The organism is Arthrobacter sp. MYb227, from assembly GCF_002975435.1.
GTDB lineage: Bacteria > Actinomycetota > Actinomycetes > Actinomycetales > Micrococcaceae > Paeniglutamicibacter.
In genome coordinates this window covers 689032-746702 of the sequence record NZ_PCPT01000002.1, presented here as the reverse complement: position 1 = coordinate 746702, position 57671 = coordinate 689032, and the positions used below count along the sequence as shown (strand labels likewise).

The window sequence follows — 57671 nt, the reverse complement described above, 5'->3', positions numbered from 1 at the left end:
ACCCCAGCAGAACAGAGCACCACAGCATGAGCACCCTGGCCACCTCATTCACCGACCTTTTCGGCCATGCCCCCGATGCCTGCTATGCGGCCCCGGGCCGGGTAAACCTCATCGGGGAACACACCGATTACAACGAGGGCTACGTGCTGCCCTTCGCCATCGATAAGGTGGCGAGCATCGGGCTCAAGGTACACCCCGCAGCCGCACCCCGGCTTCTACGCCTTGCCTCAACGCACGAAAACGCGGTAGTCGAGGTCGATCTGGGCAAGCTCAGCGCGGAAACCATCACGCCCTGGGCCCGCTACCTCGCGGGTGTCTTCTGGGCCTTTGAACAGCGTGGATTCATGCTTCCCGGAGCGGATATCCTGCTGGATTCAACGGTGCCCCTTGGTGCAGGTCTTTCCTCATCGGCGGCCATCGAATGCGCCGTGGCACTGGGCATCAACGAAGCGCTACGCCTGAATCTCACCCGTGAGGAATTGGTGTTGCTATGCCAGAGCGCAGAAAATAACTTTGTTGGTGCCCCCACCGGAATTCTTGATCAGTCGGCTTCCCTGCTGAGCACCGCCGAGCATGCACTCTTCCTCGACTGCCGGACCCGCGAAACCCGCCAGGTCCACCTGCCCCTTAGTGAATCCGGGCTACAAATTCTTGTCATCAATACCCGGGTGAGCCATTCGCACGATTCGGGCGGATATAAGGAACTTGTCGCAGCCTGCACCACCGGTGCCAGCCAGCTTGGGGTCAAGGCCCTGCGCGATGTCCCGCTGACGGCATTGCCCGCGGCCAAGGAAACACTGGCCCCGGATATTTACCGCCGCGTCGCGCATATTGTCACCGAGAATCAGCGTGTGCTGGAGACCATCGAGCTCCTCGATTCCGCCGGCCCCACCGCCATCGGCCAGCTCCTGACGCAAAGCCATGCCTCAATGCGCGATGACTTTGGGATCTCCTGCCCGGAACTGGATCTAGCTGTCGATGCCGCACTGGCAGCCGGTGCCCTGGGCGCCCGAATGACAGGCGGCGGGTTTGGCGGTTCGGCAATTGCGCTGGTTCACACTCACGATGCCGAAACTATCTCGGCTCGGGTGCTGCAGGAGTTTGCCGCTGCGCACTTTATCACCCCGGAAATTTTCACCGTGCTGCCGGGCCCGGGGGCCCGGGCACTCTAACTAGGTTGAGAAAGCCACGGCTGGCACGCGGTACTGGCCGGGATCCCTTCCGGCTCGCAGCGCTGGAAGGGGTCCCGGTTTCACGGCAAGTTAGCAAGGCAGCGAGCTTGGCAACAGTACGGGGGTGCGCACAATTGCTCCGGCACCGTCACTGCCCCGGTAGGCACGGCACACATTGACTCCGCGCTTGGCAAGGTTCGCCTTGATCTGCCGCAGCGAGTCGGGGGAAAATCCGTACCATTGCATGTGCATCAATACGGTGTCCCCGGGGCGTGCCGCCGAGGCCCGCGCAACAGTTATCGATTTGGACTTCACCGACCAGTCCAAGGTGTCCCTGGACCAGGTCCAGATCGCCATGCCCACCCGATCATAAGCACAGCGTACCGAGGCGTCGATGGCACCATACGGGGGCCTACCAAAGTTCGTATGAACCCCCGAACCAGCTAATTGGGCGGCGGCAGCGGCACAGCTCATATAGCGTAAATCCGGGTGCGATATCGAATGGTTGATCACCCACTGGCCCTTGGCCCGCGCCAGCGCCGCAAGATCAACTCCGTAGCGGGATTTGAAGGAGCTCAGGCAGTTGCCGGTGGGAGCCAGCACCATGCCAATATTGGCGCTTGCCGCATACGCAATACTCGCTTTGAAGTTGCTCAGCGAGCTCGGGCAGTCATCAAAGGTCAGCACCACCCGGTTGGTCCGATTGGGTCCGGTCGACTGTGGCGTGCGCGGTGCACCGGGTGTAGAGGTTGAGGTGGTGACATATGTTCCGCTGACCCACCCGGTCTGTCCCGCATAACTAACTTTGTACCACCCATTGGATGCCTGCGCGGAGACAGCAACAGTGGTGCCGGAGGGAATCGTCAGCAGAATCCGGTACGCGGTCGAAGACCCGGTACGCATATTCAGGTTTGCCGTGGTGCGCACCTTGGCAGGCAAGGTCGAGGAACCGGCAGCCTTAACAATTGATACATACGTTCCGCTGACCCACCCGGTCTGTCCCGCATAACTAACTTTGTACCACCCATTGGATGCCTGCGCGGAGACAGCAACAGTGGTGCCGGAGGGAATCGTCAGCAGAATCCGGTACGCGGTCGAAGACCCGGTACGCATATTCAGGTTTGCCGTGGTGCGCACCTTGGCGGGCAGCGCGGCAGATATCTGCAACGATGCGGCACGTGAAGTCACTCCTTGCTCCAGCGCTGGAGCCACATTGGTTTCACCGGTTACACCCGCTGTAGCACCGAGCGGAACCGAGGCCACCAGCAGCGCCGCGGCAGTGAGTAGTCCCCATGATGAACGCATCGCACCAGCCTTTAAACCACCGTAAAACATGCCCTTCCACCTTCCCGAGTCTCAGATAGTTCAGGTCCCACCAAGAAACTTCACATCCCCCGGCAGGGCTGCTGGCTTCAAGTGTCCGCCGCACCTTTTCTACTTTCAACATCTCCGCCCCGCTGTTCCCCAATCGTTGGATTCGCCCTCCGTGCTCCACGCCCTCCCCCAAACAGCGATGAGAGCTAGGCACCGTGAACTCCCAGTGAATTCACCGAGTAAGCGCCTACCATGGGTGGCACGGACCGAGAACTAAGAATTGGTGAGAATACTCCCCCAGTCTTTGGCTCGCCCGGCATGCAGGAGGGTGCAGTCATGGACACCGTGGCACTTGTTCATTATCAACGCGACGCACGTGCTCACGCCGTAGCGCTGGAGCTTGCCGCCCAGCTGCATAAATATGAAATACGTAGTCAGATCGGCGATGTAACGCATTCCTCGGCACATGAGCTAATTTATTTCGATGCCCTGGTACTTATTGGTCCGCTTCATTTTTCGCGCATGCATGGTCTGGCGTTGATCAAGGCCGCATTTGGTTTCCGCCCCGTGGCGCTACTACTCACCGGAGCCACCGATACGGATCGGGTGTTGCGCCTGCTGCCTAAACATATGCGCACCGGAGTCCCGGTGTTTACCGTCGGTCCCGAGGAAGTAGTTTCTCCGGGTATCGATGCACTTGTCACATGGTTACGCAGCATGCTCGGTGCCGGTGGTTATCGTTCCGTGAGCTGACCGTGATATCGCCGAGGTGCCATGCGCGGACCACGCCAAATCGCGGTATCGGTCGTGGCTAGGAAAGGTCCCAGAGCATCTTGTAGTAAGCGATGCGCACCTGATCCGGTACCACCCCGTAGCCCTGATACACGAAACCCTCGTACCCTGGCCCGTAATTCCATTCGGTGCTCCATGCGGCAATTGCGAGATCCGCCCACCGATCACCAACGCCTACCTCGCCCAGGTCCACATGACCAGCAAAGTTTCCCTCATCATCCAGCAAGGTATTTGGCGCGCAGGCGTCCCCGTGACATACAACTAGCTTCTGAATCTCGGGTGGCTGGCTCAACAGCTCGCGTGCCTCAGCAATACTCAGATGCGCATACTCTTTCGACCAACTATCCGGTGTCTCCCCCGTAGAGATACGCTGTTCAAATCCCTTCAAACGCTCGGACACCGACCAAGAGAATTCGCATCCGGCAACAGGTAGCGCATCATGTAACGTACGAAGCCCGGCGCCAATAGCGCGTGCCGCAATCTCCGGCCGCGCGATCCATCGGGGGTCAACGGCCGAGCTTCCTGGCAGCGCTCGGGTCATGAGCCAGCTGCCTGCTTCATCCTGCCCCACCTCAAGGACCTGCGGCACCAAGCTAAATTTCCCAACCCAGGCCATCTTTGTGGCTTCACGCTCAAAATCGCTTTCCGGGGTTCCGGCAACCGCATATTTTACAAACCGTGTAGCAAGACCCGTCTCGTCGCCAATTCGGAAAGTTACCCCGCCAACACCGTTGACCCACACCGGTTCAATTGGGTTATTTCCTGCCAACAGCGCAACACGCTCCGGGATATCTAGCCGAGTCTCTGGGATGTAAGCCAGCGGTTTAATGCTCATGTTCCTATGATCTCGCACCTACGCGACGATGCTGGAACTCTGATCCTGCGGCTGGTTTATATTTGCGCACTATTTGCTCTAGTTGGCTCCTCTGAGCCGCAGATAAGCTAGGCCCCCTAGCCATGGGGGCAGGATCCCAGAATACAGAAAAGGTCCCAGACAAAATGTCTGGGACCTTCCAATTTGGTGGAGGTAAGGGGATTCGAACCCCTGACCTTCTGCATGCCATGCAGACGCGCTACCAACTGCGCCATACCCCCAAAAAGGATTTGGTTTTCACTTCCCAAAGGGCCGCTGAACCGAGATAACAATCTACAGCACAAGGCGCACAGAACGCCAATTGAGCCCCAAGCAATTCATGTCACCCACCATCCGGGGCTCGCAAAACTCCCACATTTACCGCATGATTACGCGAAGAATCGCGCACACCCAGCCTCGATGTGACATCGGGCACAAGGTGCGCTTTTCGTGATGCAACGCCCAGCAAAGAATCGCCACGATCGCTACATCGCCACGGAAAATACCCCATCGAACCCAAATATGCATGTCCAGAAACCCACTCTGAGTCGGGAGCCCCCAATTCCGAGCGGGTACTCAGGTTTTTCAGATATCCCCCTTCTCGACGGCCTTTGCGGGCATCTTGGTGCCAGATTCCTCAATAAACACGCGGATTTTGACTTCGATCACCCCCTGACCGACACTCAGCAGCACCTGAAGCAGACTGGTTGGCAAAAACCAATGCCCGAAAGGTTAGTGAACGAAAGTGAAAAATGTCGCTACTCTATCAACATGGCAACACGTGGTTCATACGCAAAAGGCATCGCTAAGCGGGCCGAAATACTCGACGTAGCGCTGGAAGTCTTCGCAAAAGAGGGCTACCGCGGTACATCCCTTCGTAAGGTGGCACAACTGTGCAATCTTTCTCTGGCCGGAGTAATGCATTACTTCGACTCAAAAGAAGACCTGCTGGTGCAGATCCTGCGCAAACGCGATCTTCGAGAAGAGGGGGCCAGCAGTAAAGAGGAGCTTGAGGGTAATTTCCTTGCGACTCTGGCCAAGATGGACGATGAGCCAGGGCTCGTGGCCCTCTACGTCACGATGGTTGCCGCTGCAGTAGATCCTGCGCACCCGGCGGCCACATACTTTAAAGAACGCTACGATCGTCTCCTCCAGGTGGCAGAGGAACTCCACTACGCAGACCGTCCAGCGCCCAGCCTTGAGGAACGGGGACATTTCCGTTTGATGACGCGATCGGTTCTCGCCATGGCAGATGGACTACAGCAGCAATGGCTCGTTGACCCCACGCTTGATGTCGTTTCCACCATGAAGCTGGCCCTGGCACAGATTGGCGATGTCATGGAGAACATTGCCAACACCATGAAGTCTGCCGATTAGTCACTTCAAGCGTGCTGCACGCCGAAAGCCTCTGCGGCTGCAGACCGCACGGCAAATGCATGGTTGGCTTGTGCCGCGTGCACATCAACAGTAGTTAGTTACTCGCCGTTTCGAGTCGCTTGGCGCGCGCCCCGGTGATCAAGGCCAGCACCAAGCCAAGTACCGCTAGCCCCGCACCTAAGTAGGACGGAGCTCGGTATCCGAGTCCGGCGGCGATGACGGCGGCACCCAGCGCCGCGCCCAGCGCATTTGCAACATTTAGTGCCGAGTGGTTAAGCGAAGCCGCAAGCGATTGGGCGTGCGGCGCCGAATCCATCAACAATGCTTGGAGCCCCGGAACCAACAAGGAACCGGTGGCTCCAAGGATGAACATAATGATGAGCGTGGGAATCAGGTAGGTGGAGAGCAATCCGAAGAGCACCATGAACACCACCATCATGCTCATCGCGACGTAGATCGCCCCATGCACCGACCAATCGGCAAGCCGCCCACCCACCAGTGAACCAATCACCATGCCGACGCCATAGATCCCCAACACCACCGGCACCACGTTAATGTTCAGGCCCGTCACCCCGGTCAAAATCGGGCTGATATAGGAATACACGGCAAAGAAGCCACCGAATCCGACGATGCCCGTAGCCATCGCCGTCCATACCTGCCCGCTACGTAGTGCCGAGAGCTCGCGCCGGATGCTGGCACCCTGTGGAGCCGGTGCATGCGGCACATAGATCCGAATCGCAACCCAGGTCAGTGCCCCCACAATCCCGACGATGCCAAACATCCAACGCCAGCCAAAGTTCTGTCCCAAAAAGGTCACCGCAGGAACGCCTAGCACGTTGGCCACCGACAGACCCAGCATGATCCAGGCAATCGCCCGACCGCGCATCGTTGGTGGCACCAAGGTTCCGGCAAGGATCGCAGCAACGCCGAAGTACGCACCGTGCGGCAACCCGGCCAAGAACCGGGTCACCAGCATCCATTCGTAGTTCGGAGCCATCAGCGAACTAAGATTCGCAAGGGTGAAGAATCCCATGAGCCACAGCACCATGGTCTTACGCGGCACCTTAGCGCCCAGCGCTGTTAGCACCGGGGCTCCCACCACAACTCCCAAGGCGTAGGCCGAGATCAGCAGGCCCATCTGCGGGTTGCTCACATTCAGATCAGCCGCTCCTTCTTGGAGCAAACCCATAATGGCGAATTCAGTGGTGCCGATGCCAAAGCCGCCCATGGCCAACGCCACCACGGCAAAGAATAAGGCTCGCCCCGATAGCAAGGTGGAGTCGGAAACCGAGGTTGCCCCCGGTGCTGATGCGGCTGGATTCACGAGGACCTTCTCATCTGTTCAACAATGCGTCGTCGGTGCCCGTAAAGTTTCCCGACACCGGGTACCAGCCTACGGGCTTGGTTTCCCGCAGGGACAGTTACGTGAGCGCACACACCGCAGCATCGTTCACGAACCCCGTCGTGACTCGCTGTGATCCGGTACTTCGCGGTAAAAAGTACACTGATTTGCAGTTTCCTACACCAAAACTGGCCAACGGGTCGTGGCCAGCTACCCCAGGGTCTCGCTTTACAAGTCGGCCAGCTTCACCGACACATCCACGAGTCGTTCAACGGGTATTTCCTTGCCAATCACACCCCGCAAGAGATCGTTGACGTCCCAAATATTCACATTCATGGCCGCAGAAATAACCCCCGATCGAAGCCAGAAGATCATGAATTCACCGCTACTCATCTCTCCGCGAACCACCACATCGTCATCGTCTTGCCGATCTCCGACGTATTCCATCCCCAAGTCGAACTGATCGGTGAAGAAATACGGTAGCCAGTCATAGGTCTCCTCCCGGCCCAGGATCGTCGATGCCGCCAATTTGCCCTGCCTCATCGCGTTATCCCAGTGCTCGACGCGCAGGGCCCGGCCTAGAGCGGTGTTGAAGGCCTCGGCAATATCACCGATGGCCAAGATATGCGGATCGCTGGTTCGTAAGTGTGTATCGACGATGATCCCGTGGCCCATCTGCAGACCAGCTTCAAGGGCAAGTTCGGTATTGGGTACCGCACCGATTGCCAGCAGCACACTATCGGCAGCAACTAATCCGGTAGGAGTCATAACGGCGAGCCCCTCGGTTGGATCGTTAACTATCTTTTCTGCTGCGGTGCCAAAGATGAAATGGACACCGTGATCCATCTGCAATCGTGCAACATGTGAACCAAATTCCACTCCCATCGGCACAGCCAGCGGCAACTGATCGGGAGTCAGCACGGTAATTTCCATGCCAGCGGCTCGCGCTGAGGCCGCAACTTCCATCCCAATCCAACCCGCACCGATAATGACAAGCCGTTTGCCAGTCGCGAATGCGCCTTTGAGCCTGCGCGAATCCTCAAGGGAACGCAAGGTGTACACGCCAGGTAAATCCCAGCCCTCGATATTCGATCCCCGCCCACCCATACGTGAGCGAGATCCGGTGGCTAGCACCAGGGTCTCGTATCCAATGGATGTGTCATCGGAACAAAAGACCCGGCGGGCGACTACATCAATCGAACTGGCAGTGGTGCCCAGCCGCATCTCGACCTGTGCCGAGGAGTACCAGGTAGCCTGGAACGGCTGGAACTCTTCGACGGTTTGGCTACCCTGGAGAAATTGTTTGGATAGCGGTGGACGCTCATAGGGGATTTCGTTTTCATCGCCCACGATGGTGATGGTTTTCGCATAGCCGCCCTCACGCAGCGCGTGCACACACTGTGCACCGGCTAATCCCCCACCAATCACTAAGGTTCCAACATTGCTGTGCTGCTTGGGGCTTTGAGCATCCACGTTAGCCATGCTGATTCTCTCCTCTACGATGAGCTCACCAGTCGTTTGCAGGGGGGGGTACTTTCGCACAGGGCTGGCAGGAATATGTCTCCTCATCACAGAATGGCACCTAGGAGCAGAAGAGTCGAGAGTAGGGGAGCGCCTAGCAACGCTGGACCCGCCCCGATGATCCTGCGGGTATGCAGCGTCCTCCCAGTTTGATGCCAGTTCCGTATGACATCCTTAGCTACGATGTCAGCACTCATGAACACCACCAACCACCAGCGGGCCAAGCCAGCCCGTCTCTCACGGTTCCAGCGGCAGCTGCGCGGACTTGTGCTTTTGGGTACCCTGCTCAGCACCCTCCTGATGGTTTTCTACCATCAAGTTCCCGACGTCTTGGGGCTGGCACTACTGGTTGACAACGCCGCTCCGTGGTTTGGGCTTGCCGTTCCGCTCTTGTTACTCCTAGCCCTGTTCAGCAGGAGCCGCACCGCACTAGTGTTTATTTTGCTTCCGACCATCACTTGGGGCATGAGTTTTGGTGCGCAAATCGTTCCATTGTCTTGGAGCGCACCCGCTAAAACCACCAACTCCCTGACGGTCAGCAGCCAAAATATTCGTGCAGGATCCGGAGGCGCGGTTGCTTCGGCCCAGGCACTGGCAAGCCAAGGCAGCGATGTGATAACTCTTCAAGAACTCGAGGCTGGCGGTGCCACTCAAGTCACCCGGGTATTACAACGCACCCACCCGCATCATTTCGTGGTGGGTACCATCGGTGTGTGGAGCAAATACCCGCTGACCAAATCGCAGCCACTGGATCTGGGGCTCGGCTGGAAACGTGCATTAACCACCGAGGTCAATACGAAATCCGGAAACATCAGACTCTACGCCGTGCATGCTGCCTCGGCTCGGGCAAATGATCATAGCAACCGTGACGAAATGTTGGGACAACTTGCCTCGATTCTACGCAAGGATCAAAGCTCGCAGGTCATCGCGCTGGGTGATTTCAATGCGACATCAACCGACAGATCGTTTATTCCACTGACCGAAACCCTAGATGAGCCCAACCAAAATCACGGGATGTTTGGCTTCACCTGGCCGCGCACCCCCTTTGGGTTCATGCGTCTTGACCATGTGCTGCAGCGGGGTCTTGAAGTCACCTCAAATACGGTGGTGCCTGCGGGCGACAGCGATCATCTTGCGGTACTAACCTCACTGAATATTCCGGCTTCGAGTTCCTAATCGCTGAGCCCGGTGACCCGCATGGTGATATTGATGCGGCCAGACCCCAACCCACACTCCGCCGGCGCGGTGCCCGGCAGTACCCGTGTGACCCCATGGTAAGCCAAGCGTGAGGGACCACCAAAGACAAACAGATCCCCGGACGCCAACGAAATATCGGTAAACGGCTTATTGCGATTGTTGGTATTGCCGAACCTGAAGTGGCAGGTATCCCCGATGGATAGCGAGACCACCGGCTGGCTCGAGTGCTCGTCCCGATCCTGATGCATCCCCATTTTAGAATCGTCGGTGTAGTAGTTCACCAGGGCCGTATCCGGGGTGTAGTTCGCCGCAAGCAGCGGATCCCCCGTGGTTTCAAGGATCGCTTTGCGTCCCAGCCGCAGCATCCAGTCGGGGAACTCCAGCACCCGGTTTCCATTAACGTCGATCGCTTCGCGCGAATAGGCATAGGGACGCCAATGCCAACCTAGGCACACCGTCTGGACCGACATGTGAGCAGAACCAATCGTGGCGGCGCGTGGTGGCACAGGTCCACGCCCCCATTCGTGAAACCGCTCAACGATCCACCGTTGTTCTTGCGCGCCAAGCCAGTCCGGAACCCAGATGGCCCCCGGGCCAAGTTCGCGGCGCGGCCGACCCAAGAAACTCTCCGAAAAGAGCGTGCTCACCCTACACTCCTAAAATTCTTGTGACCGGCCAACAAGCCGAGCCCGGGGGGGTGTCCCCCGGGGCTCAACCATTTTCCCGTTGCGACGATTTGCCGGTCAAATGCTCGGATGCGGGTAGCTAGAATCTCGGTGCTGGAATTCGAGTATCGCCGGGTTCTGGATGACCCCGTCAAGGATCTCGATGGCCCGGGCCACCGTGGTGTTCTGTTGCCATGCTGCCGGGCCGCCGAGCACGTCCTGAATAAATGGCAGCAGGGCCTCGCTGATTTCCCAGCTTGCCGAGTTCCACAGGTATGAGGGGCTGTGATCAACCGCGTAATAATTAATGTTCTTTCCCACGGAAAACATGGGATCGGCAAACGTCGTCGGCTTGGCCCATTCAAACCCCATGCCCTCATCACAGGACACATCGACGATGATGCTGCCCGGGGTAAATGCCGCAAGATCTTCGGTGCGCAAATACATCAGCGGTGCATTGGGGTCCTGCAGGGTGCAATTGACCACGATATCGCTTTCGGCAAGGAACGGTGCCAGCGGCACATTCCCCTCGTCGGTCATGACTTCCCGCAGATTCGAGTCCTCGTCGGCTTCAAATTGCACCATGTGGACCGAGTGGATGGGTGCTGCCACGGCGGCGACCGCGCGGTTGGTCAGCACCCTGATGTCATGCAGTCCGTGGGCGCGCAACCCGGTAACGGCACCGCGTGCCGTGGCGCCGAACCCGATCACGACCGCGGTGAGCTTGCGCCCGTAGTCCCCGGTGGTACCGCAGAGCTGCAGTGCGTGGATGACCGAGGCGTACCCGGCCAGCTCATTGTTCTTATGAAAGACGTGCAGGCCGAAGCCGCCGTCGCTACCCCAGTGGTTCATCGCCTCGAAGGCAATCAGCGTGAGTTTCTTATCGATGGCCAGCTGCGTGATCGCGGCATCCTGGACGCAATGCGGCCAGCCCCAGAGGATTTGTCCCTCACGCATTTCTTCTAGGTCAGCCACCTGGGGCTTGGGAAGCACGATGATATCCGAGTTCGCGATGACTTCGCTGCGCGAGGCGATGCGTCCGACAAACGGTGCCAGCTGCTCATCGTCCATGCCGAAGGGCTCCCCATACCCGGTTTCAATCATGATGCGGTCCCGGAATTCTTCATCAATTCGTTCAAAATGCGCCGGGTGGATCGGCAAGCGGCGTTCATCCGCCTTGTGTGATGTTGCGATGACTCCCATTGAAAGTTCGTTGGATTTGGCCACGATATACACCCCTTTAGATGTGGAGAACAAACGTTCTCCCTCTATGACTCACGCTACACGTCTTGCTTCCATGCACGGTCCACACCGGCTACTCCGCTAGGCTCAAACCCATGGAAAAGGAAGAACGAACGGCTGGCCCAGCACTACGAATCACCGCAATTTCCGGGCTGATCTGGCTACTCACCGGGGTGCTAAATGGTCTCATTCTTTCATCACAGACCCGTATCCCCGCTCAATTCACCCGCCTGTTCTTCCCCGAGAGCATTGCCCTACGCACCTGGCAAAGTACCCAACCCTGGCCAATCCTGCTCACCCTATTTTCCGTTTTGACGCTGATGGCCTTCACGTTCTTGCTGCTCCGCACCGCGGGGTTGCGGTCAGCCAAGGAGAGCACAACTTTTCCGGGGTTTTTGGCCACCTGGATGTGCATCATCCTTGCCGCCTTCGGAACCGCAGCGTTTGTCTCACTTGGTTTCGTCTTCGCATCATGGCCTCCGGCACGCCTGGCCTGGTTACTCGAAGGCGTCCAACCTGCCCTGTTCAATGCCGGCTACTGGGGAATTCTCTGGGGATGGATCCCGGCACTCGCCGGTTCCTGGGTTACCGCACGAGTAGCGGCGAGCGACCCGGTAGCGCCAAAACCCGCACCAAAGCAACGTGATGGGTTACCGGTTGCCTTGGCCGTGCTGCTGGCGCTGACGCTCACTGCCGCGGTTCCGGCGGCTCATTACTACACACAAAATGCTCAAGCCGGAGCCGTCATTTCAACAACGCCGGCGGAACCGGTGCCTACCCCTACACCCTATGGTTGGGCGGATCGTTCGGATGCTTTCCAAGAAGCGGGTGAGAATTGGTGCACCGGGGATGCGGTATCGATCAGCGTTGGCGAACCCGAGGGAGCCACGGGTCATCGCGGTATGGGCATCGTAGTAACAAATACCGCTACACAGCCCTGCGTGCTGCAGTCCTACCCCGATATTGTCTTCAATAATGCCGATGGCTGGGCCATCGAGGTGATGGTCGTGCACGGTGGATCATTCATGACCGATGACCCGGGAGTTTCCGAGATTCCGCTGGCTCCCGGCGCTAGCGCTCAGGCCTTTATCGGGTGGAACGCGATGGCCGCAGCGGGAGATATCCGCACCGGGGAGATCTTGGTGGCTCCGTTTGCCGGTACCTTGCGCCATAGTTCCGCGGTGGATCTGGATATTGTCGATGGCGGCACGGTTTCGGTGACCGCCTGGCAGGCGCTCGAAGCACCCGGCGCTTCCTAAGCCATGAAGTATCTGGAGCCTAGGTGAATCGACCCCCCTGACCCTCTTCGCTGCGAACCAAGCGCTCTACCAACCGAGCTAATGCCCCAAAATAGTAGGTGGTTTCCTTGGCTCACGTCGTAGCTCGATCAGCACGGTGAATCCATTGGTTAATGTGCAGATTCGTCCTCACCGACCGGGACATCGATTGACTCTCTGGCAACCGTGTACTGCCGCTGAATGTAGGCTTCCAATTCACTGCGTTCAACGCGCCAAATGCCGCGGCCACCAATCTTGATCGCGGGCAGATCCCCGCTGCGCACCAAGGACCGCACTTGTGGCAGGTTGACGTTCAACTCATCGGCAACATCTTCAAGACGCATGAATCTCATACCAAGAACGTTACCCCTTAGCCGGGACAGAAACGGGTTGTTTCGATTCTGTGGATATCTTTTGTGCGATGCGTACTGACCGTGCACGGTAATGTGTGCGCCGCGGGCGGCATCACAGCCGGACCCACCCACGGCCGCTTAACCAAAGGTGGCCCGCGATGACTCCAAGGGATTTGGAATCGTTGCGGACCACCTTTGAAAGTGACCTGTGATCTTGTGGATCGGCCCAGCTGCGCCTGCCTTGTGAGCATCCTGCCGGGGGTCTGCTCGTACCTAGCTTGTGGCCGTGCGTGAGCTGCTAACAACCACTAAAGCAAGGATCGGTCATACCGTGCAACACAGTTGGGAAACGCTGATCATTTTGACTAACATGGATGGGTAGCTACCGAACAACTTGGTCAATCTGACCGAACTTAGGCGAAGGAGCCGAAATGACGCCGGAATCGTACCAACTGGATGATACGGACAGGCGCATTCTCTTAGCCCTGGACGAAGACCCGCGCATTCCCACCATGATGCTCGCCCAACGCTTGGGATTGGCCCGCGGAACCGTGCAAACCCGCATGGAACGCCTTGCCGGTTCCGGTGCGCTGCGCCCCAATTCCAGCCGGGTCAAGCCCGCATCCATCGGCCGCGGCGTCTCGGCAATGGTCAGCGCCGAGCTTGACCAGTCACATCTGAACGAAGCCATCGAGGCATTGCGCAAGATCCCCGAAGTCCTCGAGTGCGTTGCCCCGGCGGGCGACACCGACCTGCTGATTCGCGCGGTGGCAACAGATCCCGATGACCTGTACCGGGTCAGCGAAGAAATCCGTCTCTGCCCCGGCATCACTCGCACCTCAACCTCGATGATTTTGCGCGATGTCATCCCCTACCGCACCACCGAGTTGCTCAAACACCTGGGCTAGAGTTCCCGCACGCGCATCCCCCGCAAGGTGCTGCGCGTGCTTAAATCCAGGGTGGTCAACCGCAACCAGAGCCATAAGCGTTGCTGCGGATCTTCAAGATCCAGCGCAAAGGTCTTGGTAAGTTGCGTGATGCGGTAACGCACGGTGTTGTTGTGAACATGCAGGTTCGCTGCCATGCGTGAGACGTTCCCGTTTGAGTGCAGGAATGCGCGCAGCGTATCAATGTACTCGGTCTGATTCTTCACATCGTACCGGGCTATCGCTGCGACGTCGTCGTCCACGGCAAGCCCCTGCTCGGCCATGAACTTTCCGACCTTCATGAGATTCAGCGGAATCACGTGGTCCTCATAGAGCGCCACCGACGGGGCGGCCCGCTGGCCTCGTTTTCCGGCAACCGCTTCACGATTGAGCAGGTATTCGAGCGCCTCAAGTGCCTCATTGCGCGACTCGGAGAGCCGCTCAAGTTTGTGTGAAATGCTGCCCACCGCCGCGATGAGCGGATGCGGGCTAATGGTATGCGCGTAGGCGCCAATCTCCTGGAGAACCCGGCGGTGTAAGGCTCGCGCATCGAAACCCGGGGATGGGAAAATTGCGTAGATGACCGAGCCCAGCAGCGCGCTGTGACTGGTTTTGAACTGCACATTTGAAACGGTTGTGACGAGGTGCAGCAGGCGCTGAATTTCACGCACCGAATCCAGTGACCCGGTTTCCGGCCGGGCGATGGTCAGCGCGGCAACAGCCAGGCCCTGTTCAACATCGAGCCCCAGCTGAGCCGCGGCAAATGAGGCGTGCGCCGGGTCATCGATGAGCGTGCGGATCAGGTCCCCATTGCGTCGTTCACCAAAATCTAGTGCGGAGCGGGCATGGAGCATATGCAGCCCGGCTAGTGGTGCCATCCGGTCAAGTGCTTCAAGCGCCGCCCCGGCCTTATCCTGACCCGGATCGATAATCCAAATGGTTCCGAGCAGTTCACCACCGGCGCGTACGGCGAGCGCAATGCGGCTCACTCCCTCATCCGTCGAGGGAATAAGTAATGCGCCGGAGGCCGCGTACACGGCCTTGAAGTCCACATCGAAGGCCGGCGGGGTGGTTTCTTGTAGTGCAAGGGTGGTGACGCGGCGCAGCTCATCGATGGGTTGGCCGGGAAGCGTTGAGTAGCCCAGCACGCGGCCTAGCGGGTCGACGATGCTTGTGGCGCCGCTGGTAATTGAGGCCACCGCATTGGCGAAGGCGTAGAGATCCCCCAAGCGCACCCCGGAGACCGAGTCGGCACTGGCACCCATGACCGAGGCCCGGGCCAGGGCCACCAGCCGGGTCCAGTCGGCATCGCGTGGTGCCACCAGCACCGCAACACCGTTGCTCATGGCTGCTGCACGCAATTGTTCCATGTGCGTCCCGCGGGCCTTGATGATCACGGCCGCCGCCTGGCTATTTGCTGCCCGATGCAAAAGCTGGTCAAAATCTGCCGAGCCGTAGGTCATGCCGACGGCCAGGATGATCCGGCCCTCGACGTTGATCCATTCATCGAGCGGGTCATACATCAGTACATCGGAGACCAACGCCTGCAGGTTTTGCTGCGTGGGGTTTACATGCACCAGATCTGCTTGCATGAACTCGAGGCATTCGGCAAGCCGCGCGGTGCCGAGCTCGTGCGCCGGATCACTGAAATCAGAACTATGCGCATCCATCATTGGAGATTATCACAAGGCGCTCGATTATCTTATGGAGGTTCTCACATGAACATATGAGGAGATTTGCATCACTATTGATGAAGTAGGTGGATGACAGCTCCACAGTAGAACTTGAGGAATAGCAATGCGAATCAAAGACATCTTGGCCATGGCCTCCATCCAGGGACCGGCCCGCAGCACCGCCGAACGGCTACAGCGCAACGCCCATAGCGTTCAAGACGTGCGCAAGCTGGCTGCCAAGCGCCTTCCCAAGTCCATCTTCGATTACATCGAAGGCGGCGGAGAAGACGAATTCTCGATGCGCCGCAACCGCTCATCCTTCGATGACTGGTCATTCATGCCAGCCTGGGGCTCGGTAGACAATCTGGATCTGAGCACCACGATCCTTGGCGGACCCTCATCCCTGCCGTTCTACCTCTCCCCCACCGGCGGCACCCGCCTGTTCAACCCGGCCGGTGAAACAGCGGTAGCCCAGGCGGCACTGGCCCAGGGCATCCCCTACGGGCTGGCCCACCTGAGCACCACCACCATGGAAGCCGTTTCCGCCGCCGCCCCCAACCTTCGCCGCTGGTTCAACCTGGAACCCATCGCGGATAAGGTCGAGCTGCAGGGCGTGCTGGACCGTGTTACCCGCGCCGGCTATGAGGCACTGATCGTCAACGTTGACTGCCGTTCCATCGGCCACCGCGAACGCGATTACCGCAACGGATTCACCGCCCCGCCAACCATCAAGCCCAAGACAGTCGTGGAGGGTGCGCTACACCCGCGCTGGGCACTGGGTTTCATCGCCAACGATGCCATCGCCTTCCCCAACCTCGACGCCGAAGAACCCACCGGCCCGCTGGCCTCCAGCCCGGATATGTGGCGCACCCTGCTGGCCGGCGCGTATGAGCCCACCGACTGGGATGACCTACGCGAAATCCGCAAGCGCTTCGATGGTCCGATTATTCTCAAGGGCGTGGTCAACCCGGCCGATGCCGCGTTGGCCGCCGAGTATGGTTTTGATGCAATCCAGGTTTCCAACCATGGTGGACGCCAACTTGATTTCATGACTTCCCCGCTGGATGTGCTCGAAGACATTGCCGCGGCGGTCGATGGGCGTATCGAGATCATCGTCGATGGTGGCATTCGCCGCGGCTCGGACATGATCAAGGCCATCGCGCTGGGTGCCACCGCCTGCTCCATTGGCCGCCCCTACCTCTATGGACTGGCCGCTGCCGGGCAGGTTGGCGTTTCCCACGTCATTGAGCTGTTCCGCGACGAAATGACCCGCGCCATGATGATGCTCGGGGTCAGAAGCATCGAAGAACTGCGCACCAATGGGCGCGAACTCTTGCGTCACCGCTCCGAAACTTCCCCGGCATTGAGGGTCCAAGCAATTGTGCCGAGCCCACCCATAGCTTCGGCAACCCCCACCGCATCGGCAAAGACGTCGGCGCCAACACGCACCAGCTATGCAGAATCGAGCTTGTAACCCATGAAACTCCCGACACCGTCTCTTAGTTCACGGCGCAACCGCTTCGTCGCCCTCAGTGCGCTGGCAGCAGCCACCATGCTGGTACTGACCTCTTGCGGCGGGGCCGCGGAGAGCACCCCCAGTAGCGGCGCCGCAGACGGCACCTCCGTTCCTCAGATCGCACAAAATGAAGCGGCAATAGCCAAGCTTCCCGAATCGGTGAAGAATGCTAAGACCCTACGCGTGGGCATCCCCACCAACGAACAGCCAACCCAGTTCTACATTTCCGGTACCCAAGACATGACCGGCATTAATCCGGATATCGCCCGGCTGATCGGTGAATCCTTGGGCTTGAAGGTTGAGATTCAGGTGGCAAACTTCGATTCGATCATCCCCGGCATGGCCGCGGGCCGCTATGACATGACAGTTTCTTCAATGACTCCCACCACCGAACGCATGAAGGTGCTGGACTTCGTTGACTACATGGCGATGGGTACCTCGATTGCCGTTGCTCAGGGCAACCCCGGGAACATCACCAAGTACCAGGATTTGTGCGGCAAGAAGGTTGGTCTGCTCACCGGCTCCTACCAGCTGACCGTCAACGTTCCGGACTACAACGCCGAATGCGTCGGCGCAGGTAAGCCAGAGATCGAATCAAGCCAGTATCAGGACACTCGCCAGGCCATCTCGGCGCTGACGAGCGGCCGGATGGATGCGGTGCTTGCCGACTCCCCGATCCTCAGCTTCGCCATCACGCAGAACCCGACCTTGGAGATCGCCTCCGAATACGATTTCACCTCGGTTGCCGCGGGTGTGCCGATCGGCTCGGGCCTCAAAGATCCGGTCGCCGAGGCCCTGGCAGACATCATCACCTCCGATGCCTACAAGCAGGTCCTTGCCAAGTACGGCATGGAATCCAGTGCCATCACCGACGCAGCAGTAAACCTCGCACAGTAAGTGAATGTGAAAATCATGCAAACGCAAAATACTTCAGCCTCGGCCCCGGCGCACCATGCGCCGGCCGCGCAAGAATCAGCACCCGTAGTACCGCTACGCCACCCGGTCCGCAATGTCATCTCAGCGGTCCTGGTCATCATGGCAATCCTTGCCGCCATCGACGTCGCCATGAACGAGCGCTACCACTGGGACGTCGTCGTTGATTACCTCTTCGCCCCACGCATTCTCTCCGGCGCGTTGCTCACCCTGGTGCTGACGGTGGTCTCGATGACCGTTGGCATCGTCATGGGCGCGATGCTTGCCATCATGCGGCTGAGCGAAAACCCAATCCTGCGCAATATTGCCCGCGCCTACATCTGGTTCTTCCGCGGCACCCCACTGCTGGTACAGCTGATCTTCTGGTACAACATTGCCGCACTCTACCCGGTCATCGCGCTGGGTTTGCCCTTCGGCGGTCCATCGCTGGTGATTGGCTCGGCCAACGTGCTGATCACCCCACTGGGTGCCGCACTGCTGGGACTTTCCCTGAATGAGGCGGCCTACATGGCAGAAATCATCCGTGGCGGCATCGGTTCTGTTGACCGCGGCCAGTACGACGCTTCCAAAGCACTGGGCATGAGCGGGCCCAAGCTGATGCGCCGGATCATCCTGCCCCAGGCCATGCGCGTGGTCCTGCCGCCCACCGGCAACCAAGTGATATCCATGCTCAAGGGAACCTCTCTGGTCTCCGTGCTGGCGATCTCCGATCTGCTGTACTCCGCGCAGATCATCTATTCGGAGAACTACCAGACCATCCCGCTACTGATCGTCGCCAGCATCTGGTACCTGCTCATGACCACCATCCTGAGCTTCTTCCAAGAAAAACTCGAACGTCACTACGGACGCGGCTTTGACTCGGTCATCAAGCGCAAGCGTTCACGCAAAGACAGGAATGCATCATGAGCAACGTCATGGTCGAAGCACAGGCTGTACGTAAAAGCTACGGCAACCTTGAAATCCTCAAGGGCATCAGCCTAGAGGTTCAGCGCGGATCGGTCACCGTTTTGATTGGTCCCTCTGGCTCCGGCAAGACCACTTTCCTGCGCTGCATCAACCATCTGGAAAAGATCAATGCCGGTCGACTCTACGTCGATGGTTCCCTGGTGGGTTACGAGGAACGCAATGGCAAGCTGCACGAGATGAAGGACAAGGCCACCGCCGCCTCACGGCGCGCCTCGGGCATGGTGTTCCAGCGCTTCAACCTGTTCCCACACTTGACCATCATGGAAAATATTATTGAAGCACCCATTCAGGTGCAAGGACGCAAGCGCAAGGACATCACCGCCGAGGCACAGGTACTGCTTGACCGTGTGGGCTTGGGTGATCGCGGCCGTTCCTACCCGCAGGAACTCTCAGGTGGTCAGCAGCAGCGTGTGGCCATCGCCCGGGCGCTGGCCATGAAGCCACAGCTGATGCTTTTTGATGAGCCCACGTCCGCTCTTGACCCGGAGCTGGTCGGCGAGGTCCTGGATGTCATGAAGGATCTGGCCGAAGAGGGCATGACCATGGTGGTGGTGACCCACGAGCTGGGCTTCGCTCGCCAGGTCGCCGACCACGTGGTCTTCATGGACGGCGGTGTGGTGGTTGAGTCCGGGCACCCGGCCGATGTGCTTGATAACCCGCAGCACGAACGCACCAAGGCATTCCTCTCCAAGGTGCTCTAAGCCCCCACCACTTTCACCACGCTAGGAAATCTTTCAATGTCACAGACCCCCAACGTGCTTCGGCACGAAGTTTCCACCACCGATGCCCCACCACCGTCGTGGGCCTACTCGCAGGGCATCGTTGCCAACGGTTTCCTCTTTACCGCCGGGCAAACTCCGCATGACCCTCTCACCGATGAACTGGTTGGCATCTCCATTCAGGAACAAACCACCCGCACCATGCAGAACCTGGCGGCCGTGTTGGCTGCTCGCGGACTGGATTTCTCTCACGTAGTCAAGGCAACGGTACATCTGCATCATCCTGGCCGTGACGCCGCCGGATTCAACGCCATCTACGAACAATTCATTCTCGCCCCATTCCCGGCGCGCACCACGGTAGGTTCGTTCCTCGGAGATTTCCTTGTAGAAATCGATGTGGTTGCGGTACTTCCGGAATCGGCACAAGGCTGAGCATCGATTCCAAGCTCATCTCGAGTGCCATTGCCGATTCAAGGCTCGGTGAAATAGTCAGGGCCATGCACCGTTTCTACGGTTCATGGCCCTGACTTTTTCCTTTGGCGCTTTACTGACTAGAACCTATTTTCAAGTGTGGCTTTCCAGCAAACTTTTCCAAGGTTGCCTTCCAACACCGTGGAAACGTAGCTTAGGAATCGATGGCAATGCGCCCAATGATCAGCTTCATGATCTCGTTGCTGCCCTCCAAAATCTGATGAACCCGCAAGTCCCGCACGATCTTTTCAATCCCGTACTCGGCCAAATAGCCATAGCCACCGTGCAGCTGCAACGCGGTGTTCGCGGCACTGAATCCGGCATCGGTTGCCACCAGCTTGGCCATAGCGCACAGCCGCACCTTATCCTTGCTGCCGCTTTCCAATGCATCGGCAGCCCGCCACACCATGGTCCGAGCGCTCTCCAGCTCCGCCTGCATCTCCGCGATCTGGAAGAGCAATGCCTGCTGGCCAATCAGCGGTGCGCCAAAGGCCGAACGTTCCTTCAGATAGCTAATCGACTTATCAAGCGCCGCCTGCCCGCCGCCAAGTGAACAAGCACCAATATTCACTCGTCCTCCGTTGAGCCCTTTCATGGCAATGCTAAACCCGGCACCTTCCTCCCCGAGCAAGTTGGAAGCCGGGATACGTAGATCCTCGAAGACCACCTGCCGCGTGGGCTGGGCATTCCAACCCATCTTTTTCTCCAGCGCACCAAAGGAGAGCCCGGGAGTTCCATCGGGCACCAAAAATGCGCTAATCCCGGCACTTCCGGTATCCGCGGTGCGAGCCATGACCACATAGAGCCCGGAGGCTCCGGCACCGGAGATAAACTGTTTGGTCCCGTTGAGCACGTACTCATCCCCGTCGCGCACGGCCCGAGTGGAAAGTGCCGCGGCATCCGAGCCCACACCGGGTTCGGTTAAACAATAGCTGGCCAGAGTTTCCATGGTGCATAGTTGTGGCAGCCAAGCAGCACGCTGGGCATCGTTACCAAAACGATCAACCATCCAGGCGACCATATTGTGGATAGAGATATACGCGGAAATGGTGGGATCCGCCTTGGCCAGCTCCTCAAAGATCAGTGCCGCATCCAGCCGGGTCATACCCGATCCACCAAAATCCTCGCGCACATAAATTCCGCCCATGCCCAGCTCACCGGCCTGGGCCAGCACGTCAACCGGGAAATGATGCTCTTGGTCCCACTGGACCGCGTGCGGGGCGATATTTTCTGCCGCGAATTCGGCAACCATCGCGACAATTGCCTGATGTTCTTCGGTTAGCTCAAACATTTTCGCTCCTTGGGCTGTGGCTAGTGGTTTGTGGCGTGGGTGAGCGGTTATTTGCTGACCTTTCCGCTCAGTGCTGCTACCGGACGCAGGAAGATGGGCTGGGCCAGGAACCAGAATCCGACGATCACCACGATGGAGATTGCGAAGATAACGAACCCTCCCCACCCCGCCGAATCATTTGACGCATACATGTGGTTGAGGTTGTTCAGGAATCCGGTGGCAAACACCAGTGCCACGTGCACTACGGTAAAGGCAACGAAGAAGATCATGGTGGGGAAATGCAGGAGTCGGGCCAGCTCGATGGGATAAACCTTATTCAGCGTTGCCGCATTTTTGGGCCAGGCCGCCGACATGCGTAGACCGGTGATAATGGCGATGGGTGCTGCAATAAAGACGATGCTGAAATAGGCCAATAATTGCAGCGCGTTGTAGTTCACCCAGCCCTGCTCGGTGGGCCAATTCAGGCTCAAATATTGCAGGGCCGCGGAGGCAGCATTCGGGAACACATCCCAGCTGGTGGGCACGATGCGTTTGTATTGGCCGGTGGAAAAGAGCAACACCATGAAGATGATTCCGTTGAGCACCCACAGCACATCGAGACTGAGGTGAAACCACAAATCTAGGCTGATCTTGAATGGCTTGTCCTTGGTGCGAATCAGGCCGGTATTATTGCGCGTCCAGTGAGCCGGTGGTCGTTGCACGGTGCGTACTCGCCAGCCCGAACGCACAATCAAGACTAGGAAAAACAGGTTGAGATAGTGTTGCCAGCCCAGCCAGGCCGGGAACCCCACGGGAGTGTTAACCGGTAGTTCCGATTCTCCCGGGTACTGAGTCATCCAGCTCGCCACGCCCTCGAGGCTCACCAACCATCGTGCTACGAGCACCACGATGGCCAGCAGCACGATGGCGGCGCCGCAGATCCATCCGGTACGTGCCAGGCGGCTAGTTGGTTCGCCCGTGCCGCGTTTTTTCTGTGCCGAGGATTGTGTCATTTTTTCTTGGCCTCCCCTGATGTCCGGTGTCCGGTGTTTTTAGGCGCGAGCCTTGAGCAGCTCAATGACCTGAGGAACCACACTGAAAACATCGCCCACGATGCCCAGATCCGCGATCTCGAAAATGGGTGCATCCTCATCTTTATTGATCGCGATGATGGTCTTGGCCGTCTGCATACCGGCACGGTGCTGGATAGCTCCGGAGATTCCCAAGGCAACATACAGCTGCGGGGAAACACTGACACCGGTCTGGCCAACCTGGGCCGTGTGATCGATGTAGCCGGCATCGACGGCGGCACGTGAGGCACCCACCGCGCCACCCAAGGCATCGGCAAGCTGCTCCACGAGGACAAAGTTTTGTGCCGAGCCCAGTCCGCGACCACCGGAGACCACGGTTGCCGCACCACGAAGTTCTGGTCGGTTCGTGTTGTATGGGGCATCGGACTGCGCATCGATGTGAGCGGTGCGGCCAGCGGTATGTGCCCCTAGCTCGAGGTGCTCAACCGTGGGATTGTGTGCCGGGGCTATTTCATCGATGGCACCGGCTCGCAGCGTGAGGATCGGAAGAGCTTCGGGCACTGATGCTGCCACGGTGTAATGACCACCAAAGACCGAGTGAATGGCGGTAATCGCACCGTCATGAGCGTGTGCGTCGATGACATCGGCAAGCACCCCGCCCCCGGTGCGTACGGCGAGCCTACCGGCAATTTCTCGGCCATCGACGGAGGCCGGAATGAGTACCGCCGCCGGTTGATGGGCACTGATCGCCTGCTCCAGCGCATCAACCGTGTAGGAGTTGAGCGTGGAGTATGCCTGCGCGCTGTGCGTTGCGTAAATATGCGCGGCACCTTGGGCACCTAATGCCGCAATGTGCTCATCATTTAGTGGTGATTGGCTGACACTGACCGCGATAGGTGTGCCCAAGCGTGCGGCCAAGGCCAGCAGACCCGGGGCCGTGGCGGGGATCTGCGTGGTGTGGGTTAGTTCAATGAATACAACGATGTTTGGCATGTTCCGGTGCTCCTTACGATGACTTAGGGGGGCTAGATCAGCCGATTAGTGGTGAGGAAGTCCACGAGCTGTGCTGCGGCCTGGCCTTCGTCGATAATTGTGCTTCCGGCGCTGCGTGGGGCACGAGTTTCTACGCTGCTAATTTTGGTACGCGCGGCGATATTGACACCTAGTTCCGCGGCGGCGAGCGTGGAAACTGGTTTGCGTTTGGCGCCCATAATGCCCTTGAAATTAGGGAAGCGCGCCTCGGCGAAGCCCTCGGTCACGCTGATGATTGCCGGGAGATCGGCACTAACATCTTGGGTTCCCTCATCATTGCGCCGTTGCCCACTAATGCTGGCCGAGCCGATATTCACGGTGGTCAACGATCCCATCAGCGGGAGGTTTAGGTGTTCGGCGATCATGGCCGGGACCACTCCCCCGCGGCCATCGGTTGATTCATTGCCGGTGATCACCAGGTCCGCATCGGCGTTGCGTAGGGCCGCCGCCAAAACTTGTGCGGTAAGTGTTGCGTCGGCACCCAGCAGACCATCGTCAAGGATGTGAATGCCCGAATCCGCGCCCATTGACAGTGCCTTGCGGATGGCCTTGGAGGCATCCGATGGACCCATCGACAGCACCACAACTTCGGTGGACTTGTCCCGGTCTTTCACGCTCAGGGCGGCTTCGAGGGCACGTTCGGAAATTTCGTCAATGACCGGATCGTTGGCATCGCGATCAACGAGACCGGTTGATGCATCGAGAATTCGTTCCTCACCGGTGTCCGGAACCTGCTTGACTAGCACCACGATTTTCATCCACGTTCTCCCTCATTTTTGGCTCGGCAGCTTACTTGCGAGACTACTGGGAAGAAACAAAATATACTAGGTCTTCCTAGTATTTTCTGTGTTCGGATTAGATGCAAAAGACCCCCCAAATGCCACCTTGACGTCGAAGGCGTATCTGAGGGTCTTTGAAAGGTGTAAAAATTAGTGCGTATCGAGCGAGCCCTGGGCAATCTGCTCAAGCAGCCACGGGGAGAAGGCAAAGGGGGTTCCCAGCGCGGAGGAACGCAGCGCCGCCGGATCCACCCAGGCGTATTCGGCTACTTCGTCGGCATGCGGGGCCAAATCCCCGGTGATCCGCGCGGTGAAGACCGGGCAGATTTCATTTTCAACGATGCCCGAGGCATCAACCGCACGGTACCGGAAGTTCGGCAGCAGCGGCTGTATAGAAATGATAGTGGTGCCCAGTTCTTGCTCGGCACGACGAATCATTGCATCTTCGAAGGATTCTTCCTCCCCCGGGTGGCCGCAGAACGAATTGGTCCAAACCCCCGGCCAGGTCTTCTTGGACAGCGCGCGACGGGTCATCAACAGCTGACCAGCATCATTGAACAGGTAGCAAGAGAATGCCAAATGTAGTGGGGTCGCCTCGGTATGGATGCTTGCCTTGGCCGCGGTTCCAATGCGGGTTCCCGCATCGTCTAACAGAACCACCAATTCCTCGCTCATGACACTCTTTCATCGATGTTTATGGGATCTAAGCACCAGAATAGCGGAAGGTATTTTCGCGTGTGCTCACCCTTCGATCATCCCATGCAACGGTCATTGCGGCCATTTATCGCCCCTGATCGTCCTGCGGTGCTAGGTCTGATGCAGTAGTCGGAGCAATGGCTGGGGAGAAAAGGGCTCACCGAAAAGACACTGTGGAAAAGACACTGCCCCGCAATCAACGAAGAGGCGTCAAAGTTGATTGCGGGGCAGCAAACCTGAATGGATTCCAAAAAGAACTGGAACCTTGTGAGGGAGATGAAGCTAGACGGCTACTTCATGCGTTTGAGCGTTTCACCCTTGAAGAAGCCGGGGCTGCGTAGGCGCATGTAGATCATGACGCCAACACCCATCAACAACACGCCCATACCCAGCACAAACACCATGCCCAGGCCCGCAATGTTGGATCCAGAGCCGTAATCGGGACTCATCGAATCCCGCGCGGTGCTCATAAACATCACCAGCAGAATCACCCCGCCGACCAAGGGAGCTAAGAATTTGAGCAGGAAGCCACGTACCGAATCAAAGGCCTCCCGGCGGAAGTACCAGACGCAGCCAAGCGCGGTGACTCCGTAGTAGAAGCAGATCATCAGGCCCAGCGCGGCAATGGTGTCCCAGAGCGCGCTTTCGCTCAGCAACCGGGTAATGACATAGAAGGCCGCGGCCGCGGCACCGGCGGTAATGGTAGCCACCGAGGGAGACATGAAGCGTGGGGAGATCTTGCCGAAGCGATCCGGCAGCGCCTTGTAGTAGCCCATGGCCAAGATGGTACGAGCCGGGGATACCATCGTCGACTGCAAGGACGCTGCCGAGGAGGAGAGGATGGCCAGGGACATCAGGATGGCGAATTGGCCCATGATCGGTCCGGCCAATACGGCAAAGATCGATTCCTGGTTATCCGGGTTTCCGGCGCCAAGACCCGTGTTTCCCACGCCTGCGTAGGAGATCACGGCCAGCGAAATGAACATGTAGATGGCCATGATCAACAGGATCGTCAAGGTTGCGGCGCGTCCGGGGACGGTGGCCGGGTTCTTGGTTTCCTCGTTCATGGTCAAGGTGACGTCCCAGCCCCAGAAGATGAAGATCGATAGCGAGACGCCCGCGGCGAAGGCGGAGAAGGACTCCACCGCCATCGGGTTGAACCAGTCGAGTTTGATCGGGGTGGGATCAAAGGCGGTGCCGTTGTTCACGTGGCTGAAGGCGGCAATCGCGAACCAGGCAAGCACGATGAGCTGGAAGGCGACAAGTCCGTATTGGAAGGCCTTGGTGGTTTGCATGCCGCGGTAGGAGATCCAGCAGGCCGCGGCAATAAAGATCAACGTGACGGGGATGTTGATCCAGAGGTTTTTGGTCAACGCGGCAATTTCGGCGTTGCCGGTGAGCTGGGCGATGAGCAGGAAGAAGAAGTCGACCGCCACCGCCGCCAGGTTGGAGAGCACGATGATGGTGGCGGCGATCAGCCCCCACCCGCCCATCCAGCCGATCCACGGGCCAAAGGCACGCGTGGCCCAGGTGAACGAGGTTCCGGAATCCGGCATGGCATTGTTCAGCTCGCGGTAGCCCAGGGCAACCAGCAGCATCGGCAGGAAGCCGACAATGAAAATGGCTGGAAGTTGGGTGCCAACTTCGGCAACCGTGGGGCCCAGGGCCGCGGTGAGCGTGTAAGCCGGGGCAATACAGGAGACGCCGATGACCACGGCACCCAAGACACCAACGGTGCCCTTGCTCAGTCCCTTTTCGCCAAGACCGCTATCGGTCTGCGCCGGGGAAGTGCGGGTCGGTGTTTCACGACTCATGAGTTTTAGTCTTTCATCCGGAATACCGCACACGTGGGCCCGCTTAGGGGGGAAGATCCCTGTCAACGGGCCCAACGGTGCGGTATCAGCTGGTGATTAGTGCTGCGAAGCTACCGAATAGTGCTTGTAATTGCGGGGAACCACAATCAGGGGCACCGGTAGGGTCCGCAGCATTCGCTGGGCTGTGGAGCCCATGAAGAGTCGTTTCTTGCGCGCGAGGCGGCTCGAACCGACGACGGCAACTTCTCCGTCCTTCCAACTCAATTCCGCAATTGCATCATCAATGTTGGAGCCCGAGGCAATCAGTACCTCGGCATCAATTTCCAGCTCGGCCACGGCCTGACTGACCCGGGTGCGAGAGAAATCAATCCAGCTTTCTAACGCCTTTGGATCTTCGGCACCGTGTGTCTGAGACACCAAGGAAACCACACGCAGCGGCAATCCTTGGGTGAGGGCCGAGGCTGCGGCTGCCTCAACGACGCTCTTGAGTCCCGCACCGGTACCAACGAATGCCGTCACCCTGGAAATCTTGCCGCCACACTTTTCCAGGGCCGCTACCGAGCCGGGAGTGCCAAGCGCCACCGGGAGCGGTGAAGAATGCAATAGCGCGCTGGCCACCGAGCCGGGGGCAAAGATCCCAGCCATGTGGCGTTTGCGGCCGCCCAACACGATGACCTGGGCACCGGTTTCCTTGGCCACGGTGATCAATCCCTGCGCCGGGGAGGGCACCGCTCGGGCAATAACCCGTGCGCTGACGCCTTCTGGCACCAGGGCAAGCGCCTTCTTGGCCCACTCATCGACCTTGTTGGCAATGATCGAGGAGTAGCCGTGATCGCTACCCGGGTAGACGGCCGAGAACGGGGTGTCTTCGGGCAACACGATGGCAATGTCAAGGTGCGCTTTGGCACCCCCGAGGGCCGAAGCCAGGGCAATGGCTTCGGCCCCTCGGGCATCGGCCGTATAGCCAACGAGATAGCGCATGAGGTTAGCTATTCTGTGCCTGCAGGGAACCGAACTTGGAGGCCACGCCATCGTAGTTCAGGTCGTAGTCTGTGCCATCGACGGCGGCGACGATGCGAGCGGCGGTGCGACGTCCCATGCGTACCGCGCCATCTACGTGCTGGTAGCCTTCGCCGGCAAGATCCGAGGAGGAGAAGTAGATCGGTCCGACGTTCTTGTTCTGGTCCGGGCCGAAGCGGAACAGGCCGCCCAGATCGTAGCTGGTGGCGTAGGCGCCGCGGGTCCATTCCTCGGAGCCGAAGTCCGAGAGGTAGAAGACCTCCGGGGTCAGTGCCTTCTCGCCCAGGTACTCGGCAAGGCCCTTGATGATTGCCTGGTTGCGCTCCTCTTCGGAGAGCTCAAACATGGCATCTGCCTGCAGGTCGGAGATGAAGCCGACCAGGGTGCCGGTGGTTTCGCCGTGGTAGGTGTTGTCGTAGATTTCCTGGACCAGCTGGTTGGGGCCAAAGCAGGTTGCCGAAAGTCCGTCTTCGCGCCAAAACGGGGTGGAGTAGACGGCGTGAACCTTGATGACTAGGCCCATTGACTGATGCTGGTGGGTCACGTGCTGGCGGCGCGGCAGCGGCGGGTTGTAGGAGATGCGCGAGTACAGGTTCGGTGGAACCGCGATGATGACCTTCTTGGCGTTGACGGTGACGTCCGCGCCGTAGGCGGTGACTCCCTCATCGGACCAGTCAAGCTTGAGCACCGGGTTGTTCAGGTACACGTCATCGCCTAGGCGTTCGGCAACGGCGATGGAGACGCCCTGCATGGTGCCGACCATACGGCGGTCAAGAATGAAGTCTTCGTCGACAAGGTTGGAGAAGGAACCGGCCGAGGAGGACATCAGCAGTGCCTGCAACGCGGAGAAGGTGTGGGCAGGCTTGGTAAGCATGCCGCCGGCGATGAATAGGCCAACGTTGTTGCACGCGACCTCGTCGTTGGAGATGGTGCGCAGCCAGTGGTGGAAGGAGATCATGTCCAGTTCGGCGGCCTGCGGGTGCTCCCACGGTGCGTCAGGGTTGACCTGCGCGGTGAGGCGGTCCATCTCGGCGATGAGCTTATTCATCTCTGCAACGGTGGATTCACCAACCGGGAAGTCTTCGCCGTCGTACTCGGTGCGGGTGCCACCTTCGGCAATGTAGACGGATTTGCCTGCCTTGTAGCGCTCGAAGGTTTCGATGCCCAGTTCTTCGATCAGCGAGTAGAGGCCCATTTGGTCCGGGGAAATCCACTGGCCGCCGATTTCAATGGTGGCACCGTCCATGTCCTGGCTCCAGGTGCGGCCGCCGACGCGGTCACGTGCCTCGAGTACGGCTACGGTTTTGCCGGCCTTGCGAAGTTCGTATGCCGCGGTCAGGCCGGAGGGACCCGCACCAATGATGACTACGTCGCGATCCAGGGTGGTCATGATTTTCACTTCTTTCGTTGCGCTAAATGAACGACGTTCATTTACTTGACTGGTTCAATGGTATTGCAGAAGTGTAAAGATGTGAAGTCGATCATGTGAGGAAGCGCACCGTGAGTGAAGAAGTAGCAGCACCAACCCGGCGGAGAGCCGGGCGTCCGCGCGGGATGGTGCTTGATAGAGAACTCATTGCCAGGGCCGCACTGACCCTGCTCGCCGAGCGCGGGTATTCCTCGTTTACCATGTCGGCGTTGGCAAAATCGCTGGGGGTATCCCCTTCGGCGTTATACAACCACGTGAAATCCAAACAAGAACTCATGCAGTGGATTCAGGAAATTGTGATGGACGGGGTCGACTCCACGGTTTTTGCCACGCTCCCCCTGACCGAGGCACTCTTTATCTGGGCACGGACCTATCGCGACGTTTTTGCCGAACATGCGCCGCTCATCCCGCTGATCGCGGTGCTTCCGGTGTCGGATTCGCCACGCACGCTAGAAATGTACGAGGCGGTAGCCGCAGGGTTTTCACGGGCCGGGTACTCCGCCGAAAGCACCGTGCCGGCCATCGTCGCCCTGGAATCCTTCATTTTTGGCTCCGCACTTGATGCCACGGCTCCGCTTGATATTTTTGATCCGGGTCAATATGCGGGCCGACTTCCGGAATTTGAGGGAGCGCTTGCTGCGCAGCGGGCCACCGGGCTTAATAGTGCCGACGCGGCATTCCTCACCGGACTGCGCGCCATCATTAGCGGGCTGCTAGCCACCGGTGCCGCCGACTTCCCGGAGTGACGCGCCAAACCATCGAAATGGATGGAAGTGATTCGCAAGGGATCTCAGGGATTCGGGATGGTGATCTGAGCAGGCCGAATTATGCGGGATCTGACCGGCTAGATGGAGTGCTAAATCCCTGCGCGACAAGGACGAAGAAATTTTCGACACACTCACACTGCCCAAGCGCTGCCACCCGGTCTCCGGCCACCGGACGGCTTAGAGTTATCCCATGACCCAAACGCCTAACAACAAGCAGAACCCTGCGGTGAACTTCGTCAAGAACATGACGGTGAAGAACTGGATTGCGATCATTAGCGCGATCATTGTGCTCGTATTCATTTTGCAGAATCAACAACGAGTTCGCATCGAGCTACTCTTCTTAAACATGAATGCACCGCTGTGGATAGCGCTGGGTGTGGTGTTGCTGATCGGTTGGATCATCGGACGATTCTCTTTCCGCAAACGCTAAACCAGCGCGCAGCTACCCCAGGGCAGCTACCCAAGAGCATCACCCTTCCCGATTAACCACAAAATGCTTCAATCCGCGGCAGTTTTTGCGCAGGGATTGAAGCATTTGGTTTTTGTCTTGGGGCTGCCCGTGGGCGCACGAGGATCGCTTAGAACCCCTGGCTCATCATGAAGGTCAACGACTCAGCATCCCCGTAAGTGTAGATGGCCCAGGTCATTCCGCCAATCACCACGGCGCTCGCAGCAGTCCAAAGCGCCGAAATGCGCATCATGAACTTAATGTCCTGGCGGCTAATCTGCAAGCGATCCGCTGAGTAATCGCCTGCAAGGTTGTTCATACGTTCGGCCGGGGTCAAAGCCATCATCTCCTTGATGTTCACCAGATAGTTTGAAGCCGAATCGATGCTGCCATCGACCAGACGAGCAATCGTGAGCTGGTTTTTACGGTCCTGGGTCATTTCGACAATGCGATCACCGTGACGGGCCAGCAAGATGTCTTCACCTAGTGGCATCGGTCGTAGTGCTACTCGCATCGTCTATCCCCTTTTCCTTTGCGACGGGGAGACTTCACCCGTCGTCTACAATTTTTAGCTTCTCCCTTGAGAATACGGGGCAAAATGGGGCACCAAGGTGAATACCATGGTTTGGGTTGGCAACCTCACAGCAGGTTGTGGCCTGCGCCGCGAGATTTCTGTGGCGTGCGCCGCAAAGGTGGCACATAGATGAGCTCCGCATCACGGAGCCGCCCGCTCAACGGGCTCCAATTCAACGGTTAACAAAGTAAATGAGCACACCGATCATCCAAACCGATGAGGCCAACGCCGCGCATCCAAATTCGACGAGCATGCCCAGCCCCATGGCCTTCAGTGCCGATGCGGCAGCCTGAAGCGCCGCGGGAAAGTTTTTGCGCCGCAAATATTCACCCAGTAGTAACCCCACGGCAAAGCCCACGAATAATCCAAGCACCGGGATCAGGAACATCCCGACGATAGCCAGCAGCACCGCCAACAGGATCGAACCGCGGGGAATCATTTGTTTCTTCAAATTGTGGCCGGTGAGCACCGTCGAGGCGCTCCACCCAATCAGCGCTACGACCATTCCGATGCCGGCTGTCCACCAAGCAACGGGGCCACCCAAGATCCAGGCCCAGCCTAGAAGTGTGAGAACCGCTAGGAGGCTACCGGGAAGCACCGGGATGACGGTCACCAAAACAGCAACTACTAGCAATAATCCGGCCACGATAGTGGTGATGATTTGTGTATCCACGCATTTATTCTGACAGCCTGCGCTCTTGTCCATGCATTTGCTCGATGTGGTGCGTGCTGGGCCGCCACAATTTCTGGTGTGGCGGGGCTAGGTGCTGGGAATGATCTTAGAAAAGTGGTGGGGTGTCCGGTGGTGGTTCGGTGCGTGGAGTTGGTCGATTATCCGGTGGTTGGTAGGGGTTTTGGGCCCAGTTCCGCCAAAAATTATTGCGGCGTAGTTTCTGTGCCGGGTCTAGATATTTGGGTAGCCTGACGCTAAAGAGCCCATCGGCGGCGCGTTCAACGGTGATCAGTCCGTCGTGTCGATCCAGATGGTGGCCGCGGCACATCGGGCCACCATCTTCGAGTCGAGTGCTGCCTCCAAGGGCCCAGTCTTGGAGATGATCAATTTCGCAATGTTCCGGTGGCACGGTGCACCCCGGATAAATACAGCCACCGTAGAGGGCCAGGATGGCTTCACGCAGGTAGTCGGGGAAGAAACGTTGTTCCCTGCCCAGATCCAAGACGTGAGATTCCCCGTTAAGGGTGATCGGGATGGCCCCACTGGTGCAGAGGGCGTGTCTGAGTTCGCCGGCGGTGAGGTGTTTGCCGTGTCCGGTGATCCCGTGGGTGCTGGCACGTGCTTCAAGCTCTGCCAGGGTTACCACGACAAAGAGTTTGGGTGCTGGTAGTCCGGTGATTTTGGTGCTGCCGGTGGATTTTCTTGCAGCCCGAATCAAATTCAATAACCCTTGCAGATGCCGTTGGGGCACGGTCAGCCCATCATCATCCAGCGTGCTGGATTCCAAGGAACCATCGTTGGCAGCAGAGTTGGTACCCGAGTTAGGCTCGTGTTCCGGGGCGATGAAACCATTGCTTGGTGTTACCGGATTCAGGGTGAGTTCTTGGATGCGGTGTGGATCGGTCAGTGGTTTGCCGGTGGCCGGATCTACCAGGAAATCCGGGAAACTGATCGACACCTCGGAGGCACCGGGCTCGGTTGTGTTCTCCTGGGGGCAGCTGGTGCCTGAGGCAACGAATTCTTCTGACGCAGTGCCTGTGGGGTTTGTGGCGGTGGCTTGGGCGGCCAACGCGCTGCGATCTCCGGCCTTGGTACGAGCATTATCGATGCTGGCACACAGGGCCAAGAGGGGTTCGGCATCCGCGGGCAGCACCCGCAAGAGGAATTCTTCGAGCCCATCAATACACCCGCGGTGATGCAGGCCCAGTTTGGTGCGCAGTATTTCCGGTGGAAGGTGATGCTTCCCGTCGGTGAGGGCATTTTTGATGCCGGTGAGTAATTTATTGGTGGTGCGTGAATCCTCATGCACCACCGACTCGGCGACCTGAGCCTCAAGTTCTTGGGCCAAGCCGGTGGGATCGTCGGTGGTATTGATGTGTGGTGTTAGGTCTTCGAGTTTTTTGGCTCCGGCCTTCAACGCTCCGGGGTCCGCGTTTCCCTCGGCCAGGTCCTGGGCCAGGCGTGGGAATTTCGGTGGGGTGGGGTTTCCCGCCAGATCGGTACCCGGTAGGAAGCGTTCGGTGGCTTGCACACGATCGCGGGCGGCGAAAAAGTTGATGTGTAGGATTCCGGCCAGTAGCGAGGTGGTGTCCTTGAAGACGAGCCGGCCGGTGGGGACCGTGCGCGGATCATCCGGTAGCGAGGTGGTTCCGGCCAGATAGTCCGTGGGGTCATCATGGATCTGCCGTACCGAGGTAAACGTACGTTGGGGTAGTTCGTGGGCCAGGGTGCGTTGGGCGGTGCGTGCCGCCAGGAGTTGGCCGTGGGCGGCGGTGCGATGGGTATCCTCGACAAGGTGGGCGAAGAGGACCGCGTGGACCGGGGAGCTGGTGTGTGCGGCGACCCGGGTGCTCAAATCGCGGACCAATTGTTGGGCCTCGAACAGGGCGCGCAGTTCATCACCCGGTGACATGTGGTGTCCCGGGGTGCCGCCCGTGGGGGCGGTGAGGGTGATGAACTCATCGGTCTGCATACCCACCAGCATGACCCCACACAAGGGCTCGTGGGGAAGAGCAGAGAAATCTGTGGATAAGTAATTAATATCCGTGCGAGGCACCCCAAACGGTGCGGAACAGTAACGACACAGCGGCTCAGGACGCAGTCATGAGTAGTCCGATGTTAGCTACGTGAGAGCGATCAGAACCACTAGTCATGCGCCAGTTTCACGGTCGAGTCACCGAATTGCGCTGATCTTGTGCGTGTCGTTCCAGTGGCCGAAGCGGCGCAGTGTGCGGCCATCGTCGGGATCGGCAATCCAGTGACCAACCAGGGATTGCGGCTCCGGGGTGGGAGTGTGAATCACTACGCCGTAGCTTTTGGCTGTGGCATCGTCGGGCAGATTACGGTGAATAATTTCGCTGGTTTGCAGATCCAGCAAGGCGAGCCCGGCAACCGTGACAAGGACCCGGGTGAAAGGGGCCGGGTAATTTTGGATGGGGGCGGTGATTGACGGCGGGGTTCCGGCCACCATAGGTCCCATAGACCACCAACCGCAGGTGTTATTGATGGCCTGGGAGAGACTCATATCCAGGTGGATGCCGTAAAACTTGGCTTCTCGGGTGGGAATCCCGCTGGCGGCAAGGTGCCGAGCGAGTTTGGTGGATTCCGGATCCAGTTTTTCATTTGCATCGAGCCGAACCGTGGCCCCGACGCAGCGAATCTGCAGCCCCGTTTCAAGCGTCTCTAGCTGCTTGGCTTCGACGCGTGGCAGTGCCGCAAGAAAATCAACAAGTGCCTCCGGGATGCGTGGTTCCTTGTAGCCATCGACGCTGCGCAGGCTTAGTACTCCGGCATCGATAAGCCGTCGACCCGCGCTACTTCCGCGGTGCAGCCGTTCAAAAGCCGCACGTTTTGACATGGTTCTCTCGTCAGCCCATGTCAGTTCGCGTAATTTGTCCCAAAACAGTGAGTGTTGCTGATCTATTTTGGGGACTCTGCAGAGGTCGACGCGTATTGGCATGGGAGGGTTTCCCTCTTCCTAATTTAGTGCCGTGATACTCCGGGTTCCGCGGGTGCTGATATGAGGATCCTATAGAATCCATTTTCCTCACGCTCCGTCAGAGGGCGGCGCAAAACGGTGCGGGACGCCTCAAGCGTAAACCATAACTCGTGCAGAATTCGTAGGCTTGTAGCGTCTGGTCATCGACGCCTAGGGGGGCAGTTTTTCATCATGAGTATGTCTCAACAACGCTTTGAGGGCGTTGCGCAAAGGCCAACCTCGCGCTTGGCGCGTCGGGCATTGGTGCTGGGGCTGAGTTCCAGCATCGTTTTCGCATCAATGGGTGCCGCACCGGCTACCGCTGCCCCATCGGCTGTGGCCGCCGGGTCTTCCACGCAGGCCGGGGTCCTGGCTGCCGGGTCGTTGCTGATTGGGGCCGCGGATAAGCGCATCTCGATCTCGGTGAAAACCAGCGCGAACCTGAACGTGCGCCAGGGTGCATCGGCCAAGAAAAAGTCCTTGTTGGTAGTGCCCAAAAATACGACGCTGAAGGCCAGTGCACAGGCATCAAATGGTTGGTACAAGGTCAGCTACAAGTCTAAGACCGGATACATCTCCAATACGTATGCCAAAAAAGTAGCCGCGAAACCGGCAACTAAACCAGTTGCCAAGCCATCGGTAAAACCTGCTGCCAAGCCGGCCGCAAAACCAGCGGCAAGCAAGGACAAGCCGAGCTCAGTCTCGGTGAAGGTCAACGCGAACCTGAACGTGCGTCAGGCAGCAAACACCAAGAGCAAGTCGCTGGTGACGATTCCCAAAAATACGACGCTGAAAACAAGTGCACAGGCGTCAAATGGTTGGTACAAGGTCAGCTACAAGTCTAAGACCGGGTACATTTCCAACGCATACGCCACAAAGGTGGCCGCTAAACCGGCGGCCAAGGCGCCGGCCGGTGGCCGTGCGGTAAACATGGGAAAGTACAGCACTAATCGTGCGGGACTTACCGATCGCTACTGGACCAAGGATGCGACAACGCAGCTGTATGTCAGCGTCGGTGGCAAGGTGCGCATTAAAGACATTCCGCGCGACTCGGTGGCCTACCGGGATCTGAAGCTGGAGAAAAAGGGTGGGCAGCGCTCGGGTTGGTACTTTGTGCGCACGCAGGGAACCTCGGGCTGGGTGAAATCGTCGGCGCTGAAGCGCTCATCGAACGCGCCAACGTCAAACACCGGGAAATTTAGCTACACATCGGTGAAGAAGATGGCGAACGGCAAGATCGATCAGCGGGCGCTGGCAACGATGCCGTGGGATTCGGAAAAGACGCTGATTGCGGCCCCGGCAGTTGCCTCGTTGAATACGTTGAATGCGGCCTTCAAGAAGGAATTTGGGAAGAACCTGAGCATTGACCTGTCCTACCGAACGCGGGCGACGCAGGATTACTACCTCAGCGAGCTGGGGCCCTACATTGCGGCGCGTCCCGGAACCTCAAATCATGGGTGGGGTACGGCAGTGGATTTCCCGGAAACCTATGACTACTCGTTCCGCGGCAAGTACTACAAGTGGTTGAAGAAGAACTCGCACAAGTTCGGGTGGGTGCATCGTAAAAACCTCGAAGAGGGCAGCCCGTACGCCGAAGCATGGCACTTTGAGTTCTACGGCTAGCCGGTCGATGGCTAGCCGCGCGGCGGTAAGCCATCGGCAATGAGTTTTCGTGCGGCGCCCTTGGGGGGCGTCGCACGTTGTCGTTTAATCCACCGGTCTTGCCTCTGCGGTTGGCGGACGTGCGGTAAATTTTGAGTTTTTAGTCCTCGATGATGCACCAGGAACCGGCGGCCTTGAAGTCGCTGTCGTAGATGTCTTCCTCGGCGCCCTGTTCCATGGGGTAGTTTTTCAGGTTTCCGGCCCAATAGCGCAGCATCCGGCTGATTTCTTTTTCCGGGTCAATTTTGACAGCTTCGGTACTCATGTCGATCTCGAAAACGAATTTCATGTTCTTCCCGCCCTCTTCATGTGGCTGAAACCTGCTCCGGAGGTGATGCTCCTTCGGTAATCCCCATCCTAAACATGTGCGGGCCTTGCGGCCATGATCTTTTCTTGGTGCCTTTTCTTTACCCGGTGTTTGCGTGGCTGGGCTCAGGGGCAGGCGGCGGGTCGACTGGGGGGGGTAGAGCTGAGGTGCGTGCCACCGGGAGCTACGTCGCGCCCGTCAAATATCAAGAAGTTCGCAAAGATTGTTGAACAATCTGCGTTGATGGTGCATCCTTATAGTGAACCACTTCACGAGACGGAGGTCACAAGGTGCCCTATATAGACCTAAATTCAGACGTCGGAGAATCCTTCGGCAACTGGAACATGGGTGACGACGCAGCGATTTTCCGCTCCGTGTCCTCCGCAAACGTCGCCTGCGGCTTCCACGCCGGGGACCCAAGCGTCATCGCCCAAACCTGCCGCGATGCAGTGGCAGCCGGAGTCACCATCGGCGCACATGTTGGCTACCGGGACCTGGCCGGCTTTGGCCGCCGCTTCCTAGACTGCTCCCCCACCGAACTTGCCGACGATGTGCTCTACCAGCTCGGCGCGCTCGAGGCACTGGCCCGCGCCGCCGGATCTTCCATCAAATACGTCAAGCCGCACGGCGCGCTCTACAACACCATCGTGCATCACGAGGCCCATGCTCAGGCCGTCATCGACGCCATCGGCGCCTTCGGCACCGACCTGCCGGTGCTCCTGCTTCCCGGATCGATCGCGCTGACCAAGGCCGAGGCAGCGGGCCTGCGCCCGGTGGCCGAGGCCTTTGCCGATCGCAACTACACCCCCGAAGGCACGCTGGTTTCACGCCGCGAAGCCAACGCGGTACTGCATGACCCGGCAACCGTCACCGCCAACATGATCCGCCTGGCCACCGAGGGCACCATCGTGGCCGTCGATGGCACCGTGATCCCCATGAACGCCGAAAGTATCTGCGTGCATGGGGATACCGCCGGCGCCGTGGCCATGGCCGCCGCCGTACGTGCGGGCCTTCAAAACGCCGGCGTCACCATCAAGAGCTTCGCATGAACATAGTAGGCGTACGCAGTGCCGGCACCCGTTCGGTGCTGGTTGAACTCTCCGATCTGGAATCGGTGCTGGCCCTATCCGCACTGCTGAAGAGTACCCCGCTGCCGGGCCAAATCGACGTGCTCGCCGCGGCCAGCACGCTGTTCATCAAGGCCGACTGTGCAGCCAACGCACGGATCATCGCCGCCACCGTGCAATCCCTGGAACTTGGCGCCGCCAAAGCCAACACCGGAACACTGGTTGAGGTGCCGGTGCATTACGACGGGGAAGATTTGGCAGAAGTTGCCGAACTGACAGGGCTAAGCATCGAGGGTGTCATCAACGCGCACTCGCAGCAGCAGTGGCGGGCAGCCTTTGGTGGGTTTGCCCCCGGCTTTGCCTACCTGCTGGGCGAAAACCAGCTGCTCAACGTGCCGCGCCGGGCAACCCCGCGCAAGGTTGTTCCCACCGGTGCCGTGGCATTGGCCGGAGACTACTCGGCCATCTACCCGCGCCAATCCCCCGGCGGCTGGCAGCTGATCGGCCACGCCGATGCAGTGCTCTGGGACTTGGAGCGCGAGAACCCGGCGCTGATCCGCCCGCAGGACCGCGTGCGCTTTGTACCCTCACGTACCTCGCTGAGCGTGCACACCACACAGGTGCCCGCCACCAGCGCACCGCTAAACCTTTCGGCAAACCTCTCGGCCAGCACAAACTCACTTGAGGTCATCAACCCCGGCCTGCAATCGTTGCTTCAAGACACCGGACGTGCGGGCTACGGAGACCTGGGTGTTTCGGCAGCAGGCTCGGCCGACGCAATCTCCGCGGCCCAAGCCAACCGCCTGGTAGGCAATGGCCCCTCAGCCGCGGTCATCGAAAACCTCACGGGAAACATGATCCTGCGTGCCCGGGGAGATGCAGTACTGGCAATCTGTGGAGCTACCGCACACATTCACATCGATCCTGTCGACGGGGATGACTTTCACACCGAACGCGAGATCCCAATGGACACCCCGTTCGCGCTGCTTGACGGTGAAACCCTCACATTGAGCCCCACCGGGGCCGGTTTGCGCAGCTACCTTGCTGTGCGTGGCGGCATTGCGGTACCCACGGTGCTCGGATCACGCTCCACCGATTCACTCTCCGGCATCGGCCCGGCCCCACTGGCCGCTGGAACCCTGCTGCCGGTCGGTGCCATCCACGGCGCCCACGTGGTCGGCAACCCGGAACCATCCTCCCTGCCGGAGCCCGATGCCGATGGCGTCTACACGCTACGGATCACCGGCGGCCCACGCGATGACTGGTTTGGTGAGGCCGGTGCGGAAAGGCTGACCGGGCAAAACTGGCTCGTCTCGGCAGACACCAACCGGGTGGGCGTGCGCCTGGCCCTAGGCGACGACGCAACACCGTTGGAACGTATCCGCACCGGAGAACTTGTCTCCGAGGGCGTCGCCGTCGGCTCCCTGCAGGTCCCACCCTCCGGGCTGCCCGTGCTCTTCTTGGCCGATCACCCGGTCACCGGCGGTTACCCGGTCATCGGCGTGGTCATCGACGAAGATCTGCCCGCCGCCGCGCAGCTACCCCCCGGTGCCGCCCTGCGCTTCACATTCGTTACTCCCAGCGTTGAAGGAACCCCAGCATGAAAAAAGTATTGATCGCCAACCGCGGTGAAATTGCCGTTCGCATTGCCCGCGCCTGCACTGACGCCCAGCTTCTCTCGGTGGCCATTTACTCCGATGCCGACGCCGATGCACTGCACGTGCGCCGTGCCGATGAGGCCTACGCGCTGGGCGGTTCGGCCAGCAGCGAGACCTACCTGAACATCGAAAAAATCCTGGACATTGCCAAGCGCGCAGGTGCCGACGCCGTGCACCCCGGCTACGGATTCCTGGCCGAAAACGCCGACTTCGCCCAGGGCGTCATCGAGGCCGGCATGGCCTGGATCGGCCCCGGACCGGAGGCCATCCGCGCACTGGGTAACAAGGTTACGGCCCGCGAGATCGCCATCCGCGCCGGTGCACCACTGGTGCCGGGCACCGACGGACCTGTCTCCTCCGGTGCGGAAGTTCGTGCCTTTGCGCAAGAGTTCGGCCTGCCGGTTGCCATTAAGGCTGCCTTTGGCGGCGGCGGACGCGGCATCAAAATTGTACGCAGCCTCGAAGAAATTGACAGCGCCTTTGAATCCGCTGTCCGCGAGGCAACCGTGGCCTTTGGCCGCGGCGAATGCTACGCCGAACGCTTCTTGGACAAGCCGCGCCACGTCGAGGCCCAGGTGCTCATCGACACCCACGGCAATGCCGTGGTCGTGGGTACCCGCGACTGCTCGCTGCAGCGCCGCCACCAAAAGCTCGTCGAGGAAGCCCCAGCACCATTCCTGAGCGATGCGCAGCGCGCCTCCATCCATTCCTCGGCCAAGGCCATCTGCATCGAGGCCGGCTACGTGGGCGCCGGAACCGTCGAATACCTGGTGGCCCCGGACGGACTGATCTCCTTCCTAGAGGTCAACACCCGACTGCAGGTTGAGCACCCGATCACCGAGGAAACCACCGGAGTGGACCTGGTCGCCGAGCAATTCCGGATTGCCGCCGGGGACGCAATTTCCATCACCGAAGATCCGACACCCACCCGGCACTCCTTCGAATTCCGTATCAACGCCGAAGACCCGGCCCGGGGCTTTTTACCCGGCCCCGGGCGCATCACAGGTTTTGAGGCACCCACCGGATCGGGCATCCGCGTGGACTCGGGCGTGCGCACCGACTCGGTGATCCCCGCCCACTATGACTCGCTAATGGCCAAGCTGATCGTCACCGGGGCCACCCGTGCCCAGGCGCTGCGCCGCGCCAAGGTCGCGCTTGATGAAATGGTCATCACCGGGGTTCCCTCGGTGTTGCCCTTCCACCGCGCCGTGGTGCGCAACGCGGCGTTCACCAACGATACGGCCTATGGCGTCTACACCACCTGGATCGAATCAGAATTCGCCGAAGAATTGGCTTCCAGCCCGGAGATCGCCGCGGCCGCCCCTGGCGCCGAACGAGAGACGCTGACCATCGAGATCGAGGGTAAGGCCATGAACATTGGCCTGCCAGCTTCCCTGGTGGATTCGATCCGCCACGGTGGGACCGGCGCGGCCATGGACATCGCTACACAGAACATCAACGCCGCCACCGACGAGGCGACGCTGGTTGCCCCGATGAACGGGAACCTTGTCACCTGGGCTCTGGAGGATGGTGCAGCGGTCGCCGAGGGAGATACCGTGGCGGTGCTTGAGGCCATGAAGATGGAATCAAACATTGCTGCGCACCGCGCCGGCACCTTCACCCGTGGTGTTCAGGAACCAGGTGCGGTGATTGTGCGCGGCGAAGCACTCGGATCCATCGCTTAGGGGAAGGTTGCTCCGGACGATGAGTTTTGAGCGCTGAGGGTGGCTGAGTTGCATGACGCGGCATCGGCAGCGGTCACCAAGGAGTGCAACTTAACGCTTGCGGATACCTGGGGCAGCTTCGATTAGATTGGAAACATGCACGTGAATACCGCAATCTCATCCCTGTCGCTAGCGGAGGGCTCAACCCACGCACACACCGGTGCATGGGTGGCCTCGGTGCTGCGCGCAAAGATTGCCGAGGGCCAACTGCTCCCCGGCGCTAAACTCTCCGAACAAGCGCTCGCCGAAGCCATGGGCGTATCGCGCAATACACTGCGTGAGGCGTTCGCGGTTTTGGATCATGAGCTGATCATCACCCGCATCCCCAACCGTGGGGTCTTCGTCGCCTCCCCCGGCATCGAAGGGGTTAAGGAGATCTATGCCGTACGGCGCATGCTTGAACCAGCCGCGGTGCTCTGGGGTCCGCAACTCAATGTTCCGGCGCTGGCCGCGGTGGTGCGCGATGCGCGTGCGGCGCTGGCAAACGGTGATATTGAGGCAATGGCCGATGCCAACCAGTGCTTTCACGAGGAACTGGTGCGGGCCGCAGGCAGCACACACCTCGAAGAACTCATGACTAAGGTGCTAGCCCAAATGCGCTTGGTATTCCATGCGATGAGCGATGCCCCAGATTTCCACTCGCACTATGTTCAACTCAATGCGGGACTGGTTGAGCTGTTGTTGGCCGGGCGACGTGAGGAAGCTTCCGAAACATTGCGTGGTTACCTAGATACAGCAGAGGCCGAGCTGCTGTCGCACCTAGCAACCGACGATTAGCCACGAGGCTGGAGTTCTGCAGTCAGCCCGCTCGCATAACTTTTTGGATTTCCAGTGCAAACCAAAGCTGCGCCAAGCTTGAAGTTTCGGTCATGTCCAGTCCGGTTAGCTCACCTATTTTTCGGATGCGATAAATTATGGTTTGTCTGTGCGTAAACAATGCCACTGCTGTTTTTTGCCATGATCGTTGTAGCTCAAGGTAAGTCCTGAGCGTGATCATTAAATCTGGTTGCTTTTTCTGTTCATAGTCCATGATTGGGCCAAGCAGGCGGTTTACGATTGCTAGTCCTTGTTCATGGCTCGTTACACCCAACCACGACGGGCCTTCAGAATAGTGCGCCAACGGGATGCAGCCACTCTCAGCAGCTCCTAGCGCCCACTGCGATTCTTGGTGTGCCAGAATCATCCGATTCGCTGATGCGCTCGCACTGATACCAATCCGCGTATTTGGACCCGCGACATGAAGCAAGGTCTCATCTTCGCATTCAGCCGAGACCACTATATGCAAACGCCCCCTGCGGAAAAGGCAAACTGAGGAATAGCCATGTTGCCATAGCACCCGGGGAATCATTTCAAGTTTTTGTTCGTCTTCGCACGACATTGAAACCATCATGAATTTTCCCGCCGGAATACCGAAGCTGTCCAAGCGGCTTTCCAACTCAGCGACGTCAAAATACCCCTCAAAAGCCTGCCGCAAAAATTCAGCGCCAAGTCGTTGCTGGCCCTCCAAAGCAAGAGCTGTGCTCGAGAGTTCTAGTCCCAGAACGGTTGCCGCATGTAAGAGAACTACCGCATCGGGGTTTGGCTGAGCTTTGGGAAGCACCACCAGGAGAGCATTGGCATGGGTCGGTATTTCCATCATAAGAATGTGTTTAGTGCCGACTCTGTGCCATTGAAAAGTCTTTGCCGCATCGGATTTTCCACCGGTGAAGCGAACCATTTGTTCACGCAAGTCTGCCGGAAGCCGCTGGCCCTCCGGATGCCAGGGATGCAGACAACGCTTGTCAACAACAAAAATATGGGATCCAAGTACAGCCACCGTTCCGTCAACCAATGCTGCCCATTGTCGTTCAGCAGCAGAAGTTAGACGAAGCAATTCATATATTCGAGCAGTTTGCCGGAGTCTACGGACTTCCTCACTCTGTGATGCATTGACGACAGAACGGGCAATCGCTGTGAACGGCAACGGGAATGGAACGTCGATGATCGGTAGTGACAGCTCATCGCACGCGGCTAGAAACTCTGGTTTGAGCTCAGGTGCATGCATTTTTGCGCCAATTGCTAGAGCTTTTGCACCAGCTCCAATCAAGGCTTGAGCCATCTCCACTTGGCCAACAGCGTCCCCTGGAATGGACATTCCATTCGTCATCAGAATTTCCCCACCAGTGACCCATTCCCAAAGGCGTGGAAGGTCTGAAGTATGGGCGGACGTGAGTTGGTTTTCCAATCCACTAAAACCTGCGATAAGGCTCAGACCAAGTTGAGGTTCAGCCAACAATTCAGCAACTGTGATAGCCAATATGAAATCCTCCGGTTGACATAATCCTAGGATGAAGCGCTGCGCTAGTTATACATATGTATAACTCGAACAACAATTCGTAGTCAAATGTGTACTGTACGTCACATCAGCGACTGTCGATGATGGAAGGACACCAAGGACAAACAACATAGGCGGCCCCAGTCGAGAATGAATTCGCGGATTACCGCTCTCGATTGATGGCACGTTTCCACCACAGATACTCGGGCGTTCCAGCACCTAGTAAGTACAATAATCCGGCAGTCCTCTCCACCACGAAGGGTTCACATCATGACTACTCACAAGCCAATCGGCCCCGTGGATGCAACAAAGGTTCCCCGTTATGCCGGACTGGGAACATTCGCGCGACTCCCACAAATCGACGCAGTGCCAGACTACGACATTGCGATCCTAGGCGTACCTTTCGATGGTGGCTGCTCTTTCCGCCCGGGTGCCCGTTTCGGTCCAGCCGGCGTTCGCGAGGCATCACGCCTGTTGCGCCCCGGTTATCATGTCGAGCTTGGAGTGGAGCCGGTCCTCGATGCCCAGGTCGTAGACGCCGGGGACATTGCCTGCACGCCCTACAACATCACCCGGGCCGTCGAGGAAATCGAAGAGCAGGCGCTTCCTCTCATGGGCCCCGACAAGAAAGTCGTGGCCATTGGTGGCGACCACACCATTGCCCTGCCCATGTTGCGGGCGCTGAACAAGGTTCACGGCCCTGTCACGCTTCTGCACTTTGATGCCCACCTAGACACTTGGGACACCTATTTTGACGAGCCAATCACCCACGGTACGATCTTCCGCCGTGCCTTCGAGGAAGGCCTGCTGCTGGAAGACAAGTCCATGCACGTCGGCATTCGCGGCCCGGTCTACGACCAGAAGGATTTCCTCGATGACCACGCATTCGGGTTCCAGATCATTCGCTGCTCCGATATCGATGTGATCGGCGTTCCCGCGGCGATCCAAAAGGTCAAGGAACGTCTGGGCGACACCCCTGTCTATGTCTCCATCGACATTGACGTCCTTGATCCCGCGTTCGCACCTGGCACCGGCACCCCGGAAATGGGTGGACTGCACTCACGCGAGCTGCTGGCCTTGCTGCGCGGCCTGGACGGAATCAACATCGTAGGCGCCGACGTTGTCGAAGTGGCACCCGCATACGACCACGCCGACATCACAACTCTCGCCGCGGCAACCGTCGTCTTTGACCTGCTTGGGCTCATGGTCAACCGTGACAAGAAAGTCCGGCTCGCGGACGATGCAGCATTGGAGGGCGCCACAGCGTAGCTTCTCCAGTCATTTGTTGGCACACCCGCTTGCGCCCGGACGGGCGTGCCAACTCGGTGGCTGATCGATAAGTAGCTTTTCCACTAGCGTAAAAATACTTCATTAATCGCTAAACATATGATGAGGACCTGATGAACCAAAGAGAAGACACCGGAACCGACAAAGGTTGGCGTCAAGGTGCAGCATGCGTGGCCGCGCTGACATTCGATGTGGATGCCGAATCCCCGGTACTTGCGGAAGGTCGCAGGCACGCGGAGAGCGCGATGGCGATGACGCATCAGGCTTTCGGGCCGAAGGTCGGCGTTCCCCGGATTCTCCAGATGCTCAAAGACGTCGGACAACCGGCCACGTTTTTCATTCCCGGTGTCACCGCCGAACGCTACCCGCAGATGGTCGAGCAGGTTCTGGAATCCGGGCATGAAATCGCACACCACTCGCACACCCATCGGCAGGCAGTACATCTGACCTTGGATGAAGAACGGCGCGATTTCGACCTGGCAATGAAGGCGCTTGGACGCTTTGGCATCACCCCGAAGGGCCACCGCGCAGCCATGTGGCAGCCGTCGTGGCAGACTACGTCCCTCGTTGCTGAATTCGGCATGAAGTACGATTCCAGCCTGATGGATTCCGATGCCCCCTACCTCATCAAGACCGACTCCGGAACCGTGGCAGAACTTCCCCCGCATTGGAGTCTGGACGACTGGGAGCAATACGCGTTCCTCCCGGAACCCCGGCTTGGGGAAATCATTCAGTCACCCACGATCGTTGCCGACATGTGGATCAACGAAATTGACGCTATGCGGCGCCACGGCTCCTTGTTCATGCTGACGTGCCACCCATTCCTCACCGGCCGAGCAGGTCGCCTCGAAGCCCTCCGAAGGGTCATCGAAACGGCTGTCGGTTGGGGAGATGTACGCTTCACGACTTGCGACGCGCTTGCCGATGCAGCACTTGCCGACCCGGCCCTCGTTCCAGAACCGCTGGTACCGACCGTCGTTTCCGAGGACCTGTACCCCGATTACTAGAACCGAGGCCAAGGGCGAACCGTGATTGGATTTGTCCAAGCGCGGCTTGCCGGCAGGTTCGTCGACGGATGTGCCGACGGAACGCGTTGGCAATCCGATGAACCAGGTGGCCTCCACCAAGAAAGTTCGGCAGCGCGGCCGCAAACTTCCATGCAGCAGTAAAGGATTGTTATGACAAATTTTGCCGGCAAAACCTACGTTGTCACGGGTGCCACCTCGGGAATTGGCCTCGCCGTTACCCACGCATTGCTGTCACGGAATGCCAATGTCGTTGCCCTAGGTCTTCCCGACGATCAGTTGAAGGTCCAGGCAAACGAGGCCAACGACCAGCTCCTGGTTCTCGAAACCGATGTTTCCAAATCAGAGCAGGTGAACAAGGCATTTACCGATGCCGAAGCACGTTTTGGGCCGCTAAGCGGCGTCCTGAATGCGGCTGGCATTCTCAAGGTGGTACCCATCGGCGAAACAACCGATGAGCTGTGGCAGCACATGATTCAGGTCAATCTGTCGGGAACCTTCCACGTGATGCGAGCAGCTGCGAGTTCTCTCTCCACCGCTGGAAGCGGATCCATTGTCTGTATTGCAAGCGAACTCTCATTGGTCGGCCAGGCCGACTACGTCGCATATACAGCATCCAAGGGCGGGGTGCTCGCGATGGCACGGTCCCTCGCGGCCGAGCTGGCCCCGGTTGGCGTTCGGGTCAATTCGCTGTCGCCGGGCACGACCGACACCCCGATGCTCGCGGCGGGATTCGCCAATGACGCCGAACGTTTGCGAGACCAAGCGTCGGTTCCCCTCGGGCGATTTGCTTCACCTGAAGAAATCGCTGCGGCCGCGCTTTGGCTTCTAGGCCCCGAGTCCTCGTACGTCACTGGAACAAACCTCGTGGTAGATGGCGGAAGAACCGGAACCTTTTCACTCAACGGCTGATAATTCAGCAACGAATACCCACAGAAGGTAGTCAAATGAGCAATATCCTAGTTACCGGTGGTGCCGGATTCACTGGCCGCCACATCGTCAACGACTTGGCCGATCTCGGCCACAACGTCATTAGCTACAACCGCGATTTCCTTGAGGCCCCGCGCCCGGACGTCACCTCAATCCAGGGCGAGCTGTTTGATATTCCGCGCCTTTTGGTCGCATTCAAGGATCACGATATCGATGCGATCATCCACACCGCAGCAATGTCGCACCCGACCTATTCCTTGAACTTCCCGCTTGCCACTTTTTCGGCCAATGTTGAAGGTACGGTATCCGTATTCGAGGCTGCTCGGATCCATGGGATCAAACGGATTGTAAACTTCTCGTCGGAATGCATTTATGGAAAAACCTCGGTCGCCGCGGTCCTCGAATCCGAACCGCACAACCCGACGACTCCGTATGCGATCACGAAGGTCGCTGGTGAATGGCTTGGCCAGGTCTACCAGGAGCGGTACGGGATCGACGTCATCTCACTGCGCATCGGCCAGGTCTATGGTCCGGGCAATCGCATGGATGAGGTGGTCCGTGACGTCATGCGTGGCGTAATCCATGATGGCGCCTTCTCCATCGACCACGGGGCAGACCACCGCTACAACCTGGTTTACGTGCGAGACGTCGCCAATGCCGCCGCTGCTGCGGTGCAGGCGCCCATGGCGACCGCCCCGCGACAGCTTGGCTACAATATTTCCGGCCCGGAGCACGCGACGCTTGCGGAGATCGCGGATGTGGTTCGCGCAGCCTTCCCGGGAAACCCCATTGCAATTGGGCCCGGATTTGATCCGACGCTTGATTTGCAGGGACACTTCAGCATTGCCGCAGCGGCTGCCGATCTGGGGTACGTTCCCAGCTGGCCGTTGGAACGCGCCATTCCGGATTACGGGGAGTGGCTGGCAAAGCACGACAGCTAACTAACTTGCCGACTAGTCATCCAGTTCAGAAGAGCGGTTTCGAAGCCCTCCAGGCTTCGAAACCGCTCTTCTGTGTTTGCCTGTGCAGTACTTGGAGGGAAGCATTCGCGGGTCAGGCTACAGGGTGCATGGCGATTCGGTCCGACGTCACTGAGAAGGCCTCCACAGCCGGCAGCCGGCCCTTTTGGTGCTTGCCGAAGTTGGCGGCTCTGGCCAACACCGCGTGCACGGTGCATTGCACCTGCGGTGGCTTCCACAGGTTCGCTGGAAGCGTTTTGGATCAGGCGTGCATGCCATAATTTTCTTCTGTAATCTGTGCAGCGGGAAAGGATCCAGTGAAGGCCTTTCTCGCGGGCAGCTCATCGGGTGTTCTTCAGGAAGCGCTCTCACTGGCAATGCATTTGTGGCTGCGGAAAATGTTTTCATTTCCTGGCTTCCATTCGCTGCCGGCAACAGATGGAAGCCATGCACGATCCGTCGTGCAGGGCTTTGGAAGGGCTCCTCGCCAGTGGAACCATGCAACCCGTCTGGCAGCATCGATGGTAGTTCGTGAATCTGTGCTTCGGGAAGACCCACGTGGCTTGGACCAGGGAGGCACTACGAACATGACGGTGCAGTGCGGGGGTTGAACGCCTTCAGTGAACTCATATGTGCAGGCATCGACACGGCTCACGGCGATATCTATTCCTGGCGAATAGCAGGACTTACGCGAAAACCGGCCCAATGACCGTATTCGATGAGTATCTTGGTGCCTCGGCCCGGCGTTCTCGGTATCCCTGTCGCGGGAGCGCGAAGCGAGGAAACCAGAAGCTGTCGCGTTAGTATTTGCGTTTCTGCATACCTTCGATAGAGGGGTTCGGCACCACTCCGAGGGTATCCCGGTAGTCGATTTCCGCACCACCAAATATTCAGTTCGAGCACCACTATGAAAAATTCCTGCGAGTCAGAAGGGCTAATTTTGATGCTACGAAAGATGATCACACGAGCTACTTGACTAGGACCGACAGTGCAAAGTCAAGCACAGAATTTTGATATAGGATACGGGCACGGTTACTGGCGGATCGTATAGATTTGAAGGCCATATCAGTCACGCGTTCGAGGGCCCAAATTGGCCGTGTCCGACCTGGGCAAACCGGCGGCCAATATGAACGACTACTCCGAGGGCCATGACAGTGCTTATTGTTCTCTCTTCGCTTCCGCCGACTGTTGGGGCCACCCAACGCGTCTCAGCCCGTAGTAATCCGGCGGGCTGTGGCCGGTTCGATGCTGTCGTTAGGGTCGTTCAGCTTCGACGCTCCACTGGGCGATCAGGGCCGATCAGCCGTCACGGGCTAGCATACGGTGCCCCAGGGGCTGCAACGGCTTCGGCCCGTCGACGGTGAGGATCACGCTATCTCAACAGGCTCTTCCTGAACCGCCTTTGCGGAAGTACGCCAGTCAAGGCCTTCTCGTGTTCGAGTGGCTCCTCGACTCGCCGGCTGAGAGTCTTCGTGCATGATGTTTGTGCTACTCGAGCTCCGGCAGGGCAGCATCTCGACGGTGTTCTGCACCAAGGTTCTTCAACAAGGATGCGCAGAATGACAGACACAGGCGCCCGTGTGGGGATGTGCATGCCGAGGCGGTCATGGAGCGGACCGTGGTACCACAATTTTGGTGGAGACTGCTATATCGAACATGCACAAATATCCCGCGCGGGCCGTTCAACGAAGTGACGGTGAGCGCCGCGCGGGCATGGACAGCATTCACCGGTAATTCGCAGTGGCGTTCACTCGCAATAATGTGTGCCACCCATGCCCAATATTGGCTGGCGCTCAATCCCCTCGCATACTCACCCGAGATCGTTGGGGAGCAGCCTCTCGGCAGGTTCAAAGTCCGCGATTGCCCTTTACAGGCCCGGTGCTCAGCTTTCGTTGCGGGTCACCTTGCCAGTCACCGCGCGAGAAATAGGCTAGGGATTCTCGTGGTTATTGGCGCATGCAATGTTGCTCCTAGACAATTTCCTCCAACAGCGCTGGAACTTTCCGATTGCATCTTCATATCACCGTCAGATTGGTCTTGAAACTGGGTCCAAGGTGCCGGTCAGTCACCGAACCCATCCTCTGCAGGCCAGGAGTCGGGGCTGCAAAGGCATCCGCCGCGGAACCGTCAGGATGGCCTGCACTCACCTCGTCCGGCAAAAAGGAACAGCTGCCTCCCGTGAACGCGTTTCACGGGAGGCAGCTGTTCTTGAAATGTCTAGAGAACGTTTGACTTGTTCTTTCGCATTTTTTTCTCAAGCAGGTAGCCGCTAATTCCGAGTAATACAAAGATGATTATTACGGAGTAGTTTTGGTACCACGGGCCGTCGGTCATCCGGGGCCATGCAATGTTGATGATCTCGAAGCCCAACCAAAGAACTGCGGCCACATTGACTATCAGACCAAACTTCCCAAGACTGAATGGGCCTTCTGTCCATTCCCCTTTCAACCTCACGATCAGCGCCGCAACAACAGGGAACGCGAAGGCGATGTAAAAGCCAACTGTTGCAAACGAAATGAGCGCACCGTATACCTGTGAAGCAGATATCGCCAAGATCAACATTGAAGCTACAGCGGAAATAAGGACCGCATTGATGGGGAGGCTGTCAGATTTGCTCAAGCGGCTCAGCGACTTGGCAGCCGGCAGCGCATCAATTCTGGCAAAGGCAAAGATTGCTCGCGAAACCGCCGCCTGAAGCGCAACTACGCCAGCGATGAATCCAAGAACGATAAGGATGAGAAGGGGCCTGGAAATCCCCTCGCCGAAGTGCGTAGTAAGCGTCGTGGAAATCGGATCCGGGTCAGCACCTGAAACAGCATCTTCCAAATCCGGGATAGCCAGCAGCAGGGCCAATGCCGAGAAGGTAATCACGGAAGCGACTGTGATCAAGGAAGTAATAATGGCCTTGGGCACCTTGCGCTCCGGCGACCGCACCTCTTCAGCAATGGCACCAGCACTCTCGAAGCCAACAAACGACCAGCCGATGATTGCCACGGCGGCCAGGAAGGGGCCGAAAATGTAGGCGGCAGAATCGGAAGGAGTACTAAACGCCTCAAAAATCGTGCTCAGCGAGTTCCTGCGGTAGAAAATGATCAACACGAGTCCAACACCGAGGCTGGCAATTACTTCGCATATTATGCTGATCGTGACAAACAGGCTTAGCCACCGCCGACCTGCAGAATTCGCGATGGTGCTAATTGCCAAAATCACCGCGCCCAGCAGGACTTTTGTCAAAGAACTTGGGTTCTCCCAACCCAGGAACGAAGCAAGGAATGTGCTTCCTCCATACGAAACTGCGGCAACGGTGATCACCAGGGTCCAGATGTAGGCCCATCCGGCATACCAGCTGTACGTATGACCCAAAAGACTACGTGACCAGAGACATACACCGCCAGCCACCGGCCACCTCGATGCCAGCTCGGCAAGAACGAGAGCAACCAAAACCTGACAGGCAAGCACCACGAGCATGCCCCACCAGAACGACGGACCGGCGGCGGTGAGCGCCAAAGCAAAGACTGCGTAAAGACCGATGATCGGCGACATGAAAGCAAAGGCCAATGAGAAAGATGACCAGAAGCCCATCTCCCGCTTGAGGACAGGGCTTCCTTCCAGTGGTGCGTCAGTTATACTCCCTGACTCCACTTTCAGCGATTCATTCATGAGAATTTTCCTATCAAATGATTGTTAATCGTTGATGATTTATGGAATACATTCCCCCATGAAAGTTATTCACAGGATTTGTATCGCCCTCAATGAACCTGGGACCTCGCCCGCCTGTCAACTGCTCACGGTGGGGGCAGAATCGATAAATACCTTGCCCATCGAAGGCGCCCTTCGCATGCGGCTTCCCATCCGTCCTCATGCTCATTGTCGCCATAAAAATGCTTACCCCCCCAATGATTGGTGACGCGAGTCACTCTGGATAGGTGTCGATTAGCTAGAGACGTCAAAGTGATTCATACATGTGTACAAATCACGATCAGCAAGACGAATTCGCCCGCTTGCCGATTGAAACGCCGTTGCTGGGGCGTTAACACGCAGAGATCGCCCTCAGGGTTACCGGATGGACCGCACTGCATGCCTTCGGCGGATTCTCCGAACCCAGACATGCACAGAGTTGCCAAAAGTGCCCATTTTCAATAACGTTGCCTCACTTTCACCGCCCGCGTTCCCATGCTGCACGGTTCGGCTATTTTTGCACCTGCCTGGGGTTGCCGAACGGCTCAGCCCCGTCACAGTTCCCCACATTCGGGCTGATCCGCTTCGGGCTGTTGCCGGTTATGGGAACCAACTTAAGACTGAAGTTTTCCTTCCTGGCCGACGGGATGGTTATAGGCGCCGGCTCCATTGTCTCCACGGTTCTATTGCTGCACGGGGCAATGAAGAGGGCTCTCAACGCCGGATCAGGGTAAACCCGTTCAGGAAGGAAGGCATCGCTGCTGGGGTCTGTGGAAAAGGCCAGCTCGTGTTCGTCGATGTAAACGACACTGTCATCGATATCCACGGCTACCATAAGCAGAGTACGGGCTACAGGAACTCCCAGATGGGGCGCCGCTCGCTCCGTCCTGATGAACGAGTCCACCAAAAGGCACCTTGACGGGGTCAAGGCCAGATTCAGGATTTAAGCACTGTGCAGAGTCATCGAAGCAGACCTAGACTTAGGAAAAATATGCATCGACAAATGAACCAACTTTGTCACGTATTTCCCCTATTGGACATGGTTCAGTGGTATCCGGTCGAAGTTTCCCTAATAGCGCGCAAGGACCCAGACGAAATGCCTAACACCGAAAAAAGAGCAGGGCTCGGATCCACCATCAGTTCCTTAGCCGGGGAAACAGTTCTCGAACTCGCCTTGGTCATCGATGGTATTGGGGTAAATTCAGAGATCCGAGGACACACCACAACTGATCTGGCTCGCCCTGCTCGTTACCTGCTTCCCGGCGATCTGGTGCTCACGAATGGGCTGTGGCTGGAAGCGCGGCCCGTTGGAGAATGGATCCAAGAGGTGAGCTCTGCGGGAGTCGCCGGGTTACTCTTCGGCTTGAGTGAGCAGGTTCCTGCGCTGCCAGCTTCTGTAGGACTTGCATGTGAGTCCTACGAACTTCCGTTGCTCGTAGCACCACAGGGTATTTCCTTCAGCAGAGTCATCGAGCACATGAATGTTGTACAGGAACGGTTAGACCCGGCGCGACAGCAGCTCAGCCGTCTCCGACGCGTGCAGCAACGGTTGGCCGGATGCACCGAACAGTCCGAGTTGATCGACCTGATCCACAACGAAACCCGGCTCAGATGTTGGCTAGTGGGACCGAGCGGACGCGTCATCGCGAGTACTGGAGCAGCCGTTGACCAAGAAACAATGCGTGCTGCGGCCCGGGCAACGCGGGCCGGCAAGATTTTCTCGTCCTTGGAAGGTGACTTGTGCGCTTTTACGGTGGACCCGACTCGGGTCCATATGGGGCTAACCCTAGTTGTTGCTTCACATTTCACAGATCTCGATGATGAGACGCGTCTGATTATCGAAACTATACTTCCAAGCTTCTTCATCGAATATGTTGGCCAGCGTGCGCGAGATGGAATGCGTAGCATATTGGTTCGTGAATTGCTCGAACTCGTCTGCTCCGCAAGCATAGATCAGGAGCCGTTTGTTGCTCGGATGCGTGGACTTGATTTTGACCCAAACAAGCCGGTGACCGTCATTGCCTCCGACAACAATCCAGACGTACTCGCGTACGCTGCGGAGGGTTGCGAAGCACGATGCGTCTATACCCGTTACGGCTCGGTGAACATGCTGATTGGCCAAACCGAAGAACCCGGCCTGTTAGATGAAATCGCCCAGCTCATAAAGGACACCGGCGTAGACCCGGTGCTTGGTTCCGGTCACCCGGGATTGGGAAGGGATGGTTTGCGCCGTTCTCTTGCCCAAGCTCTTCCTGCCTTGCGCGTCGCGCAGGGTCGACCCTGCGGCTCACAGGTAGTCTGCCAGACAGATATCGGTTCATACGTGGCATTACTTGACTTTATCGATCGGCGGACGTTGCACTCGTTCCGAGACACGCTATTGGGACCCCTGCTCGACTGGGATCGAGACCATGGAAGCGACTTGGTAACCACTCTGCGCACCTTCCTGGAGAACGGGGGTAGATGGCGGCAGACTGCTCGCGAATTGTTCGTGCACCACAACACCCTGAAGTACAGAATCTCTCGGATTTCGACTTTAACCGGGCAGGATCTGGATACCATGTCCAGTCGTGTGGACTTCACTCTTGCTTTTGCGATGCCGGCTGAGGAGCAAGGCCTTGGACCCTCGCTGAGCTGAGCAACAGGCGATACTTGCGGTATATCGTCGGATTGCTGATTTGGCTCCCAACACCTAGGGCAATTCGACAAGAGCACAGCGATTCCAGTCGTTTTGAGCACCTGTAGGTATCCTTGGCCGTGTACTTTGCATCCTTGGTCATCGGAGGGGCGGCCTTCTAGCTGGCCAAATTTGGCGGATTTGAGGTTTGGGGTGTGTCCTCCTTTTTGGGTACGGAGCAGTCAAGCGCGGGCTATGCATAGTGTGAAGCGTCTTTCCCTGTGTGAAAGTCGCCCGGATCTGGTCACTAAGCCATCTGGCATGATCATTGGATTGCCGTAGCCGAGTCTCTCGCCTGCTTCCCGAACCAACCCCGCAGTCAGAACCAACCCGATTGGCTTTCGGTGACACTGATTCCAGCTACATTCAGCCGGTTTCCGCAAGAGCAAATGAGAACTCACAAACCTTTAGCAGATGTTGCCGAGTCTCACTGGATCATCCGCGTATCAGGATTCTGTTGCCACAGACCAGCAAAGATTCCTCTTTGGTGATGGTAACCGATTTGAAACCTTGGAAACGATTTGGTCAGGCGAAACGTCGTGTTCCGCTACCCACAAGGATCTTGGCGAACCTTTGCCGGATGTCGCACCAGTTAAGCGGATAAAGTTTTCCCGCACCGGCAGACCGACGAAATCCCTGGCACATCTATCGGCGCTCGGACGGTCGAACGCTGAATGGCCAGGCGAAGCATCCTGCGCAACTTCACCAGGGGCACAGCCGAACAGTGCTACGTGAAACGGGAACAACGCACCCCCTCACCCACCTGCTAACTCGGATTTCAGATACCGCAGTCGCCCTGTTTAATGCTACGCCTAGCCAAAGCACCAAGACATTGGTGGCAACTATTGGTCGTTTGGTTAAAGCCCGATCCGGCAGTGAGCTGGTTCACTTGCATTAGATGCCGACAGCTCATCTCGGGTCTGCATGAAGCACAAAGTGACGGCGACTCCGAACGAACCGTCCTTAAGCAGGCAACGGTATCGAAGCGTGGAAACTCAAGACAATCGATCGGGGAATAGCGCTCGATCGCAGCCCCGCAATTTCGGACCAGCCTAGTTTTGCGTCCGGCATTTCAGTACCCGGAAGTGACCAGCAGTCCAGTTGGTCTTCCCGGACCCGCACTGTCTAAGAATGGAGAATCAACATGTACGACATCCTTGTAATTGGTGGAGGCCTGTCCGGAGGATTGCCCGCTGCGGCCTACCTCCAAAAAGCAGGACTGAAAGTCCTGCTGCTTGAAGCGAACTCTGAGCTGGGAACATTTTGCTGCACCCACGAGACCTGGCCCCAGGTGCTCGACAGCCCGCATGTGGGCGTATCCTTCGCTGGCAACTCTCCCGTGATCGCAGACCTTGAGCTGGAGAAGTACGGCTTCGATTTCAAGGTCTCTCCCGTCATACTAGGTACCACCTACCGAGACGGCACCAACGCACTCATTTGCCAAGAACCTGAGCGAACCCGAGAGAACTTTGCCAAGCACTCCGAACGGGACGGCGACCGCATGTTTGGGATTCAGACCAGAATCCACGAAACAATGGTCGAATACAACTCCTTGAGTTCATTCAGCCCCCACCCTGATCCGTCCAAGCTCGATAGAATTTATGAGCTTTGCGCTTATGCGATGGGTTACAGCGTGGACGAGATGATGAACATGACTGGTCCGGAGCTATGTGAGCGCACCTTCGAAACAGACGCATGCCGGCAGATCTTGATGACTCCGGTGGCATTCTGGGAACATGGCGCCCCCTTTGCCCGAGGCCAGGGAGCATTCGGAGTCACTTTCGCCCTGTACTACACAACCGGGGTGGCAATCGGTGGCAATGAGGCGCAGGTCGACGCGCTCACGGCCTGTTTCCTGGACTATGGCGGAACCATATGGACCAGCTGCACGGTTGATGAAATCTTTGTGGAGAACGGCCGTGCAACCGGCGTCCGCCTCTCGGATCGTTCAATCTACCCAAACTTGGTGATCGAGGCCAGCAAGGGGGTCATCTCCAATGCCGGAGTCCCAGAAACCCGGCGAATGGTCACTCCGAGCGTATTGGAAGCAGCGGATCCGATGCTGGCATCGCGGATGCGTGAGTGGAAAATGAGCCTTCGTGGTTCCCACGTTACGTCTTGGCTCCTAGACCGCAAGCTGGACTGGAAATCGTCGGACTTCGACCCCCTCATCAATGACGCCATTTTGACATATCGTGCGTTCGATTCATGGGAAGGAACGAAGAAATATATGGTGGATATGCTCGGAAACGACACCCGCAAAGCATCAGGACACTTGCTCGAATTCACATATTCCGCTCCGGTGGACCGTACTGCCATTTCTCCAAGCGGGGAGGTGGTTCTCCGTGCCGAAGAGTGCTTCCCGTACCCATTGCATGGGCTTGGCGGACCCGAAGCATGGGACGGCGATATTCGACATGAGCTGCTTGCCAATCGCAACAAAATGATGACCCAACTTGTGAAAGATTGGGACGAGTCCGTTCTGGACCAGTATGACTGGACTCCGCTGGACAACTGGCGTCTCAACCGTTCCGCCAAGTTTGGCCAGGTCGTGGGAGGGGATTTCTCCGAGGATCAGTGGATTATGGGCCGCATGCCCTACCGCATGCCCATCAAGGGTCTATATATGTCGAATGGTGTCTGGCCTGTGGGCTTGAGCTGGATGGCTGCTGGCTACAATGCTGCACAAGTCGTGGCTGAAGATGCCGGCGTACGCGATCAATCTTGGTGGACTAACAAGCCATACGAATGGTATGCCCAGAACCTCGACCGACTTCTAACGCCATTGGGCGTAGATAGCGATGTTTTTGCACAGGAGGCACTGTAACCATGACCAACCAAACTTATGATGTCGCAATCATCGGCTCCGGACCCAACGGCCTAACAGCCGCAGCATACTTGGCCAAAGCTGGCGCCGAAGTGTTAGTGCTGGAGCATCGTTTCGAGCGCGGGGGCACCTTCGCCTCGGATGATTATTCAACGCCTTACACATACAACCTCGCCCAAGCCAGCCTCCCTCTGGGTCAGGAGCTCCCTCCCTACCGCGATTTGGCTCTGCAGGAGAACGCCGTGGGCCTGGTAGAGCCGGCGGTGGCCTTCTCGGTCACTACCCGAGATGGGCGCAACTTCTTTGTAGGCAGAGGTGGCATTGGCCTTGGCGCAAAGATTGAGCGTCTGTTGTCCGCCACCGACGCTGCAGTGCGACCCCTTCTTTACGTGGCTCCACAAAGCTATGACAGTGTTGTGGAAAGGCTGGCTGCGACAAGTCCTGAAACCATCGAGCTGGCCTCGTTGACACCTGAAGGGCTGGCCAAGCTTACAGATTCGCCCGAGGCGGCCATTGCAGTAAGGTACGCGGCCGGGCTCGCCGGCTTCACTGCACCCGATTCAGAATTCGGTGTGATTGGCGCGTTTGCTTTGGCCCGCCAGTTCAGCCCTGTCTTGGTTCAGGGTGGAATCAAGAATCTTGCCAACGGAATCTATCGGGTAGCGGCCAAAGCAGGTGCCCGACAATATGTTTCGGCCAGCGTCCGCGCGGTCACCCAGAACGAGGATGGCTTCGAG

General features: G+C 58.2%; 50 protein-coding genes and 1 tRNA gene (2 of these 51 only partly in view). 26 read left to right on the top strand and 25 right to left on the bottom strand.

What is annotated here, in order from left to right; genetic code table 11:
• Together galT and galK are read left to right on the top strand one after the other, a co-directional pair.
• Positions 1-30, top strand: the final stretch of a protein-coding gene (gene galT / locus CQ018_RS07310; protein WP_105549300.1) for a galactose-1-phosphate uridylyltransferase. 1173 nt of this gene lie to the left of the window's left edge; only the last 30 of its 1203 coding nucleotides appear in the window; its start codon lies beyond the left edge, outside the window; it ends in the stop codon at positions 28-30.
• Entirely contained in the window at positions 27-1172 is a 1146-nt protein-coding gene (gene galK / locus CQ018_RS07305) for a galactokinase (RefSeq protein WP_105549299.1), read from the top strand. The genes galT and galK overlap by 4 nt, the downstream gene beginning before the upstream one ends.
• A 90-nt stretch (positions 1173-1262) precedes the next feature.
• On the opposite strand, the gene CQ018_RS07300 is transcribed toward galK, so the two are convergent.
• Positions 1263-2477: an SH3 domain-containing protein gene (locus CQ018_RS07300; RefSeq protein WP_181149775.1), complete on the bottom strand. Its 1215-nt coding sequence runs from the start codon at positions 2475-2477 to the stop codon at positions 1263-1265.
• A gap of 261 nt (positions 2478-2738) precedes the next feature.
• Here CQ018_RS07300 and CQ018_RS07295 point away from each other — a divergent pair, with 261 nt between their 5' ends.
• Complete coding sequence (locus tag CQ018_RS07295; RefSeq protein ID WP_146111838.1) at positions 2739-3239, top strand: hypothetical protein; 501 nt, start codon at positions 2739-2741, stop codon at positions 3237-3239.
• A 58-nt stretch (positions 3240-3297) separates the two neighbouring features.
• On the opposite strand, the gene CQ018_RS07290 is transcribed toward CQ018_RS07295, so the two are convergent.
• On the bottom strand, positions 3298-4113 hold the full coding sequence (locus CQ018_RS07290) for an aminoglycoside 3'-phosphotransferase (protein ID WP_105549296.1): 816 nt from the start codon (positions 4111-4113) through the stop codon (positions 3298-3300).
• A 184-nt stretch (positions 4114-4297) separates the two neighbouring features.
• Positions 4298-4373, bottom strand: a tRNA-Ala gene (locus CQ018_RS07285).
• A gap of 211 nt (positions 4374-4584) precedes the next feature.
• On the opposite strand from CQ018_RS07285, the gene CQ018_RS07280 reads away from it, so the two are divergent.
• Positions 4585-5508 carry a TetR/AcrR family transcriptional regulator gene (locus tag CQ018_RS07280; protein ID WP_258142445.1) on the top strand — a complete coding sequence of 308 codons (924 nt, stop codon included), beginning with the start codon at positions 4585-4587 and terminating at the stop codon, positions 5506-5508.
• Positions 5509-5602: 94 nt separating this feature from the next.
• Here the strand turns inward: CQ018_RS07280 and CQ018_RS07275 are convergent, their stop codons facing one another.
• Together CQ018_RS07275 and CQ018_RS07270 are read right to left on the bottom strand one after the other, a co-directional pair.
• Positions 5603-6832, bottom strand: coding sequence for an MFS transporter (locus tag CQ018_RS07275; RefSeq protein ID WP_258142431.1), 1230 nt, complete (start codon positions 6830-6832; stop codon positions 5603-5605).
• Between the two features lie 246 nt (positions 6833-7078).
• The gene (locus tag CQ018_RS07270) at positions 7079-8332 is read right to left on the bottom strand and encodes an NAD(P)/FAD-dependent oxidoreductase (protein WP_105549294.1); all 1254 of its coding nucleotides are present in this window, start codon (positions 8330-8332) and stop codon (positions 7079-7081) included.
• A 234-nt stretch (positions 8333-8566) separates the two neighbouring features.
• On the opposite strand from CQ018_RS07270, the gene CQ018_RS07265 reads away from it, so the two are divergent.
• On the top strand, positions 8567-9547 hold the full coding sequence (locus CQ018_RS07265) for an endonuclease/exonuclease/phosphatase family protein (protein ID WP_181149774.1): 981 nt from the start codon (positions 8567-8569) through the stop codon (positions 9545-9547).
• On the opposite strand, the gene CQ018_RS07260 is transcribed toward CQ018_RS07265, so the two are convergent.
• Positions 9544-10215 carry an alpha-ketoglutarate-dependent dioxygenase AlkB gene (locus tag CQ018_RS07260; protein ID WP_105549292.1) on the bottom strand — a complete coding sequence of 224 codons (672 nt, stop codon included), beginning with the start codon at positions 10213-10215 and terminating at the stop codon, positions 9544-9546. The genes CQ018_RS07265 and CQ018_RS07260 overlap by 4 nt on opposite strands.
• Positions 10216-10311: 96 nt before the next feature.
• On the bottom strand, positions 10312-11463 hold the full coding sequence (locus CQ018_RS07255; protein WP_258142444.1) for a N(5)-(carboxyethyl)ornithine synthase: 1152 nt from the start codon (positions 11461-11463) through the stop codon (positions 10312-10314).
• A 107-nt stretch (positions 11464-11570) separates the two neighbouring features.
• Here CQ018_RS07255 and CQ018_RS07250 point away from each other — a divergent pair, with 107 nt between their 5' ends.
• Positions 11571-12734, top strand: a complete 1164-nt coding sequence (locus CQ018_RS07250; RefSeq protein ID WP_105549291.1) for a DUF4232 domain-containing protein — start codon at positions 11571-11573, stop codon at positions 12732-12734.
• 149 nt (positions 12735-12883) lie between these two features.
• On the opposite strand, the gene CQ018_RS07240 is transcribed toward CQ018_RS07250, so the two are convergent.
• Positions 12884-13096 carry a helix-turn-helix domain-containing protein gene (locus CQ018_RS07240; protein ID WP_105549290.1) on the bottom strand — a complete coding sequence of 71 codons (213 nt, stop codon included), beginning with the start codon at positions 13094-13096 and terminating at the stop codon, positions 12884-12886.
• Positions 13097-13536: 440 nt separating this feature from the next.
• Here CQ018_RS07240 and CQ018_RS07235 point away from each other — a divergent pair, with 440 nt between their 5' ends.
• Positions 13537-14013: an Lrp/AsnC family transcriptional regulator gene (locus CQ018_RS07235; protein ID WP_105549289.1), complete on the top strand. Its 477-nt coding sequence runs from the start codon at positions 13537-13539 to the stop codon at positions 14011-14013.
• On the opposite strand, the gene CQ018_RS07230 is transcribed toward CQ018_RS07235, so the two are convergent.
• Positions 14010-15701, bottom strand: coding sequence for a CdaR family transcriptional regulator (locus tag CQ018_RS07230; RefSeq protein ID WP_105549363.1), 1692 nt, complete (start codon positions 15699-15701; stop codon positions 14010-14012). The genes CQ018_RS07235 and CQ018_RS07230 overlap by 4 nt on opposite strands.
• A 127-nt stretch (positions 15702-15828) precedes the next feature.
• Here CQ018_RS07230 and CQ018_RS07225 point away from each other — a divergent pair, with 127 nt between their 5' ends.
• The 5 genes from CQ018_RS07225 to CQ018_RS07205 are packed head-to-tail and all read left to right on the top strand — an operon-like array spanning position 15829 to position 20270.
• Positions 15829-17178, top strand: coding sequence for an alpha-hydroxy acid oxidase (locus tag CQ018_RS07225; protein ID WP_181149773.1), 1350 nt, complete (start codon positions 15829-15831; stop codon positions 17176-17178).
• 3 nt (positions 17179-17181) lie between these two features.
• On the top strand, positions 17182-18117 hold the full coding sequence (locus tag CQ018_RS07220) for an ABC transporter substrate-binding protein (protein ID WP_219844008.1): 936 nt from the start codon (positions 17182-17184) through the stop codon (positions 18115-18117).
• 15 nt (positions 18118-18132) lie between these two features.
• Positions 18133-19059 (top strand): amino acid ABC transporter permease, encoded by a 927-nt coding sequence (locus tag CQ018_RS07215; protein ID WP_105549288.1) that lies wholly within the window; start codon positions 18133-18135, stop codon positions 19057-19059.
• Positions 19056-19820, top strand: coding sequence for an amino acid ABC transporter ATP-binding protein (locus tag CQ018_RS07210; protein ID WP_105549287.1), 765 nt, complete (start codon positions 19056-19058; stop codon positions 19818-19820). The genes CQ018_RS07215 and CQ018_RS07210 overlap by 4 nt, the downstream gene beginning before the upstream one ends.
• 36 nt (positions 19821-19856) lie before the next feature.
• Entirely contained in the window at positions 19857-20270 is a 414-nt protein-coding gene (locus tag CQ018_RS07205; protein WP_258142430.1) for a Rid family hydrolase, read from the top strand.
• 193 nt (positions 20271-20463) lie between these two features.
• On the opposite strand, the gene CQ018_RS07200 is transcribed toward CQ018_RS07205, so the two are convergent.
• The 8 genes from CQ018_RS07200 to CQ018_RS07165 all read right to left on the bottom strand — a co-directional run bounded on the left by CQ018_RS07200 (position 20464) and on the right by CQ018_RS07165 (position 29341).
• Positions 20464-21600, bottom strand: a complete 1137-nt coding sequence (locus CQ018_RS07200) for an acyl-CoA dehydrogenase family protein (RefSeq protein WP_105549286.1) — start codon at positions 21598-21600, stop codon at positions 20464-20466.
• A gap of 47 nt (positions 21601-21647) precedes the next feature.
• A complete protein-coding gene (locus CQ018_RS07195; protein WP_105549285.1) occupies positions 21648-22592 on the bottom strand; it encodes a cytochrome b/b6 domain-containing protein in 945 nt (314 codons plus the stop codon).
• A 39-nt stretch (positions 22593-22631) separates the two neighbouring features.
• Positions 22632-23603 carry an electron transfer flavoprotein subunit alpha/FixB family protein gene (locus CQ018_RS07190; protein WP_105549284.1) on the bottom strand — a complete coding sequence of 324 codons (972 nt, stop codon included), beginning with the start codon at positions 23601-23603 and terminating at the stop codon, positions 22632-22634.
• 32 nt (positions 23604-23635) lie between these two features.
• Positions 23636-24400, bottom strand: coding sequence for an electron transfer flavoprotein subunit beta/FixA family protein (locus CQ018_RS07185; protein ID WP_105549283.1), 765 nt, complete (start codon positions 24398-24400; stop codon positions 23636-23638).
• A 171-nt stretch (positions 24401-24571) separates the two neighbouring features.
• Positions 24572-25096, bottom strand: a complete 525-nt coding sequence (gene idi, locus CQ018_RS07180; protein ID WP_105549282.1) for an isopentenyl-diphosphate Delta-isomerase — start codon at positions 25094-25096, stop codon at positions 24572-24574.
• Positions 25097-25407: 311 nt separating this feature from the next.
• Positions 25408-26931 carry an APC family permease gene (locus tag CQ018_RS07175; protein WP_105549281.1) on the bottom strand — a complete coding sequence of 508 codons (1524 nt, stop codon included), beginning with the start codon at positions 26929-26931 and terminating at the stop codon, positions 25408-25410.
• Between the two features lie 96 nt (positions 26932-27027).
• The gene (locus tag CQ018_RS07170; protein ID WP_105549280.1) at positions 27028-27912 is read right to left on the bottom strand and encodes a universal stress protein; all 885 of its coding nucleotides are present in this window, start codon (positions 27910-27912) and stop codon (positions 27028-27030) included.
• A gap of 4 nt (positions 27913-27916) precedes the next feature.
• Complete coding sequence (locus CQ018_RS07165) at positions 27917-29341, bottom strand: NAD(P)/FAD-dependent oxidoreductase (protein ID WP_105549279.1); 1425 nt, start codon at positions 29339-29341, stop codon at positions 27917-27919.
• A gap of 110 nt (positions 29342-29451) precedes the next feature.
• Between CQ018_RS07165 and CQ018_RS07160 the strand changes: the two genes are divergently transcribed.
• Both CQ018_RS07160 and CQ018_RS07155 read left to right on the top strand, forming a co-directional pair.
• Entirely contained in the window at positions 29452-30126 is a 675-nt protein-coding gene (locus tag CQ018_RS07160; RefSeq protein ID WP_258142428.1) for a TetR/AcrR family transcriptional regulator, read from the top strand.
• 211 nt (positions 30127-30337) lie between these two features.
• Complete coding sequence (locus tag CQ018_RS07155; protein WP_105549278.1) at positions 30338-30577, top strand: lipopolysaccharide assembly protein LapA domain-containing protein; 240 nt, start codon at positions 30338-30340, stop codon at positions 30575-30577.
• Between the two features lie 148 nt (positions 30578-30725).
• Here the strand turns inward: CQ018_RS07155 and CQ018_RS07150 are convergent, their stop codons facing one another.
• The 4 genes from CQ018_RS07150 to CQ018_RS07135 all read right to left on the bottom strand — a co-directional run bounded on the left by CQ018_RS07150 (position 30726) and on the right by CQ018_RS07135 (position 34699).
• Complete coding sequence (locus CQ018_RS07150; RefSeq protein WP_146111837.1) at positions 30726-31109, bottom strand: hypothetical protein; 384 nt, start codon at positions 31107-31109, stop codon at positions 30726-30728.
• A gap of 232 nt (positions 31110-31341) precedes the next feature.
• Positions 31342-31842, bottom strand: coding sequence for a DUF456 domain-containing protein (locus CQ018_RS07145; protein WP_105549276.1), 501 nt, complete (start codon positions 31840-31842; stop codon positions 31342-31344).
• A 106-nt stretch (positions 31843-31948) separates the two neighbouring features.
• Entirely contained in the window at positions 31949-33814 is a 1866-nt protein-coding gene (locus CQ018_RS07140; protein ID WP_258142427.1) for an HNH endonuclease signature motif containing protein, read from the bottom strand.
• A 201-nt stretch (positions 33815-34015) separates the two neighbouring features.
• The gene (locus CQ018_RS07135; protein WP_105549274.1) at positions 34016-34699 is read right to left on the bottom strand and encodes a hypothetical protein; all 684 of its coding nucleotides are present in this window, start codon (positions 34697-34699) and stop codon (positions 34016-34018) included.
• Between the two features lie 312 nt (positions 34700-35011).
• Between CQ018_RS07135 and CQ018_RS07130 the strand changes: the two genes are divergently transcribed.
• Complete coding sequence (locus CQ018_RS07130) at positions 35012-36442, top strand: SH3 domain-containing protein (protein ID WP_105549273.1); 1431 nt, start codon at positions 35012-35014, stop codon at positions 36440-36442.
• 139 nt (positions 36443-36581) lie between these two features.
• Here CQ018_RS07130 and CQ018_RS07125 read toward each other — a convergent pair whose 3' ends face one another.
• Complete coding sequence (locus CQ018_RS07125; RefSeq protein WP_105549272.1) at positions 36582-36770, bottom strand: hypothetical protein; 189 nt, start codon at positions 36768-36770, stop codon at positions 36582-36584.
• Positions 36771-37078: 308 nt separating this feature from the next.
• Here CQ018_RS07125 and CQ018_RS07120 point away from each other — a divergent pair, with 308 nt between their 5' ends.
• The 4 genes from CQ018_RS07120 (at position 37079) to CQ018_RS07105 (ending at position 42014) form a co-directional block, all read left to right on the top strand.
• Positions 37079-37837, top strand: a complete 759-nt coding sequence (locus tag CQ018_RS07120) for a LamB/YcsF family protein (protein ID WP_105549271.1) — start codon at positions 37079-37081, stop codon at positions 37835-37837.
• Complete coding sequence (locus CQ018_RS07115; protein WP_105549270.1) at positions 37834-39459, top strand: carboxyltransferase domain-containing protein; 1626 nt, start codon at positions 37834-37836, stop codon at positions 39457-39459. Before CQ018_RS07120 ends, CQ018_RS07115 begins: the two co-directional genes overlap by 4 nt.
• Positions 39456-41198: a biotin carboxylase N-terminal domain-containing protein gene (locus tag CQ018_RS07110; RefSeq protein ID WP_105549269.1), complete on the top strand. Its 1743-nt coding sequence runs from the start codon at positions 39456-39458 to the stop codon at positions 41196-41198. The genes CQ018_RS07115 and CQ018_RS07110 overlap by 4 nt, the downstream gene beginning before the upstream one ends.
• 135 nt (positions 41199-41333) lie before the next feature.
• Positions 41334-42014 carry a GntR family transcriptional regulator gene (locus CQ018_RS07105; RefSeq protein WP_105549268.1) on the top strand — a complete coding sequence of 227 codons (681 nt, stop codon included), beginning with the start codon at positions 41334-41336 and terminating at the stop codon, positions 42012-42014.
• A gap of 22 nt (positions 42015-42036) precedes the next feature.
• Here CQ018_RS07105 and CQ018_RS07100 read toward each other — a convergent pair whose 3' ends face one another.
• Complete coding sequence (locus CQ018_RS07100) at positions 42037-43533, bottom strand: PucR family transcriptional regulator (RefSeq protein WP_105549267.1); 1497 nt, start codon at positions 43531-43533, stop codon at positions 42037-42039.
• 288 nt (positions 43534-43821) lie between these two features.
• Here CQ018_RS07100 and speB point away from each other — a divergent pair, with 288 nt between their 5' ends.
• The 4 genes from speB (at position 43822) to CQ018_RS07080 (ending at position 47734) form a co-directional block, all read left to right on the top strand.
• The gene (speB, locus tag CQ018_RS07095; RefSeq protein ID WP_105549266.1) at positions 43822-44820 is read left to right on the top strand and encodes an agmatinase; all 999 of its coding nucleotides are present in this window, start codon (positions 43822-43824) and stop codon (positions 44818-44820) included.
• Between the two features lie 131 nt (positions 44821-44951).
• Positions 44952-45845, top strand: coding sequence for a polysaccharide deacetylase (locus CQ018_RS07090; RefSeq protein ID WP_105549265.1), 894 nt, complete (start codon positions 44952-44954; stop codon positions 45843-45845).
• Between the two features lie 171 nt (positions 45846-46016).
• Positions 46017-46775 (top strand): SDR family NAD(P)-dependent oxidoreductase, encoded by a 759-nt coding sequence (locus tag CQ018_RS07085; protein WP_105549264.1) that lies wholly within the window; start codon positions 46017-46019, stop codon positions 46773-46775.
• A 35-nt stretch (positions 46776-46810) separates the two neighbouring features.
• On the top strand, positions 46811-47734 hold the full coding sequence (locus tag CQ018_RS07080) for an NAD(P)-dependent oxidoreductase (protein ID WP_105549263.1): 924 nt from the start codon (positions 46811-46813) through the stop codon (positions 47732-47734).
• Between the two features lie 2235 nt (positions 47735-49969).
• Here the strand turns inward: CQ018_RS07080 and CQ018_RS07070 are convergent.
• The gene (locus tag CQ018_RS07070; RefSeq protein WP_105549261.1) at positions 49970-51412 is read right to left on the bottom strand and encodes an APC family permease; all 1443 of its coding nucleotides are present in this window, start codon (positions 51410-51412) and stop codon (positions 49970-49972) included.
• Between the two features lie 529 nt (positions 51413-51941).
• Positions 51942-52334 carry a hypothetical protein gene (locus tag CQ018_RS07065; RefSeq protein WP_105549260.1) on the bottom strand — a complete coding sequence of 131 codons (393 nt, stop codon included), beginning with the start codon at positions 52332-52334 and terminating at the stop codon, positions 51942-51944.
• Positions 52335-52526: 192 nt separating this feature from the next.
• On the opposite strand from CQ018_RS07065, the gene CQ018_RS07060 reads away from it, so the two are divergent.
• The 3 genes from CQ018_RS07060 to CQ018_RS07050 form a co-directional block, all read left to right on the top strand.
• Positions 52527-54068 carry a helix-turn-helix domain-containing protein gene (locus tag CQ018_RS07060; protein WP_181149772.1) on the top strand — a complete coding sequence of 514 codons (1542 nt, stop codon included), beginning with the start codon at positions 52527-52529 and terminating at the stop codon, positions 54066-54068.
• A gap of 1183 nt (positions 54069-55251) precedes the next feature.
• On the top strand, positions 55252-56934 hold the full coding sequence (locus CQ018_RS07055) for an NAD(P)/FAD-dependent oxidoreductase (protein ID WP_105549258.1): 1683 nt from the start codon (positions 55252-55254) through the stop codon (positions 56932-56934).
• Between the two features lie 2 nt (positions 56935-56936).
• Positions 56937-57671, top strand: partial view of an NAD(P)/FAD-dependent oxidoreductase gene (locus CQ018_RS07050; RefSeq protein WP_105549257.1) — the 5' portion only. Its footprint extends 786 nt past the window's final position; 735 of the gene's 1521 nt are visible here — the first part of the coding sequence; its start codon is at positions 56937-56939; the stop codon falls past the right edge of the window.

Coding starts and splice junctions, on each gene's coding strand:
- CQ018_RS07125 (WP_105549272.1), bottom strand. CDS start 36,770: ATGAAATTCGTTTTCGAGATCGACATGAGTACCGAAGCTGTCAAAATT.
- CQ018_RS07270 (WP_105549294.1), bottom strand. CDS start 8,332: ATGGCTAACGTGGATGCTCAAAGCCCCAAGCAGCACAGCAATGTTGGA.
- CQ018_RS07140 (WP_258142427.1), bottom strand. CDS start 33,814: ATGCAGACCGATGAGTTCATCACCCTCACCGCCCCCACGGGCGGCACC.
- CQ018_RS07290 (WP_105549296.1), bottom strand. CDS start 4,113: ATGAGCATTAAACCGCTGGCTTACATCCCAGAGACTCGGCTAGATATC.
- CQ018_RS07210 (WP_105549287.1), top strand. CDS start 19,056: ATGAGCAACGTCATGGTCGAAGCACAGGCTGTACGTAAAAGCTACGGC.
- CQ018_RS07300 (WP_181149775.1), bottom strand. CDS start 2,477: ATGCGTTCATCATGGGGACTACTCACTGCCGCGGCGCTGCTGGTGGCC.
- idi (WP_105549282.1), bottom strand. CDS start 25,096: ATGAGCGAGGAATTGGTGGTTCTGTTAGACGATGCGGGAACCCGCATT.
- CQ018_RS07135 (WP_105549274.1), bottom strand. CDS start 34,699: ATGTCAAAACGTGCGGCTTTTGAACGGCTGCACCGCGGAAGTAGCGCG.
- CQ018_RS07220 (WP_219844008.1), top strand. CDS start 17,182: ATGAAACTCCCGACACCGTCTCTTAGTTCACGGCGCAACCGCTTCGTC.
- CQ018_RS07295 (WP_146111838.1), top strand. CDS start 2,739: ATGGGTGGCACGGACCGAGAACTAAGAATTGGTGAGAATACTCCCCCA.
- CQ018_RS07115 (WP_105549270.1), top strand. CDS start 37,834: ATGAACATAGTAGGCGTACGCAGTGCCGGCACCCGTTCGGTGCTGGTT.
- CQ018_RS07215 (WP_105549288.1), top strand. CDS start 18,133: ATGCAAACGCAAAATACTTCAGCCTCGGCCCCGGCGCACCATGCGCCG.
- CQ018_RS07150 (WP_146111837.1), bottom strand. CDS start 31,109: ATGCGAGTAGCACTACGACCGATGCCACTAGGTGAAGACATCTTGCTG.
- CQ018_RS07240 (WP_105549290.1), bottom strand. CDS start 13,096: ATGCGTCTTGAAGATGTTGCCGATGAGTTGAACGTCAACCTGCCACAA.
- CQ018_RS07090 (WP_105549265.1), top strand. CDS start 44,952: ATGAACCAAAGAGAAGACACCGGAACCGACAAAGGTTGGCGTCAAGGT.
- CQ018_RS07165 (WP_105549279.1), bottom strand. CDS start 29,341: ATGACCACCCTGGATCGCGACGTAGTCATCATTGGTGCGGGTCCCTCC.
- CQ018_RS07070 (WP_105549261.1), bottom strand. CDS start 51,412: ATGAATGAATCGCTGAAAGTGGAGTCAGGGAGTATAACTGACGCACCA.
- CQ018_RS07055 (WP_105549258.1), top strand. CDS start 55,252: ATGTACGACATCCTTGTAATTGGTGGAGGCCTGTCCGGAGGATTGCCC.
- CQ018_RS07230 (WP_105549363.1), bottom strand. CDS start 15,701: ATGGATGCGCATAGTTCTGATTTCAGTGATCCGGCGCACGAGCTCGGC.
- CQ018_RS07085 (WP_105549264.1), top strand. CDS start 46,017: ATGACAAATTTTGCCGGCAAAACCTACGTTGTCACGGGTGCCACCTCG.
- speB (WP_105549266.1), top strand. CDS start 43,822: ATGACTACTCACAAGCCAATCGGCCCCGTGGATGCAACAAAGGTTCCC.
- CQ018_RS07195 (WP_105549285.1), bottom strand. CDS start 22,592: ATGACACAATCCTCGGCACAGAAAAAACGCGGCACGGGCGAACCAACT.
- CQ018_RS07105 (WP_105549268.1), top strand. CDS start 41,334: ATGCACGTGAATACCGCAATCTCATCCCTGTCGCTAGCGGAGGGCTCA.
- CQ018_RS07200 (WP_105549286.1), bottom strand. CDS start 21,600: ATGTTTGAGCTAACCGAAGAACATCAGGCAATTGTCGCGATGGTTGCC.
- CQ018_RS07225 (WP_181149773.1), top strand. CDS start 15,829: ATGCGAATCAAAGACATCTTGGCCATGGCCTCCATCCAGGGACCGGCC.
- CQ018_RS07280 (WP_258142445.1), top strand. CDS start 4,585: ATGCAACGCCCAGCAAAGAATCGCCACGATCGCTACATCGCCACGGAA.
- CQ018_RS07060 (WP_181149772.1), top strand. CDS start 52,527: ATGCCTAACACCGAAAAAAGAGCAGGGCTCGGATCCACCATCAGTTCC.
- CQ018_RS07265 (WP_181149774.1), top strand. CDS start 8,567: ATGAACACCACCAACCACCAGCGGGCCAAGCCAGCCCGTCTCTCACGG.
- CQ018_RS07205 (WP_258142430.1), top strand. CDS start 19,857: ATGTCACAGACCCCCAACGTGCTTCGGCACGAAGTTTCCACCACCGAT.
- CQ018_RS07235 (WP_105549289.1), top strand. CDS start 13,537: ATGACGCCGGAATCGTACCAACTGGATGATACGGACAGGCGCATTCTC.
- CQ018_RS07155 (WP_105549278.1), top strand. CDS start 30,338: ATGACCCAAACGCCTAACAACAAGCAGAACCCTGCGGTGAACTTCGTC.
- CQ018_RS07185 (WP_105549283.1), bottom strand. CDS start 24,400: ATGAAAATCGTGGTGCTAGTCAAGCAGGTTCCGGACACCGGTGAGGAA.
- CQ018_RS07080 (WP_105549263.1), top strand. CDS start 46,811: ATGAGCAATATCCTAGTTACCGGTGGTGCCGGATTCACTGGCCGCCAC.
- CQ018_RS07170 (WP_105549280.1), bottom strand. CDS start 27,912: ATGCGCTATCTCGTTGGCTATACGGCCGATGCCCGAGGGGCCGAAGCC.
- CQ018_RS07250 (WP_105549291.1), top strand. CDS start 11,571: ATGGAAAAGGAAGAACGAACGGCTGGCCCAGCACTACGAATCACCGCA.
- CQ018_RS07190 (WP_105549284.1), bottom strand. CDS start 23,603: ATGCCAAACATCGTTGTATTCATTGAACTAACCCACACCACGCAGATC.
- CQ018_RS07110 (WP_105549269.1), top strand. CDS start 39,456: ATGAAAAAAGTATTGATCGCCAACCGCGGTGAAATTGCCGTTCGCATT.
- CQ018_RS07175 (WP_105549281.1), bottom strand. CDS start 26,931: ATGAGTCGTGAAACACCGACCCGCACTTCCCCGGCGCAGACCGATAGC.
- CQ018_RS07130 (WP_105549273.1), top strand. CDS start 35,012: ATGAGTATGTCTCAACAACGCTTTGAGGGCGTTGCGCAAAGGCCAACC.
- galK (WP_105549299.1), top strand. CDS start 27: ATGAGCACCCTGGCCACCTCATTCACCGACCTTTTCGGCCATGCCCCC.